Source organism: Fusicatenibacter sp., assembly GCF_977045365.1.
In genome coordinates this window covers 1-41998 of the sequence record NZ_CDRRUH010000021.1, presented here as the reverse complement: position 1 = coordinate 41998, position 41998 = coordinate 1, and the positions used below count along the sequence as shown (strand labels likewise).

The 41998-nt window shown below is 50.7% G+C and carries 38 protein-coding genes and 1 riboswitch; of the genes, 30 read left to right on the top strand and 8 right to left on the bottom strand.

The annotated features are described in order from the left end of the window. The 9 genes from ACY2VW_RS06710 to ACY2VW_RS06670 form a co-directional block, all read left to right on the top strand. Positions 1-803: FtsW/RodA/SpoVE family cell cycle protein (locus tag ACY2VW_RS06710; protein WP_461877505.1), on the top strand; the 803-nt coding region annotated here is incomplete at its 5' end. Between the two features lie 84 nt (positions 804-887). Beyond that, on the top strand, positions 888-2153 hold the full coding sequence (gene murA, locus ACY2VW_RS06705) for a UDP-N-acetylglucosamine 1-carboxyvinyltransferase (protein WP_461877504.1): 1266 nt from the start codon (positions 888-890) through the stop codon (positions 2151-2153). After that, complete coding sequence (locus ACY2VW_RS06700) at positions 2150-3067, top strand: cell division protein FtsQ/DivIB (protein WP_461877503.1); 918 nt, start codon at positions 2150-2152, stop codon at positions 3065-3067. Before murA ends, ACY2VW_RS06700 begins: the two co-directional genes overlap by 4 nt. Before the next feature lie 185 nt (positions 3068-3252). After that, positions 3253-4434: a cell division protein FtsZ gene (ftsZ, locus tag ACY2VW_RS06695; RefSeq protein ID WP_461877506.1), complete on the top strand. Its 1182-nt coding sequence runs from the start codon at positions 3253-3255 to the stop codon at positions 4432-4434. 189 nt (positions 4435-4623) lie between these two features. Beyond that, a complete protein-coding gene (locus tag ACY2VW_RS06690) occupies positions 4624-5487 on the top strand; it encodes a sigma-E processing peptidase SpoIIGA (RefSeq protein WP_461874177.1) in 864 nt (287 codons plus the stop codon). Between the two features lie 42 nt (positions 5488-5529). After that, the gene (sigE, locus tag ACY2VW_RS06685) at positions 5530-6228 is read left to right on the top strand and encodes an RNA polymerase sporulation sigma factor SigE (protein WP_330378078.1); all 699 of its coding nucleotides are present in this window, start codon (positions 5530-5532) and stop codon (positions 6226-6228) included. Between the two features lie 277 nt (positions 6229-6505). Continuing rightward, positions 6506-6763, top strand: a complete 258-nt coding sequence (locus ACY2VW_RS06680; RefSeq protein WP_461877502.1) for a hypothetical protein — start codon at positions 6506-6508, stop codon at positions 6761-6763. 37 nt (positions 6764-6800) lie between these two features. Continuing rightward, the gene (locus ACY2VW_RS06675; RefSeq protein WP_461877501.1) at positions 6801-8159 is read left to right on the top strand and encodes a sodium-dependent transporter; all 1359 of its coding nucleotides are present in this window, start codon (positions 6801-6803) and stop codon (positions 8157-8159) included. A 166-nt stretch (positions 8160-8325) separates the two neighbouring features. After that, positions 8326-11127, top strand: coding sequence for a glycoside hydrolase family 3 protein (locus tag ACY2VW_RS06670; protein ID WP_461877500.1), 2802 nt, complete (start codon positions 8326-8328; stop codon positions 11125-11127). A 110-nt stretch (positions 11128-11237) separates the two neighbouring features. Here the strand turns inward: ACY2VW_RS06670 and ACY2VW_RS06665 are convergent, their stop codons facing one another. Next, entirely contained in the window at positions 11238-11867 is a 630-nt protein-coding gene (locus ACY2VW_RS06665) for an HdeD family acid-resistance protein (RefSeq protein ID WP_461877499.1), read from the bottom strand. A gap of 140 nt (positions 11868-12007) precedes the next feature. Here ACY2VW_RS06665 and ACY2VW_RS06660 point away from each other — a divergent pair, with 140 nt between their 5' ends. Next, positions 12008-12754, top strand: coding sequence for an RNA polymerase sigma factor region1.1 domain-containing protein (locus ACY2VW_RS06660; RefSeq protein ID WP_022462611.1), 747 nt, complete (start codon positions 12008-12010; stop codon positions 12752-12754). A 68-nt stretch (positions 12755-12822) separates the two neighbouring features. Continuing rightward, positions 12823-13125: a Dabb family protein gene (locus ACY2VW_RS06655; protein ID WP_022462610.1), complete on the top strand. Its 303-nt coding sequence runs from the start codon at positions 12823-12825 to the stop codon at positions 13123-13125. Between the two features lie 121 nt (positions 13126-13246). Here the strand turns inward: ACY2VW_RS06655 and ACY2VW_RS06650 are convergent, their stop codons facing one another. Beyond that, a complete protein-coding gene (locus tag ACY2VW_RS06650) occupies positions 13247-14722 on the bottom strand; it encodes an InlB B-repeat-containing protein (protein WP_461877498.1) in 1476 nt (491 codons plus the stop codon). Positions 14723-15128: 406 nt separating this feature from the next. Between ACY2VW_RS06650 and ACY2VW_RS06645 the strand changes: the two genes are divergently transcribed. The 4 genes from ACY2VW_RS06645 to glpK all read left to right on the top strand — a co-directional run bounded on the left by ACY2VW_RS06645 (position 15129) and on the right by glpK (position 22067). After that, on the top strand, positions 15129-16145 hold the full coding sequence (locus tag ACY2VW_RS06645) for a LacI family DNA-binding transcriptional regulator (RefSeq protein ID WP_461877497.1): 1017 nt from the start codon (positions 15129-15131) through the stop codon (positions 16143-16145). Between the two features lie 154 nt (positions 16146-16299). After that, the gene (locus tag ACY2VW_RS06640) at positions 16300-17970 is read left to right on the top strand and encodes a glycoside hydrolase family 13 protein (RefSeq protein ID WP_461877496.1); all 1671 of its coding nucleotides are present in this window, start codon (positions 16300-16302) and stop codon (positions 17968-17970) included. 100 nt (positions 17971-18070) lie between these two features. Further along, complete coding sequence (locus ACY2VW_RS06635; protein WP_461877495.1) at positions 18071-20458, top strand: glycoside hydrolase family 31 protein; 2388 nt, start codon at positions 18071-18073, stop codon at positions 20456-20458. Between the two features lie 118 nt (positions 20459-20576). Beyond that, positions 20577-22067 carry a glycerol kinase GlpK gene (glpK, locus tag ACY2VW_RS06630; protein WP_461877494.1) on the top strand — a complete coding sequence of 497 codons (1491 nt, stop codon included), beginning with the start codon at positions 20577-20579 and terminating at the stop codon, positions 22065-22067. A gap of 88 nt (positions 22068-22155) precedes the next feature. Here glpK and thiC read toward each other — a convergent pair whose 3' ends face one another. The 4 genes from thiC to thiM all read right to left on the bottom strand — a co-directional run bounded on the left by thiC (position 22156) and on the right by thiM (position 25869). Then, on the bottom strand, positions 22156-23463 hold the full coding sequence (gene thiC, locus ACY2VW_RS06625; protein WP_461877493.1) for a phosphomethylpyrimidine synthase ThiC: 1308 nt from the start codon (positions 23461-23463) through the stop codon (positions 22156-22158). A 25-nt stretch (positions 23464-23488) separates the two neighbouring features. Beyond that, a complete protein-coding gene (gene thiD / locus ACY2VW_RS06620) occupies positions 23489-24268 on the bottom strand; it encodes a bifunctional hydroxymethylpyrimidine kinase/phosphomethylpyrimidine kinase (protein ID WP_461874206.1) in 780 nt (259 codons plus the stop codon). Positions 24269-24416: 148 nt separating this feature from the next. Next, positions 24417-25061 (bottom strand): thiamine phosphate synthase, encoded by a 645-nt coding sequence (thiE, locus tag ACY2VW_RS06615; protein ID WP_055226936.1) that lies wholly within the window; start codon positions 25059-25061, stop codon positions 24417-24419. Beyond that, complete coding sequence (thiM, locus tag ACY2VW_RS06610; RefSeq protein WP_461877492.1) at positions 25048-25869, bottom strand: hydroxyethylthiazole kinase; 822 nt, start codon at positions 25867-25869, stop codon at positions 25048-25050. The genes thiE and thiM overlap by 14 nt, the downstream gene beginning before the upstream one ends. Before the next feature lie 126 nt (positions 25870-25995). Further along, positions 25996-26107, bottom strand: a riboswitch (TPP riboswitch). Between the two features lie 142 nt (positions 26108-26249). Here thiM and ACY2VW_RS06605 point away from each other — a divergent pair. After that, the gene (locus ACY2VW_RS06605) at positions 26250-26384 is read left to right on the top strand and encodes a hypothetical protein (protein ID WP_461877491.1); all 135 of its coding nucleotides are present in this window, start codon (positions 26250-26252) and stop codon (positions 26382-26384) included. Positions 26385-26445: 61 nt separating this feature from the next. Here ACY2VW_RS06605 and ACY2VW_RS06600 read toward each other — a convergent pair whose 3' ends face one another. Further along, complete coding sequence (locus tag ACY2VW_RS06600; protein WP_461877489.1) at positions 26446-27423, bottom strand: Gfo/Idh/MocA family protein; 978 nt, start codon at positions 27421-27423, stop codon at positions 26446-26448. A gap of 205 nt (positions 27424-27628) precedes the next feature. Here ACY2VW_RS06600 and ACY2VW_RS06595 point away from each other — a divergent pair, with 205 nt between their 5' ends. Together ACY2VW_RS06595 and proC are read left to right on the top strand one after the other, a co-directional pair. Beyond that, complete coding sequence (locus tag ACY2VW_RS06595; protein ID WP_461874192.1) at positions 27629-28636, top strand: ABC transporter substrate-binding protein; 1008 nt, start codon at positions 27629-27631, stop codon at positions 28634-28636. 211 nt (positions 28637-28847) lie between these two features. Further along, positions 28848-29645 (top strand): pyrroline-5-carboxylate reductase, encoded by a 798-nt coding sequence (gene proC / locus ACY2VW_RS06590; protein WP_347044107.1) that lies wholly within the window; start codon positions 28848-28850, stop codon positions 29643-29645. A 181-nt stretch (positions 29646-29826) separates the two neighbouring features. On the opposite strand, the gene ACY2VW_RS06585 is transcribed toward proC, so the two are convergent. Beyond that, complete coding sequence (locus tag ACY2VW_RS06585; RefSeq protein WP_461877488.1) at positions 29827-30282, bottom strand: CYTH domain-containing protein; 456 nt, start codon at positions 30280-30282, stop codon at positions 29827-29829. Between the two features lie 236 nt (positions 30283-30518). Here ACY2VW_RS06585 and ACY2VW_RS06580 point away from each other — a divergent pair, with 236 nt between their 5' ends. The 12 genes from ACY2VW_RS06580 to rpsI all read left to right on the top strand — a co-directional run bounded on the left by ACY2VW_RS06580 (position 30519) and on the right by rpsI (position 41824). Beyond that, positions 30519-31070, top strand: a complete 552-nt coding sequence (locus tag ACY2VW_RS06580) for a DJ-1 family glyoxalase III (protein ID WP_055219893.1) — start codon at positions 30519-30521, stop codon at positions 31068-31070. 143 nt (positions 31071-31213) lie between these two features. After that, positions 31214-32500: a trigger factor gene (tig, locus tag ACY2VW_RS06575; protein WP_022461348.1), complete on the top strand. Its 1287-nt coding sequence runs from the start codon at positions 31214-31216 to the stop codon at positions 32498-32500. A gap of 24 nt (positions 32501-32524) precedes the next feature. Beyond that, positions 32525-33106, top strand: coding sequence for an ATP-dependent Clp endopeptidase proteolytic subunit ClpP (gene clpP / locus ACY2VW_RS06570; RefSeq protein ID WP_022461349.1), 582 nt, complete (start codon positions 32525-32527; stop codon positions 33104-33106). 108 nt (positions 33107-33214) lie between these two features. Then, positions 33215-34510: an ATP-dependent Clp protease ATP-binding subunit ClpX gene (gene clpX / locus ACY2VW_RS06565; RefSeq protein WP_117509624.1), complete on the top strand. Its 1296-nt coding sequence runs from the start codon at positions 33215-33217 to the stop codon at positions 34508-34510. A 21-nt stretch (positions 34511-34531) separates the two neighbouring features. After that, positions 34532-36859, top strand: coding sequence for an endopeptidase La (lon, locus tag ACY2VW_RS06560; protein ID WP_461877487.1), 2328 nt, complete (start codon positions 34532-34534; stop codon positions 36857-36859). Between the two features lie 34 nt (positions 36860-36893). Further along, positions 36894-37499, top strand: a complete 606-nt coding sequence (gene yihA, locus ACY2VW_RS06555; RefSeq protein ID WP_461874197.1) for a ribosome biogenesis GTP-binding protein YihA/YsxC — start codon at positions 36894-36896, stop codon at positions 37497-37499. A 4-nt stretch (positions 37500-37503) separates the two neighbouring features. Next, positions 37504-38349, top strand: a complete 846-nt coding sequence (locus ACY2VW_RS06550; protein WP_461874199.1) for an energy-coupling factor transporter ATPase — start codon at positions 37504-37506, stop codon at positions 38347-38349. After that, on the top strand, positions 38340-39224 hold the full coding sequence (locus ACY2VW_RS06545) for an energy-coupling factor transporter ATPase (RefSeq protein WP_461877486.1): 885 nt from the start codon (positions 38340-38342) through the stop codon (positions 39222-39224). Before ACY2VW_RS06550 ends, ACY2VW_RS06545 begins: the two co-directional genes overlap by 10 nt. Further along, a complete protein-coding gene (locus ACY2VW_RS06540) occupies positions 39218-40018 on the top strand; it encodes an energy-coupling factor transporter transmembrane component T family protein (RefSeq protein WP_461874201.1) in 801 nt (266 codons plus the stop codon). Before ACY2VW_RS06545 ends, ACY2VW_RS06540 begins: the two co-directional genes overlap by 7 nt. A gap of 24 nt (positions 40019-40042) precedes the next feature. Continuing rightward, positions 40043-40795 (top strand): tRNA pseudouridine(38-40) synthase TruA, encoded by a 753-nt coding sequence (gene truA / locus ACY2VW_RS06535; protein ID WP_461877485.1) that lies wholly within the window; start codon positions 40043-40045, stop codon positions 40793-40795. Positions 40796-40985: 190 nt separating this feature from the next. Beyond that, positions 40986-41414: a 50S ribosomal protein L13 gene (rplM, locus tag ACY2VW_RS06530; RefSeq protein ID WP_461874203.1), complete on the top strand. Its 429-nt coding sequence runs from the start codon at positions 40986-40988 to the stop codon at positions 41412-41414. Between the two features lie 17 nt (positions 41415-41431). Beyond that, positions 41432-41824: a 30S ribosomal protein S9 gene (gene rpsI, locus ACY2VW_RS06525; protein WP_055219853.1), complete on the top strand. Its 393-nt coding sequence runs from the start codon at positions 41432-41434 to the stop codon at positions 41822-41824. Positions 41825-41998: the final 174 nt, after the last annotated feature.

Below are 41998 nucleotides of genomic sequence, written 5' to 3'. Positions count from 1 at the left end.
GAAGTGAGTACAACGGCTCGAAGCGGTGGTTAAAGCTTGGCCCCTTATCGTTCCAGCCCTCGGAATTTGCCAAGATGGCGGTGATTCTCTTCCTGCCCTGGGTGATGGAGCGCACGAAAGGCCGGTCCGACAGTCTCTGGTTTATGGCAAAGGCGGTGCTGTGCACCCTGCCGATTGCAGCGCTTGTCGGAAGCAATAACTTAAGTACGGCGATTATTCTGCTCGGAATCTGTGCGTTTCTGATCTTTATCTCACATCCGGGCTACCTGCCGTTTCTCGGAATCGGAGGCGCCGGCATCGGGTTTATCGCGGTTTTTCTGATGATGGAGAGCTACCGCCTCGAACGCCTTGCCATCTGGCGCAACCCGGAGGCGTACGAGAAGGGGTTCCAGACCATTCAGGGACTCTATGCGATCGGCAGCGGGAGAATCTTTGGATGCGGGCTTGGAAAAGGCCTGCAGAAGCTCGGCTTTGTGCCGGAAGCGCAGAATGATATGATCTTTTCGATTATCTGTGAGGAGGGCGGACTCTTCGGCGCCTGCCTGGTGATCGCCGTGTTTGCGGTGCTGATCTGGCGCCTGATGGTCATTTCGATCCATGCGCGGGATCTTGGCGGGGCACTGATTGCGGGCGGAATTATGGGGCATATTGCGCTTCAGGTGATTTTAAATATTGCGGTTGTAACGAATACGATTCCGAATACCGGCATTACGCTGCCTTTTATCAGTTACGGCGGCACCTCCGTGCTGTTTCTGCTCGGCGAGATGGGGCTTGCCCTGTCGGTCTCGAGGGACACCGATTAAAAAGGCGGAAAAGCGCTGCAGAACGGGAACAAAACGGGAGTGTAATGCATACCGTAAAAAGAGAGGCCGGATGGGAGAGAACAGGTGGGAGTATATCAGATTCTCGGCGGAAGGCGGCTTTGCGGAACGGTAACAGTCCAGGGTTCCAAAAATGCCGTTCTTCCCATGATCGCGGCGGCGGTTCTGACAAAAGAGGAGGTCGTGCTGGAAGGCTGCCCGAAGATTTCCGATGTGGAGGATATGGCGGAGATTGTAAGAAGCCTTGGCGGAACAGTCTGGTGGGAGAGGAATGCGCTCCACCTGAACTGTGAAAAGATCGAAAAAAGCCGTGTGGAGGGAGCGCTTTCGAAGAGACTGCGCGCCTCTCTTTTGTTTCTGGGAAGTCTTCTTGCAAGGACAGGAGAGGCATACCTTGCAGGGGCCGGCGGCTGCCGGATCGGAAAGCGGCCGACGGACCTGCATCAGAGGGCAATGGAGCTTCTGGGAGCCGAGGTCTCCGAGGAGGACGGCACCATTCGGGCAAAGGCAGATCATCCGAAAGGAGCCGTGCTCTGCTTTCCGAAAAAGAGCGTCGGGGCGACGGAAAATGCGGTTCTTTTTGCTGTCGGAGCGGAAGGTGCAACAAGGCTGGAGCACTGTGCGCGGGAGCCGGAAGTGGTTCACCTCTGCCGGTTTCTTAAGGCCATGGGAGCGGAGATTACCGGCGAGGGGACGGAGCAGATTACCGTTTACGGAAGGCAGGGAAAGAGACTGCTGTCCGGCTGCCGGTATCGTGTTCCGGGTGACCGGATCGCGGCAGGGACATATCTTCTGATGGGCGCGGCGACGCGGGGGCACCTGACGCTTTCCGGCGCGCCGCTGGACGAAATGGGGGCGGTTCTGTCCCTCTATCAGAAAATAGGTGGACAATATACAAGGAAGAGTGGTACACTGGTAGCAGACAGCCAAAACGTGCAGCATGCTGTTCCGTACGTGGAGACAGAGGAATATCCCGGTTTTCCGACGGATCTGCAGTCGCTGTATCTGGCGGCAGCGATGACGCTGGAAGGAAAAAGCTGTATCTGTGAAAATGTATTTGAGGACCGCCTCCGGACGGCAGAGGAGCTGCAGAAAATGGGCGGTACGCTGCAGATCTGCGGAAAATGGCTGACGGCCGAAAAAAGCCGTCTGCACGGTGCAGAAGTTGTTTCCCAGGATCTTCGGGGCGGCGCGGCACTCGTATCGGCGGCGCTTGCCGCAGAAGGATTTTCCACAATCCGGCAGACAGAACTGATTGAGCGGGGGTATGAACGGTTTCCAGAAACGCTCCGGGAACTCGGAGCCAAGATTATCGTAGAAAAAGAAATATGAGACAGAAAAAAAACAGAAAAAAGAAGAAAAACAGAAAAATACGGATTCTGACCGGGGTGGTGCTTGGCGTCGGCCTTGCAGGTGCCTTGTTTTTTAATGTGTTCAAAATCCGCAATATCCAGGTGGCGGGGAACACCCGGTATACAAAAGATGAAATCAAAGAGATGGTTGCGGACGACAAGTGGATGAAAAACACGGTGCTTCTTACGACGTTTCATTCGAAGGCTGATATGAGCGATATTCCTTTTATGAACTCTGTAGAGTTTACGTTTGTAAGCTATGACACCATCTGCATCCAGGTAAATGAGAAAAAAGTGGTCGGTTATGTCGGGTACGAAGGCCAGAAGGTCTATTTTGACAAGAACGGCATCGTGCTGGAGTGCGTGGACGAGGAGCAGGAAACACCTGCGGAGGGTGAGTCTTCCGACGGAACCGCCTCCGATGGAACGAGTGCGGATGGATCCCTTACGAGTGAGCCGCTTGCATCCGAAAGCAGTACGTCCGACGGTGCGCTCTCGGCGGATACGATTAAAAGTGCACGTGTGACAACGGCAGACTTTCAGCCGACCCTTTCCGATGTTCCGCTTGTAACAGGACTTACGTTTGACTATGTGACCGTGAACGAGCAGCTCCCGGTTGAAAAACCGGCAGTTTTCCGCACCATGCTTGCACTTACGAGAATGACGGAGAAATACAATATCACGCCGGACAGTGTGGAATTTAATGAGAACAGCGAAATTATTCTGCATTACTATGATACCGTGCGGATTCTGCTTGGAACCGATACGGCGTTAGAAGAAAAGATGACGCGCGTAGCAGCAATCCTGCCGAGCCTTTCCGGTCTTTCCGGAGAACTCCATATGGAGGATTACAAGGACGGCGACAGCAGCTTTGTCTTCTCGAAAGATGTATAAGAGGAAAGGAAAGCCGTCAAAAAAACGCAATAATCCTGAATTTTTTATGAAATACGAAAAAAACAGTTGATTATTTTCCGAAGAAATTATATTATATCTTTATGTATGACCATCAGAATATCAGACTATTTTGAGATAGACAGCAGTTCATAATCAAAAGGAGGAAGTTGAAATTGTTAGAGATCATGACAAATGAGGCAGAATCATCTGCAAAGATTATCGTAATCGGTGTAGGTGGTGCAGGAAATAATGCTGTAAATAGAATGGTGGAGGAATCCATCGGCGGCGTTGAATTCGTTGGAATCAACACCGATAAACAGGCGCTGACCCTCTGTAAGGCACCTACCATTCTCCAGATCGGCGAGAAGCTGACCAAGGGACTGGGCGCAGGAGCAAAACCTGAGGTTGGAGAGAAAGCAGCCGAGGAGAGCATCGAAGAGCTCAAACAGATCATGGAAGGCGCTGATATGGTATTCGTCACCTGCGGTATGGGCGGCGGAACCGGAACAGGTGCAGCACCGGTTGTAGCAGGCGTTGCAAAAGAAATGGGCATTCTGACCGTCGGCGTTGTAACAAAACCGTTCAAATTCGAGGCAAGAACCCGTATGAGCAATGCGCTGATGGGAATCGAAAAGCTCGAGGAAAACGTAGATACCCTGATCGTGATCCCGAACGACAAACTTCTTGAAATCGTAGACCGCCGGACAACCATGCCGGAGGCATTAAAGAAAGCAGACGAGGTTCTGCAGCAGGCCGTACAGGGCATCACAGACCTGATCAACCTGCCGGCACTCATCAACCTCGACTTCGCAGATGTTCAGACCGTTATGACCGACAAGGGTATCGCCCACATCGGTATCGGTGAGGCAAAGGGCGACGACAAAGCACTCGAGGCTGTACAGCAGGCTGTTTCCAGTCCGCTGCTTGAGACCACCATCGAGGGTGCAAGCCACGTTATCATCAACATTTCCGGAGATATCTCCCTTATGGATGCAAACGATGCTGCAAGCTACGTACAGAATCTGGCTGGAGAGGATGCAAACATCATCTTCGGTGCTATGTATGATGATTCTGTTACCGATACAGCGAAGATCACCGTTATCGCAACAGGCCTCAACGATGCAACTGCGAAACAGGCAAGCGTATCCCGCAAAGAGTCGGCAGATGCAAGAAAGAGCGCATTCTCCAGCAGCAGTTTCTCTGCGCAGGCAGCCGCTCCGGTACACACTGCTCCGAAAGCTTCCGCTCCGGTACAGCCGCAGCCACAGGTTCAGGTGCAGCCGCAGGTACAGGCTCAGCAGACCATGACAAGCAATGTTCCGAAAAAGGACATCCAGATCCCGGATTTCTTAAGAAACCGCAGATAAGCAAAGAATAATAAGTAAATAACGAATTTGCATCGACACGCCGCAGACCGAAAATGTTGCGGCGTGTCGAAGTTTGTTGATCAAAAAAGAAGGTCATTCTTCCGAAAACGACAAAAAATTCACCCCCTTCCGTCTATAATAGGGTCTGTTAGAAATTCAGACCATGCAAAAGGCGCAGGGGGTGTTTTTTTGCACTATGAGATCTTTCTGGATCTTCTCTTTGCAGAGAATCTTCTGCTGAATTATACTATTCTGCGCCTTTCCTCCTTTCTTCTGAAACGATCTGCCACGCGAAGAAGGAGTTTTGCGGCAGCCGCGCTCGGCGCCGGTTATGCGGTGCTGTATGCCGTGCTTGCACGGTATCTGCCGGGTGCGCTGCTCGCCCTGGTCGGAATCGGAATTACAACAGGGATGGTGAAATCTGGCTGCAGAATCACGACAGTACGGGATCTTGCGGTGGGAATGGCAGGCTATATACTGTCCGGTTTTCTGATCGGCAGTGCATACCGCCTGTTCCGGGAGCTGATGCCGGGAAGGGGAATTTTACTTTTCTTCTTTTCCGGGAGTGCCGCATATGCGGGAACGCTCCTCCTGCTGAAGATCCGAAAGGAGATGCTCCTGGAACACGCCAGGCAGGTTACGGTACAGCTTGTGCAGAATGGGAAATGGAAAAAAGTAAAAGGACTGTACGACACAGGCAATACTTTGCGGGATGCCACAACCAAAAAGCCGGTCTCGGTCGTACCGTACACTGTGATACTCGAATTGTTCCCGGACGAAATGCGGACAGGGATTGCGGCGCTTGCAAGGCACGAGACGGTGCCGGAGCCGGAACGGCTTCTTGCGCTGCAGCCCCGTTACATACCGTTTCGCGGACTGGAAGGCCGGGGTTTTCTGCCGGTGATCAGGATCTCGGAAATGATTCTTGTGACAGAACATACAGCCAGGCACATAAGCGGACCGCTGATTGCGCTTGGCGGAGAAAATAGTTCATCTCCCAGGGGCTATGAAATAATTTTGCATCCAGATCTCATGGAAGGACAGGAGGAATGAAGTATGCTGCAGGCTGCACTGCCAAACGGATTCCGGCTTCGTATGCTGCCGCGGTCCGTACCGGCTGTATTTCGTCAGACAGGGGAGATTTTCTATATCGGAGGCGCAGACGTTCTCCCGGCGCCTCTGGAGGGTCAGGCGGAGGCTGACGCGATCGCCGGGCTTTCCGATCCGGAAAACGAGACGGCGAGGAGCGAGCTGATCGAACACAATCTGCGTCTCGTCGTCTACATTGCACAGAAATTTGACAACACGGGAGTCGGTGTGGAGGATCTGATCTCGATTGGGACGATCGGCCTCATCAAGGCGATCAACACATTCAATCCGGAGAAAAAGATCAAGCTCGCCACGTACGCGTCCCGGTGCATCGAGAACGAGATTCTGATGTATCTGCGGAGAAACAACAAGACGCGCATGGAAGTTTCGATTGATGAGCCACTCAATGTGGACTGGGATGGAAATGAACTGCTTTTGTCCGATATCCTCGGAACGGAGGAGGATGTGATTTACCAGGGACTCGAGCAGGAGGCGGAACACCGTGTGCTCGGAAGTGCGATCAGTAAGCTTTCGGAGCGGGAGCAGGTGATTGTGAAGCTCCGGTTCGGCATTAATATGCCGGAGGGACGGGAGAAAACGCAGAAGGAAGTTGCGGATCTTCTCGGGATTTCCCAGTCGTATATCTCGCGGCTGGAAAAACGGATTATGAAACGGCTGCGGAAAGAGATTGCGCGGTATGAATAGAGAATAAATAGGAATTGAGAATAGAACAATGCCCTGCCCGGAAGAAACAAAAAAGGTTTCTGCCCGGGCGGGGCATTGCCGGTCATCGGTTAAAAAGGGTTACAGCGTCTCAAACCGGCATACGGTGCAGGCATGCGGAGCAAGCGCTGCAGAGAAACTGCCGTTTAAAGTGAGCTTTTCGCCGCAGCAATTGCTTGTTTTTTTCTGATAAGAAAAGTATAATAGAGAGCATAGTGCAAAACAAGAAGACAAACCGGATAAAAGAGGTAATTTTTTGATGGAAGATCTGATCGGAGTATATGGAATCCTGGATCGGGCTCACTGGCCGGAAGCTCCGTTTCAGCTGCTGGACGGCGGAGTGGAGATAAGATGGAAGGAACCGTATGCGTTTCATAATGCAGAGAGGGGAACGTATTCCGGGAGGAAACCGGCGTTTCCAATGGAAACTATTTTGGAAAAGTTTTCCGTCATCATATGGGAATTTCACCATCGTCGTACCGGAAAGAACGGCAGAACGGTGCCGTCTGAAATCTGAGTTTTGTACGAAGAAATAAAGGGAGGAAACAAAACAAATGGAACGAGAAACATTCCAATCGCGCCTTGGCTTTCTTCTGCTTTCAGCAGGATGTGCCATCGGCATCGGAAATGTATGGAAATTTCCGTACATGGTAGGAAACAACGGAGGCGGCATTTTCGTGCTGTTTTACCTGCTGTTTCTTGCCATCATGGGAGTCCCGATTCTGTCGATGGAGCTTGCCATCGGAAGAGGAAGCAAAAAGAGTACCGTGCGCGCGTATGGGGAACTGGAAAAGAAAGGCCAGAAGTGGCATATCCACGGATACGTTGCCCTCATCGGAAACTACCTGCTGATGATGTTCTACACCGTCGTTGCAGGCTGGATGCTGTACTATTTCTACGGCTTTTTAACCGGAAAATTCAGCGGCCTGACAGGCGATGCCGTAACCGGAAAATTCAATGAGATGCTTTCATCTCCGTCGATTCTTGTCATTACCATGCTGATTATTACAATTGCAGGCTTTCTGATCTGTTCGGTGGGTCTGCAGAACGGCGTGGAGCGTGTCACAAAGGTGATGATGATCGTGCTGATGGTCATCATGATTTTCCTTGCGGTTTACAGTTTTACGATGCCGGGTGCCAAAGAGGGACTGAAATTCTATCTGGTGCCGGATATGCAGCAGATCGAACAGGTGGGATTGTTCCACATTATCACAAACGCGATGAGCCAGGCATTTTTTACGCTGAGCCTTGGTATCGGCGCGATGCTGATTTTCGGCAGCTACTTAAACGGCGGAAAATCCCTGCTCGGCGAGGCAGTCAGCATTGCAGCGCTCGATACGTTTGTAGCGATTACCGCAGGCCTCATCATTTTCCCGGCGTGCTTCTCCTACAACGTACAGCCGGACAGCGGCCCGAAGCTGATCTTTATGACGCTGCCGCACATTTTCACCTCGATGAAGGGCGGACGGATTTTCGGAAGCTTTTTCTTCCTGTTCCTGTTCTTTGCAGCGCTGTCCACCATCATCGCTGTATTTGAGAATATCATGTGCTGCTTTTCCGAGATTTTCGGCGTTTCCAGAAAACAGTCAGCCATCATCAACTGCATTCTGGTGATCTTAGGATCTCTGCCGTGTGCGCTCGGCTACAACGTGTGGTCCGGCTTCCAGCCGCTCGGCGCAGGAAGCACCGTTCTTGATCTTGAGGACTTTATCGTCAGCAATCTGCTGCTGCCGGTCGGCTCTCTGATTTATCTTTTGTTCTGTACCTCGAAATGGGGCTGGGGCTTCAAAAACTACCAGGCAGAGGCAAATAAGGGTGAGGGCCTGAAAGTGCCGGACTGGGTACGGGTTTATCTTTCCTATATTCTGCCGCTGCTCCTTCTTGTATTGATTGTTCAGGGCCTGATTGGATAAAAAGGTCAATATCAGGCAAAAAAAAGATAAGAAAAGAACTGGAAAAAAAGCAGCAGATACGAGATAATAGAATACAAGAAACCAGTTATGTGCCGGGACCTGGAAGTTCGTTCAGGTGTTCCGGCACATGTTGGATAGAAAAGAATACAGGTGAAAGGGGAACAACATGGGAAAATTTACACCACTCGATTTTGAAAAATATGCAGCGCTTGCCCGCCAGGCAGCAGCAGAGGGCTGTGTTCTTCTGAAAAATGACAACGAGGCACTCCCGCTTCAGAAAGGGGATAAAGTAGCTGTTTTCGGAAGAATTGCATTCCACTATTACAAGAGCGGACTTGGCTCCGGCGGACTCGTCAACACCAAATATGTGGTCGGCATTCTGGATGCCTTAAAAGAAGAAAAAGACATCACACTCGATGAGAACCTTCTTGGAACGTATGAGAAATGGGTCGAAGAAAATCCGTACGATGAAGGCCAGGGCTGGGGAAAAGTGCCGTGGTCCCAGAAAGAGATGGAGCTGACCGACGAGATCGTGGAGAGCGCAAAAGGCGCCGATGCAGCCATTGTTGTCGTAGGCCGTACCGCAGGTGAGGATCAGGACAACAAAAACGAGGCAGGCAGCTATCTCTTAACCGATACCGAAAAAGAGATGGTAGAAAAAGTCAGCAAAGCATTTGCAAGAACCATCGTTGTGCTGAACGTCGGAAACATCATCGATATGAAATGGGTGAAAGAGTGCAATCCGGCAGCTGTTCTCTACGTATGGCAGGGCGGCCAGGAAGGCGGAAACGGAGTTGCCGATGTACTGATGGGAAGAGTCAATCCGTGCGGTAAGCTGACCGACACGATTGCAGAGAATATCGAGGACTATCCGTCCACAAGCTGCTTCGGCGATCTGACCCGCAACGAGTACAAGGAGGATATCTACGTCGGATACCGCTACTTTGAGACCTTTGCAAAAGAGAAAGTATTATATCCGTTCGGTTTTGGTCTTTCTTATACGACCTTTGCCGTGACCGCGGAGGCAGAAGAGAAAGATGTTGACAATGTAACCGTGACGGCAACCGTTGAAAATACCGGCAAAGTGGATGGTAAAGAGGTTGTCCAGGTTTATGTAAAAGCTCCGCAGGGCGTTCTTGGAAAACCGTCCCGCGCACTCGTCGGTTTTGCAAAGACCGGTGTTCTTGCACCAGGCGCAAAAGAGACTCTGACGATCGATGTGACCAAAGAGAGCTTTGCATCCTACGATGACAGCGGTGCAACCGGCCACAAATCCTGCTACGTACTCGAAGAGGGCAGTTATGAGTTCTACGTCGGAAGCGATGTCAGAAGCGCAGCCTTTGCCGGTGCATACGAGCAGCCGTTCAAAGTGGTTGAGACCCTGACCGAGGCCATGGCTCCGGTAGAAGCATTTGAGCGCATGAAAGCTGTTCCGGGCGAAGACGGAACGTTAAAACCGGGATATGAGGCAGCTCCTCTGCGCACCGTAGATCCGATCGAGCGCATGAAAGAAAACCGCATGGAGCCGATCACCTATACCGGTGACAAAGGCTACAAGCTCGGTGATGTCCTGGATAAGAAAGTAACGATGGAAGAGTTCGTGGCACAGCTTTCCGATGAAGATCTGATCTGCATCTTCCGCGGCGAGGGCATGTGCAGCCCGAAGGTTACTCCGGGAACCGCAGCAGCATTCGGCGGTCTGACACCGGAACTGCAGGAATTCGGTATTCCGGCAGCCTGCTGTACCGACGGCCCGTCCGGACTCCGCTTTGACTGCGGAACGAGAGCTTTCTCCATGCCGAACGGAACTCTGCTTGGCTGTACGTTTGACCTTCCGCTTGTAGAAGATCTGTACGAGATGGCAGGACGTGAGATGAGACAGAACCGTGTCGATGCCCTGCTCGGACCTGGCATGAATATCCACAGGAACCCGCTGAACGGCCGTAACTTCGAGTATATCTCCGAGGATCCGTACCTGACCGGATGGATCAGTGCCGTACAGATTCTTGGTATGGAAAAATCCGATGTAACCGGAACCATCAAACACTTCTGTGCAAATAACCAGGAGTCCAACCGAAATCATGTGGACGCCGTTGTTTCCGAGCGTGCCCTGCGTGAGATCTATCTGAAGGGATATGAAATCGCAGTCAAAGAAGGCGGCGCAAGATCCATCATGAGCACTTACGGACCGGTCAACGGCATCTGGACTGCAGGAAATTACGATCTGCTGACCACGATTCTGCGCGGTGAGTGGAACTATGACGGCTTCGTTATGACCGACTGGTGGGCAATGTCGAACCGCGAGGGATATGAAGCAACCAGAACAACCCATGCACCGATGGTATCCGCCGGAAACGATGTCTTCATGGTATGCACCGACTGCTCCGATATGGGACAGGACGATGTAAAAGAAGCACTGGAAAACGGCGAGATCACAAGAGGCGACCTGCAGAGAAATGCGATGAATGTTCTGCATTTCATCCTTGGAACTCCAAGCATCTTACGATTCCTGGACCGCATCAGCAAGGAAGAGAAAGAAGCACAGGAGCAGATGGGCGACAACGATTTTGCTGCAGCAGACCTTGTAACATACGAGGCAGATCCGGCAACGGGAGATGTTGTGATTGATGCATCCGCATGGAATACGAAAAAAGGCAACAGCGAAGTATGCGGCGTTACGATTCTGGCTGACAAGATGGGAACGTACGATATCGAAATCGAGATGAAATCCGATCTGGAAGACCTCGCACAGCTGCCGGTAACCGTGTACATCGACAATATCGTAAAAACCGTGATCAGCATCCGTGGAACAAAGGGTGAGTGGATCAAAGAGACGAGAGACCTTGGTTTCTTCTTCGGCTCGAACCACTACCTGAAGCTGTACTTCGGTGCAAATGGCCTGGAGCTTGGAAAGATCCGCCTGAAGTTAAGAGAAGGCATGGAAGTACTGAGCAAACACGAGGAATAAATAAAAAAAGAAATACAGAGAAAAACCGGAACCCGGGAGCCGCTGTCTGGAAGCGGTGCCGGGTTCCGGTTTTTCGTATGAAAGAAGATTTTTATGGAAGAAGCTGTTTTTCAGTGAAGCTCGTCCTCATCCACATCAATCACATTGTCATCGTGCAGGATTTTCTGCTGGTTGATTTCGGTCTGGATGACATTTTTGATCCGGCGTTTTGCGCGGCCCATGTAGTAGGTGGTGACAAGATCGGAAATGCCGCTGTAGATAAGGCAGATACCGATGAAAATGTTGGTAGTGGCAACAGCATCAAACGGATTCGTGCAGATGATGATGCCGAGAACGCTGGTTAACAGAGCCAGCAGAAATTCGAGCCACCATTTTTCCAGACCTGCTTTTTTGAGGTTGAATGCTTTCTGAATGCTGAGCAGTCCGTTTGCCAGAAGGATGATACCGATGACAACCGGAATGAATGCGATCACAAGGTCACTCTCAAAGATAACGAAGCAGCCGAACAGAATCAGCACCAGGGCAACGAACAGATCGTAGCGGAAGAAAAACGGTTCGCCGCGGCTTGCAATGTAGCGGATCAGCGCAACAACGCCGCCGAACAGGAGCAACGCTCCGGCGATATAACAGATCAGCAAACTCGTTTTTACGGGGTAGACGATCAGCACGATACCTAGTATAATAGAGACAGCGGCTGAAAGCAGGAAACTGTTTTTCACATCCTGAAAAAATTGTTTCATAAGGATTCTCCTTTCCACTTGAATGTGGTTTTTCGTTTGCTTTTATAGTAGCTTTTCAAAGCAGAAAAAGCAATGGACAAATTGAAAAAAATGTACGAAGAAATGGAATCGTGAAACGGAAGAAAGAGAGGGTAAAAAAGATGCAGGACGAACAGAAAAAGTTCCAGGAGAAGCTCTCCGAATTGCTGTCCTACGCCAGAAACCATGAAAATAAAGTAACGATGAAAGAAGTCAGAGACTTTTTTGAAGACTTTGCACTGGATGAGCAGAAAGTCACCTTTGTCTGCGAATATCTGACGATGGAGCAGGTCGATGTGGCAGATTATGAGCCGGGCGTCGTGCCGGAGGAGACCGAAAAAGAAAAGAAAAAACCGGAGTTTTCCGAGGAGGAGCTGCGTGCCTTACAGCAGTATCTTGACGAACTGCCGGAGACAGAAACACCGTCGGAGGAAGAAACGGCAGAGCTTTACCGGAAAGCGGCAGAGGGAGATTCCCTTGCAAAGAGCATGCTCGTGCAGCTCTGGCTTCCGAAAGTTATTGAGACCGCAAAAGAAATGCACACCCGCGATTTCTTCCTGATGGATCTGGTGCAGGAGGGAAATGTCGGACTTTTAGTAGCGCTGGAGTCCGTTGTAAAAGCTGAGACGGCGGAGCAGGCGATTGATGCGGCTGTGCGTGAGACGATCAGCGATTTCATGGAAGAACACAGAGTTCAGAAACACAAGGACAATACTGTAGTCAATAAAGTAAACCGCTTAAAAGACGCCATCGAGGAACTCTCCGACGGCGATGACATGGATTTCAGTGTGGCAGAGCTTTCCGCGTATCTTGACATGTCCGTGGAAGAGATTGAGGATATTCTGCGGATTGCAGGCGAAGAGCCGTAAAAAAGGCTGGTATTTGCACAGAAACTGTGTGAATTGGCAATAAAACAAAAGCAAAGGAGAAAAATACAATGGTACATCATATTGTTATGTGGAAATTCAAACCGGAAGTAGAGGATGCAAAGAAACCGGAGCTGAAAAAAGCGATGGCAGAGAACCTGAAAAGCCTGGTCGGCAAAGTGCCGGGACTGTTGACGGTTGACTTTGTAGAAGCACCGCTTGCATCTTCCACCCATGATATGGCACTTGTCACAACCCTGGAAAAAGCAGAGGATGTAGCTGTTTATGCAAAACATCCGGAGCACGTAAAAGTAGCAGACACCTATGTACGTCCGTACACAACGGAGCGTGCGGCACTCGATTACGAAGAGTAAAAACAGGCACGCTCTAGCTCGTTGCCCGTGTAAATAAAAAAGTATCCCGATTCCCAAAAAGGAACGGGATACTTTTTTTGTGCCGGGAAGATCAATTCCTGATCTGGTGAATACGTTTCATTTAAGTGTTTTTCTGCTCTTCCTTCTGCAGTTCGTCAATTGTAAGCAGCAGCTCATCGATGGAAACCTCTTCGTCCTCCGGATCTTCCGTAAATTCTCTGACCAGTTCTTCGTACGTTCTTCTTCTGTGTTCCAGCGCTTTCCGCGACCGCTCCCGCCGGATGCGGCGGACATACCGCAGGCGGAGGACAAAGAGCAGAAGCAGAACGAGAAGGACAAACGGTATCGCCAGAAAAACAGGATCTGCCTTCCGGATACGGGCAAAAAGGGATGCACCGGCCGAGGCAAGATGGCGGAACCAGGAAGCGGCATGCACAGTGCCTTTCCAGAACGCTGCGAAATGGGAAGCCACAGATGAGAAGGAAACCGTGGATGATGCCGGTGCTTTGGAAACGGCCGGTTCCGGTGTCTGAGTTATGGTCGGTGTTTCGGCCGGCGTCGCAGTGGCAGTCGGCGTCGGTGTCGCCGTCGGAACCGGCTCAAAGGTTACGGCAAGCGTATGGTCCGCCTGAACATCCGAAAAAGTATAGCTGTCCGGATATTCCGTTACCGGAAGATAGGAGCCGTCTACGGAGAGCTTTGCAAGCCGGTAGCCGGAATCCGCTGTGTAGGAAATCGTTTTTTCTTCCCCACGGGAAACGTCGCCGCTTTCCGAGACGGAACCGTGCTCCGCAGATGATGTGGAAATGTGGAACAGATACGGCACCCGTGTGCGGTACAGACGGAGAAGCCGGGTTCCATCGGATTTCTGCAGATTTACAATGGCAATAAATTCACCCGGATTCGTCTCGCAGAGTCCTTCCGGTTCGTTGGAGACAATATCGTCGGAAAAACCAAAATCAACAGCATCATCGGAAAGAAGCGTTTTCTGGGAAATCGAATACGTCTGAAGAAAATTTCCGATTCCGAGGTGCATCGTCAGCGGAAAGATGAAAAAAAGATCACCGGAAACACAGAGATCCTGAAAGTTTTCCATATAAAAATCAAAAGGATACGTTCCCCAGTCATCTACCACCTGAAAAGAAGCATCGAGAATTTTGAAACTGTAGCCGCCGTTCGTATCGGTCTGGATCAGATAGCCTCCCGTGGAGGGAAGGTAGTCGATGCCGAGGATATTGTAGCTGTCGGAAATCTGCACCCGCTCTTTCTGCTCCAGCGTATCTGGATCGAGACGGAAGATGCACCCGAAATTCGACGCATCCGGACTGCTGTAGCCGCTGACCAGGATTTCGTGTGTGACGGGATTGTATGCCATACCGTTGGCGTGCGCATAGTCCGCATCCTGCACCTGAAGTGCGAGCGAATACTGCGTGACGGGATTTCCATCCTTGTCGGTGTCATTTTTATAGTAGGCAGAGACCACATCGGGATCTGTCGTCAGATCGTTATAGTTTTCAATGCAGATGATATAGTCTTCTGTCGCGCAGACGGACTGTACCACGCCTGTGCTGCCAAGAAGCGGGTATTCTGCAACCATTTCCCAGGAAACGCCAGCAAATGGTGTATTGGAGGCAAAACCCGCCTGGCAGAGAATGGGGTGAGTCAGAAAGAGAAAAATGCCCAGAAAAAGGGCAAGAAAAAACCGGCCGGATTTCCTGCCGGTGGGAGATTTTATCGAAAAATTTGTAAATGCAAGCCGCATATGATGTGTAGGTCCTTTCTTACAGAAAAAAGGTGAACTTTTTCTGTCATCCTATCTTACCACGGAATCGGCGGAAAGTAAATGAAGGAGGGATGGAGATTTTCTTACATATCGTTTAAGAAAATGTAATAATTTTGTAGTGTTTGCCGATGCAAAGTAGTTGTAAACATTTTGCCGTCTTGGTAAAATAAACATAACAGAATTCAGAAAATTGTGAAGAAAAAGGAAAGGCGGAGAACCGATGATCAGAATCAAAGATATTGCAGACCGCGCCGGAGTCAGTCCGACGACGGTCTCAAATGTAATACACGGAAAGACCGGGCGTGTCTCGAAGGAGACGATTGAGAAAATCAACCGGATTTTAGAGGAGATGGAGTACGTGCCGAGCATCAGCGCGCGGATGCTGGCAAACAACAGCTCCGGCCTCATCGGCGTAGCGCTCGGCTTCATGAGAAAAGGAAATGCTTCCTCATTTGAGGATCCTTTCGTATCGGCGATGCTTGGAAACCTGGAGTATCAGATCCGGGAACACGGCTATCATATGATGCTGGTTGCGCGCCACGAGCAGGGCGATATTATGCAGCAGGCGCTTGGCTGGAATTTTGACGGCATGATTGCCATGGCGCTGAGCGAAAAAGAGATCGCAGAGCTCTCCGGGCGGCTTGGAAAACCGCTGGTGACCATTGACCAGTATCTTCCGCCGGAGCTTGGCGTCCGTTCCATCACGATGGATGACCGCGGCGGTGCTTACCAGATGGGCCAGTATCTGATCGGAAAGGGGCATAAAAAATTTCTCTTCCTGTCTGACTGCGACATCGGCGTCGATCATCACCGGTGGCTCGGTGTGCGGCAGGCGATGGAAGAGGCGGGAATCGGGGACTGTGAGAGCCGCCACATCGTGATTCCATGGGATCCGGAGAAACGGGAGAAGGCGTACGAGGAGATGCTGCCGTTTTTCAAAAAGCAGACAGCGCTCTTTTTCTCCTCCGATTACTATGCACTTGAAGCATCCAATTTCCTGCAGAACAAAGGGGTAAAAGTTCCGGAAGATATTTCTATTGCGGGCTTTGATGATGTCACCTATGCAACGCTTGCGCGGCCGAAGCTCACAACGGTGCACCAGATGGTGGATGGAAAAGCACGCTGCGCCGTGGAAGTGCTGATGCATCTGATCAAGAACGAGCCGGTACAGAAAGACATTCCGCCGCTGCCGACAACTCTGGTGGAGCGGGAATCCGTACGCGATCTGACAAGATGAATAATTACCAATTCCACAGGGAAACTTTTGTAAAATCTGCTGGTTTTGCGCAAAACTATTGAAAAACCAGAGCAACCTGTGGTAAACTATGGCCGAAAAGACAAAAACAAAGTACCCGGAATACGGGCATGAAATAAAAGGAGGATCACAGAAAATGGACAAAAAATGGTGGAAAGAAGCCGTCGTGTATCAGATTTATCCGCGCAGCTTCATGGACAGCAACGGAGACGGTATCGGAGATTTAAATGGTATCACTTCCCGTCTGGACTATTTAAAAGACCTTGGCGTGGATGTTATCTGGCTGTCACCGGTTTACCAGTCACCGAACGATGACAATGGATACGACATCAGCGATTATCAGGCGATCATGCAGGAGTTCGGAACGATGGAGGACTTTGACCGCATGCTTTCCGAGATGCACAAAAGAGGCATCAAGCTGGTTATGGACCTCGTTGTCAACCATACCTCAGATGAGCACAAATGGTTCGTGGAGAGCCGTAAATCAAAAGACAATCCGTACCGTGATTACTACATCTGGCGCGATCCGAAAGACGGAAAAGAGCCGAACAACTGGGGAAGCTGCTTCTCCGGCTCCGCATGGAAATACGATCCGCAGACCGAGATGTATTACCTGCATCTGTTCTCCACGAAACAGCCTGATCTGAACTGGGAAAACCCGACCGTAAGAAAAGAAGTTTTCGATATGATGAACTGGTGGTGCGAGAAAGGCATCGACGGCTTCCGTATGGATGTCATCAGCATGATCTCCAAACCGGAAGGACTGCCGGACGGAGAAATTCCGGAGGGCGGACTCTACGGTGATTCCGGCTGCGTAAACGGACCGCACGTTCATGAGTATCTGCAGGAGATGAACAAAGAAGTTCTTTCCAAATATGATCTGATGACCGTCGGCGAGTGTGCCGGTGTCACGATCGAGGAGGCAGAAAAATACGCATCCGCAGACGGCAAAGAGCTCAGCATGGTATTCCAGTTCGAGCTGGTTGAGCTGGCAGGCGGAAAATACGGCAAATGGACGGACAAACGCGTACCGCTCAAAGATTTCAAACGCGTCATGACAGCATGGCAGACGGAGCTTGAGGGCAAGGCATGGAACAGCCTCTTCCTTGGAAACCATGACCAGCCGCGCTGCCTGTCCCGTTTCGGCGATGATTCACCGGAATACCGCGTGGTAAGCGCCAAAATGCTGGCTACCTGCCTTCATATGATGCAGGGTACTCCGTACGTATACCAGGGTGATGAGCTCGGCATGAAGAACGTTCCATTCAACGATCTGTCCGAGTTCCGCGACATCGAGAGCATCAACGCCTTCAATGAGCTGACCGGAGCCGGAAAAGTAGCCCCGGATGACATGATGCGCTACCTGAACCTGCGCGGAAGAGACAACGCGAGAACCCCGATGCAGTGGGATGACAGTGCATCCGCAGGATTCACCACAGGCACACCGTGGATCAAAGTCGGACCGGATTACGAGACCGTCAACGCAAAGAATGAGATGGCAGATCCGGATTCCGTATACAACTATTACAAGAAACTGATCCATCTCCGCAAAGAGAAGGATATCATGGTTTATGGAACGTACGAGCTGCTCGATCCAGAAGACGAAGCGCTGTACGTATACACCAGAACGTTAGGTGACAAAAAACTCCTTGTGATGTGCAACTTCACAAAAGAGGAGCAGGAGTACACAGTTCCGGAAACCTTTGCGGGAGCAGATGTACTGATCAGCAACTATCCACAGAGCGGCGCAGCAGCGGGGGCAAGAAAACTGCGCGCGTATGAGGCAGTTGTTCTGGAAACCAAATAAAAAATGCAGAGGAACCTGTGGCAGAACGGACTTTTGCCACAGGTTCCCGTTCTCAAAATGCGGTAAAAACCGGTAAGAGTAAGAAAGGGGAAAACAAAACATGAAATCATATCTGAAGATGGAGACGCATCCGCTTGCAAATCCCGAGAATGTGATAAAAGGCGATAAATACCGTATCACAGTATTGACAGAGCATCTTCTTCGACTGGAATACAGTGAGGATGGTGAATTTATCGATGCGGCATCCCAGACGGTTGTAAACCGGGATTTTCCGGCCGTGGAATTTTCCGTCAAAGACACAGGCGATGAGCTGGAGTTACGCACAAAGTATCTGCAGCTGAATTATAACAAAAAATCATTTTCTTCAAACGGACTTTCCTGCAAAACAACCGCGGTCGGCATCAGTTCTGTACCGGCATGGCATTACGGAGATCCGACACAGGATCTTGGAGGAACGGCCCGTACGCTTGATCAGGTCAATGGAGCCTGTGATCTGGAACCTGGTATCATGTCCTGGTTTGGTTCCTCTGTTCTGGATGATTCGAAGTCGCTTCTGATGACAGAGGACGGCTGGGTGACTCCGAGAAAGAAAGGGGTACAGGATCTGTATTTCTTTGGCTATGGCTGGAATTTCCGTCTGGCATTAAAGGATTTCTACCACCTTTGCGGTAAGACTCCGATGCTTCCGAGATTTGCACTTGGAAACTGGTGGAGCCGTTACTGGCGTTACAGTGAAACATCCTATATGAAACTGATGGAAGACTTCGACAAAGAGAACGTTCCATTCTCGGTTGCTGTTATCGATATGGACTGGCACCGTGTAGACGATGTGGATCCGAAATACGGCAGCGGCTGGACCGGCTACAGCTGGAACAAAAAACTCTTCCCGGATCCGGAGCGTTTTCTTGGAAAACTCCATGCACGCGGCATGAAGACAACACTGAATGTCCATCCGGCAGACGGAATTCGTGCGTATGAGGACTGCTATCCGGAAGTAGCAGAGGCTATGGGAGTGGATGCAAAAAAAGAAGAGCCGGTCAATTTTGACATTGCGGATCCGAAATTTGTTGATGTATATTTTGACAAAGTCCATCATCCGATGGAAAAAGAGGGCGTCGATTTCTGGTGGATTGACTGGCAGCAGGGACAAAACACCAAGATCGAGGGTCTTGATCCGCTGTGGATGCTGAATCACTATCATTTTCTTGACAGTGGAAGAGACGGAAAACGTCCGATGACCTTCTCCCGCTACGCAGGACCGGGCTCCCACCGCTATCCGGTCGGATTTTCCGGAGACACCCACATCACCTGGGAATCCCTGGATTTCCAGCCATACTTTACCAGCACAGCCTCCAACATCGGCTACGGATGGTGGAGTCATGATATCGGCGGCCATATGCTTGGCTACCGTGACGATGAGCTTGAAGCAAGATGGTATCAGTACGGAGTATTTTCTCCGATCAACCGTTTGCACAGCTCTAACAGTGCCTTCAGTGGAAAAGAGCCTTGGAACTTCAGTATGGAAGTGCGCAGCACAATGGATGATTTCCTCCGTTTGCGTCATAAACTCGTACCGTATCTGTACACGATGAACTACCGTGCATGGAAAGAGGACACACCGATCGTTGTTCCGATGTATTATGATTACCCGGAGACGGTTTTCTGGGGCAAAAATCAGGCACCGAATCAGTATTTCTTCGGAAGCGAGCTGATGGTAACACCGGTGACAACGAAATGCATTCCGGAGCTGAAACGTGCAAAAACGAAAGTATGGCTGCCGGAGGGAACCTGGTTTGACTTCTTCAACGGAATGGTTTACGAGGGCGGCAGAAGCATGGATCTGTACCGCACACTCGAGGAGATCCCGGTTCTTGCAAAAGCCGGTGCCATCATTCCGATGACCGAGAAGATCAGTGCGCTTGATGTAGAGTCCAACCCGGACGAGCTGACTGTACGCGTTTATGCAGGTGCGGACAACAGCTTTACTCTGTATGAGGATGACAATACTTCGATGGCATATGAGAACGGCGACTGTGCAGAGACACCGATGAAGCTCGATTGGGCAGCACGGAGCTTTACAATTTCGCCGGTGGAGGGCAATCAGAGCCTTGTTCCGGAGAGCAGAACGTACGTCGTAGAATTCGGCGGAAGCACCGCGAAAGCAGCAAAAGTGCTGGTAAACGGCGTGGAAATCGATGCAGAAGCAGAAGAAAAAGACGGACTTCTTACCATCACCGTAACCGGTGTGAAACCGCAGGATACCGTTACTATCTGCCTGCCGGAAGATACCGAGGTGGCAAAGAACGATGTAGTGGCACGCGCGATGGATCTGCTGCTGCACGCAGAGATCAGCTACATCACCAAAGAGCTGGTTGCAAGACTGCTTGACAAAGCGAACGGCAAGGTGGCAATTCTCGCAGCTGAGCTGCAGAGCATGGATCTTTCCGATGATCTGCGCGGCGCACTGCTGGAGATCATCACTGCATAAAAAACGGATTTACAGAAAAAGAATTCTGTGATACGATACATACAAAAAAGGAAGAGAGCGTGGCAGTGGATTCTGTCAGGCTCTCTTCTTGAAATGTGAGACAGGAGGATTTTTAAACGTGGGAAAATACATCATGGCACTTGATGCCGGCACAACGAGCAACCGCTGTATTCTGTTTGATCAGAAAGGACAGATCGTAAGCCTTGCGCAGAAGGAATTTACCCAGCGTTTCCCGAAACCGGGCTGGGTGGAGCACGATGCCAATGAGATCTGGTCCACGATGCTCGGTGTAGCCGTGGAGGCAATGCAGAAAGCGGGCGCGTCCTACGAGGATATCGCGGCAATCGGCATCACAAACCAGAGAGAGACGACGATCGTCTGGGACAAAAAGACGGGAGAGCCGGTCTACAATGCAATTGTATGGCAGTGCCGCAGAACATCGGAATACTGCGACTCGCTGATGGAGCGCGGACTGGTTGAATGTTTCCGGGAAAAAACGGGTCTTGTGATTGATGCGTATTTCTCAGCAACGAAGCTGAAATGGATTCTCGATGAAGTTCCGGGCGTGCGCGAGCGGGCGGAGCGAGGCGATCTCTATTTCGGAACGGTGGAGACGTGGCTGATCTGGAAGATGACAAAGGGAAAGGTACATGTCACCGATTACACCAACGCATCCCGTACGATGCTGTTCAATATCCATACGCTGAAATGGGATGAGGATATCTTAAAAGAGCTGAACATTCCGCTTTGTATGCTGCCGGAAGTCCGCCCGTCGAGCTGTGTCTACGGGGAGACGGCATCGACATATTTCGGCGGCCCGATCCCGATCGCGGGAGCAGCGGGAGACCAGCAGGCAGCGCTGTTCGGCCAGACCTGCTATGCGCCGGGCGAAGCGAAAAATACATACGGAACGGGCTGCTTCCTGCTGATGAACACGGGAGAAAAGCCGGTTTCTTCGACACACGGTCTTGTTACCACGATTGCATGGGGCATCGGGGACAAGATCACGTATGCGCTTGAGGGATCGATTTTCGTCGGCGGAGCCGCAATCCAGTGGCTGCGCGATGAGATGAAGCTGATTGAATCCTCGGCCGATTCCGAATATATGGCGCAGAAAGTGAACGACACGAACGGATGCTATGTCGTGCCGGCGTTTACCGGCCTTGGCGCACCGTACTGGGATCAGTATGCGAGAGGAACCATTCTCGGCCTGACGCGCGGCGTCAACAAATACCATGTGATCCGCGCAACGCTCGAATCCATTACGTATCAGGTAGATGATGTGTTAAAAGCGATGGAGGCAGATTCCGGCATGAAGCTCTCCGCACTGCGTGTGGACGGCGGAGCAAGCGCCAACAATTTCCTGATGCAGTGCCAGGCGGACATCAGCCAAGCGCCGGTAGAACGGCCGTGCTGCATCGAGACGACTGCCATGGGAGCTGCTTACCTTGCCGGCCTTGCCGTCGGCTACTGGCCGGATCAGGAGACGGTGAAACAGAACGGAGCGATTGATCACACATTCGAGCCGGAGCTCTCGAAAGAGGAGCGCGATGAGAAGATGAACGGATGGCACAAAGCAGTCCGTTACGCCGAAGGATGGGCGAAATAGAAAAAGATTTTGGAAATGCAGAAAAGGAACGGTTTCGTAATGAAAACCGTTCCTTTTCGCGTAAGGTATGTAATGAAATCAGAGAAAATCAAAGAATGTCGATATGTTCGCCGTTTAAAGCTTTGTTCATGCTTCGTACAGCACAGAATTTACCGCACATCGAGCAGGTATCTTCCTGTTCCGGCGAGCGGTCAGCACGGATGGCTTTTGCAGTTTCCGGGTCCAGTGCACAGTCCCACTGTGCTTCCCAGTCGAGCACGCGGCGGGCGTCTCCCATCTTGTCGTCAATATCACGCGCATGCGGCACGCCTTTGGCGATGTCGGCAGCGTGTGCGGCGATTCTGCTTGCGATGATGCCCTGTTTTACATCATCCAGGTTCGGAAGAGCCAGATGCTCTGCCGGCGTTACGTAGCACAGGAAAGCAGCGCCGTTCATGGCGGCAATCGCGCCTCCGATGGCAGCGGTGATGTGGTCGTAGCCCGGTGCGATATCGGTTACGAGAGGTCCGAGAACGTAGAACGGAGCGCCCATGCAGATGGTCTGCTGTACTTTCATGTTGGCCGCAATCTGGTCCATCGGAACGTGGCCCGGTCCCTCAACCATGACCTGAACGTCTTTCTCCCAGGCACGTTTGGTGAGTTCGCCGAGGCGCACCAGCTCCTCAATCTGGCAGACATCCGTTGCGTCGGCAAGGCAGCCAGGACGGCAGGCGTCGCCGAGAGAAATGGTCACATCGTATTCACGGCAGATATCGAGAATCTCATCGTAATACTCGTAGAACGGATTCTCCTCGCCGGTCATGCACATCCAGGCGAACACGAGGGAGCCGCCGCGGGAAACGATATTCATTTTCCGTTTGTGTTTGCGGATCTGATCGATGGTTTTTCTGGTGATGCCGCAGTGCAGGGTGACGAAATCGACACCGTCCTCGGCATGGAGGCGGATGACGTCAATAAAATCTTTGGCAGTCAGCGTATCCAGGTCTCTCTGGTAATGGATCACACTGTCATATACCGGCACGGTGCCGATCATGGCTGGACATTCGGAGGTCAGTTTCCGCCGGAACGGCTGCGTATTGCCGTGGCTCGACAGGTCCATGATGGCTTCTGCGCCCATATTGACCGCGGAGAGTACCTTCTGCATCTCCACATCGTAATCTTTACAGTCTTTCGAAACACCGAGATTTACATTGATTTTCGTGCGCAGCATCGAGCCGATGCCCTCCGGGTCGATGCAGGTGTGCAGCTTATTGGCCGGAATGGCAACCTTTCCGCTGGCAACGAGCGGCATCAGGTCTTCCACAGCCATATACTCTTTTTCTGCGACTTTTTTCAGCTCCGGTGTTACAATGCCGCGGCGTGCGGCGTCCATCTGTGTTGCGTAATTGTGTTTCATCTGTTGTTCTCCTTTATTTTCAAAATCAGATCCGGTAAGCGTGGTTCAGCGGTCCCGGGCCGTGGCCGAGATCCATCATGCTCGCGAGTGCGCCCGAAATATACTCTTTTGCAGCGGAAATGGCATCCGGAAGGGAAAGCCCCTTTGCGAGTCCCGATGCGATGGCGCTGGAGAGTGTACAGCCGGTGCCGTGTGTGTTCGGATTGTCGATGCGTTTTCCGGTGAACCAGGTAAATGTGCCGTTGTGATATAAAAGATCGTTGGCATCATTGATACTGTGGCCGCCCTTTAACAGAACGGCACAGCCGCAGGAATCCCCGATCTCTTTTGCGGCGCGTTCCATATCGCTTTCCGACTGGATTTTGATGCCGGAGAGAACTTCTCCCTCTGGGATATTCGGTGTGATGACCTCGGCCAGAGGAAAGAGCAGTTTTTTCATCAGGTCAGGCACGCCGCCCGAAGCGAGCGCGGAGCCGCTTGTAGCGACGAGGACCGGGTCCACAACGATGTGTTTGGCCTGGTAGAAGCGAAGCCGTTCGGAGATGACTTCGATCAGTGCCGGGGAGGATACCATACCGATTTTGACGGCGTCCGGGAAGATGTCCGTAAAGACGGCGTCAAGCTGTGCGGCCAGAAACTCCGGTGTTACATCGAAAATACCGGAAACTCCGGTGGTGTTCTGGGCGGTGAGTGCGGTAATTGCCGACATGGCGTAAACTCCGTTTGTGATCATGGTTTTGATGTCTGCCTGAATGCCGGCGCCTCCGCTGGAATCACTTCCCGCGATTGTTAATGCTGTTTTCATGTTTTTCGGGTCCATGAGAATTACTCCTTTGCATTACTTTTCTTTTTGGAGCGTGTTTGAAAAAGCATTTTTCAAACACGCTCTAGGCGACAAAGAAAGTGGTGCCCCCAGTCTGCCGCCTGGTGTGAGGATGAATGGTTACGTAAAATTATTTGTTTTCCAGCATGCGCAGAGTCTGTTCTTTCAGATCCTTCGTTGCGGAAACAATGTCTTTCTGTGCAAAAATGGCACTGATGACGGCGATGCCGCAGATGCCGCTGCCGGAAAGCTCCGTCACGTTATCGCGTGTGATGCCGCCGATGGCGATGACAGGGATTTTAACGGCATTGCAGATAGCAGTCAGCGTTTCGTGGCTGACATCCTCCGCATCCGCCTTGGAACCGGTGTGGAAGACCGCGCCGACGCCGAGGTAATCTGCCCCGCGCTGCTCGGCGAGAATGGCCTGTTCCACGGTCTGCGCCGAAACGCCGATGATCTTGTCCGGGCCAAGCTTTGCACGGACATCGCCGGCCTCCATATCGCTCTGGCCGACGTGAACGCCGTCCGCATCCATCTTAGCTGCAATTTCCACGTTATCGTTGATGACGAAAGGAACATGGTATGCGGCACAGAGTTTTTTCAGCTCCAGTGCCTCTTCCATAAAGTGATCCTGGTCAAGATTTTTTTCGCGGAGCTGGATAAACGTTGCGCCGCCCTGCAGAGCCTTTTCCACCTGGCTGTACAGTGTCTCGCCGTTCAGCCAGCTGCGGTCTGTCACAGCATATAAAAGCAGGCCTTTTTTATCGCACTTCATACTTTGCACCTTTCTCCAGCGTCTCGCCGTCCATGTGGTAGATGGCGTCGATGATGCGGTTCCGGTAGGTGGAGTTGCCGTCTTCCGGTTTCATATGGCTCCAGCCGATCTCGCCGGCAAGTCCCATCGCGCAGACAGCGGCAGCAGCAGCTTTTAACGGCTCGTCCGGGTTGGCAACGAGGTAAGCGGTCATCATGCCGGAGAGCTGGCAGCCTGTTCCGGTGATGCTTCCCATCTCGGCGCGTCCGTTGCGGATCACGTAGCAGGTGTCAGCATCGGCAACGAGGTCGATCGCTCCTGTGATGGCGACAACACAGTTGTGGTCTTTTGCAAAGTTTTTTGCAAAAGCAACGGCGCTGTCGAGGTTTTCATCCGTTACTTTATCGGCAACGTCTGCGTCAACACCCTTTGTCGTTCCGCTTCCGAGTGCCAGTGTTTTGATTTCGGAAATATTTCCGCGGATGACGGTGAACGGGATTTTTTCCATCAGTCCGACTGCGGTCGAAGTACGTAAGTGGCTTGCGCCTGCGCCGACTGGATCGAGCAGGATTTTGTGGCCGAGCGAAGCTGCTTTTGCACCGGCACGGTACATGCCGTCGATGCTCGTTCTGTGCAGCGTTCCGATGTTGATGTTCAGACCGCCGCAGATAGAGGTGATATCCTCGACATCCTCCGGTTCATCGGACATGATCGGGCTTGCGCCGCATGCCAGCAGAATGTTGGCGACATCGTTTACCGTAACGTAATTTGTGATGTTGTGTACGAGAGGGGTTGTTTTTCTGACATTGTCAAGACAAGGGCCTAACATAATTTTTTGTTCCTCCTGTGTGAGTGTTTTTGCAGAAGCAAATTCCCTTGTGTTACTGGAAGAACCTGTTGATGATGTGTTCATAGAGATTAAAAAAGCAGATATACGTGGAGGTATATCTGCAGAAAATGTGCATATCGTATCTCCCTACGTTGGCATTACCCAAATCAGGTTCAGGGTCTAGGAGATGCATCCTACTCTCAGCCCGCTTCGCACGCGAGCTCCCCTTTGCTTTCTGCAGACAATTATATACGCATAAAAACAATTGTGCAAGAGAAAAACGGAAGATTTTAAAAAATTTCAGAAAAATAAAAAAGACATGCAAAATATTGGAAATGTAATGTTATTTGGGGTGACAGAGGAAATAATATCAGTGTAAAATGAAGTATAAAATATGCGTGGAAGGAGAGTATTCCCTGGCCAATGAGTGGAATGAGGCCGGCATGGACGAGCATATCGCAAAGCCGATTGATGCGCAATTACTGAAAAAGAAAATTGCAGAGTATTGCAGGTGAAAAGAAGTGCCCATGCCCGGCATCTGATGTGTGCCGGGCAGGGGCTTTTGATGTGCGAATCTTATTTTTCTTCCTCCGGGTACGTATAGCCCCAGGTTCTGCGGAAGGAGGTCATCAGATCCATGACGTCCTTCGTGTAGTCGAGGTGCATGGCAGATGCATCTCCATTGATGGCGCGTTCCATGTCGGCGAGCTCATAGGCGAGTGCATCGGCGTTGTCACCGGCTTTGATGATTTCGGATTCGCCGGTGGAAGCGTCTGTGATTTTTGCTTCCCAGGCACGCGGGTACTCCATGATCTCGATAAATCCGTTCTCACAGGAAACCATGCCGCGTTTCGGCTGTTTGGAGTGGAGAGAGAGCATCACACTTGCCATCTGTCCTTCCTGATTGGTGAGAAGGAGGCCGGCCTGCTCGTCCACACCGGTCGGAGCGGGTTTTACCTGGGAAAGGAGCTGATCCGGCTTGGAGTCGAAGAACCAGCGGATGAAGGAGAGTGCGTATACGCCGATATCAAGCATCGCGCCGCCTGCGAGATTCCGGTTGAAGAAGCGGTTCTTCATGTTGTACTCTTTGAAACTGCCGAAGTTCATCGTGATCAGATTGACTCTGCCGAGACGGCCGGAGTCGAGAATTTTTTTCAGCTCTTTGTAGATCGGCATATGGTAAATCGTCATTGCCTCTCCGATGATGACACCTTTTTCTTTTGCAAGCGCTATGGCCTCGTCGAGCTCGTCACTGTTCAGCGTAATCGATTTCTCAACGAGAATGTGTTTTCCATTGGCAATCGCCTCTTTCATAAAGCCAAGATGCGTGTTGTGCGGCGTCGTGATATAAATGACATCGACCTCCGGATCGGTAAACATCTCATGGAAATCATCGTAAACTTTTCCAATTCTATATTTCTCCGCAAAAGCAGCCGCCTTCTCATGGGTCCGGTTGCCGACCGCGTAAATATTCTTTCCGTTTTTCTGCAGCGCGACCGCCATTTCATTTGCAATCACACCGCATCCGAGTACAGCCCATTTGATATTTTTCATTATGAAATCCTCCCATCCTGTTTTACATTAATCTTACTATAACAAATTTCGCGGAGATCCTCAATTTCTTTTTCAAAATAGAAAATTCCTGAAATAAGAAACGAAGGAGAAACGAAATTCGAACGTTTCTCCTTCGTTTTTTGCACGCATTTTTACCGGGAAATCATATTCTAAGGTTAGAATGAAAAAACAGGAGAATCTGTTGATGAAAAGAAAATGGCTGACAGGTGCGCTTGTACTGGCAATGGCGGCAGTGACGCTGGCGGGATGCGGGGCAAAAGATGAGACAAAAGAAAAAGTGGAGCAGGTGACATTAAATGAGGTTGCCCACTCCATTTTTTACGCCCCGCAGTACGTGGCAATTGAGGAGGGGTATTTCGCGGACGAGGGCATTGATCTGACGCTGGTGACAGGATTTGGTGCAGATAAAGTGCTGACGGCGATGATTTCCGGCGAGGCGGATATCGGGTTTATGGGGGCGGAGGCAACCGTCTACGCGTACCTCGAGGGAACCGCAGACCCGGTTGTGAACTTCGCGCAGCTGACGCAGCGGGCGGGAAACTTTGTTGTGGGAAGAGAGAAAGACAATTCGTTTACCTGGGAGAAATTGAAAAACAAAGAGGTATTAGGGGGAAGAAAAGGCGGTATGCCGGAAATGGTCTTTGAGTATGTTCTGGCGCAGAAAGGGATTGATAAAAAAGACGTAAATATCAACCAGAGCATCGATTTTGGTTCCACAGCTGCCGCGTTCTCCGGCGGGCAGGGGGATTATACGATTGAATTTGAACCGTCCGCGACACTGCTCGAGCAGAAGGGTGACGGCTATGTCGTGGCATCGGTCGGAACGGAATCCGGGTATGTGCCGTATACGTCGTACAGCGTCAAACAGAGTTATCTGAAAACGCACGGCGCAACCGTAGAAAAATTCACGAAGGCACTGCAGAAAGGAATGGACTTCGTGCAGACGCACACACCGGAGGAGATTGCAGAGGTGATTGCGCCGCAGTTTGCAGAAACCGAGCTGGAAACCATCACCGCGATCGTGCGCCGCTACTATGAGCAGGATACGTGGAAAGAAAATCTGATCTTTGAGGAAGAAAGTTTTGATCTTCTGCAGGAGATTCTGGAGCAGGCGGGAGAGCTGGAGAAAAAGGCACCGTACAAGACACTCGTGACAACAAAATACGCCGAAGAGGCCGCTGCCAAAGGCTGATTCCGGCAGAATAGAAAAGCGAAAAAAGACAGAAAAAGACACTTTTCGACATTTGTCGACAAACAGCGACATTTCATTCGAAAAAAATAAAGAAAATTGCAAAAGAAAAGCAGAAAAATAGAGAAAAAGTATTGCAAAAAAGTAAATTTTGCTGCATACTATGGGTGTCGCATATATTTTTTACAACACAGGCATACGGAGGCGAACAGACATGAAAGTAGGTTTTATCGGCGGCGGCAACATGGCGAGTGCCATGATTGGCGGAATGATCCAAAAAGGAGTTGTATCTGCAGATGACATTCTGGTATCGGTCCGCACGGAGAAAAGTGTGGAACGCTTGACCAACCAGTTTGGAGTCCAGGCGACTACGGAGAACGAAGCGGTCGTAGCCGGATCCGATCTTGTATTCCTGGCAGTAAAGCCAAACCAAATAAAAAATATAATAAACCTCGTCAAAAACTTCATCTCACCCGAGAAGATTATCGTATCGATTCTTCCCGGTAAGTCTTTACAATGGCTGGGTACAGAAATCGGAAAACCAACAAAGTTAATTCGCACCATGCCAAACACACCAGCACTCGTCGGAGAAGGAATGACCGGCGTCTGTGCCAATGATCTCGTGACGGAGGAAGAGCTGCAGCTCGTTTTAACCCTCCTGAAAAGCTTTGGCCGCGCAGAAGTTGTTCCGGAGTATCTGATGGATACCGTCACAGGTGTCAGCGGAAGCTCGCCGGCGTACGTATTTCTTTTCCTGGAGGCTCTTGCAGATGCGGCCGTAGCCGAAGGAATGCCGAGAAAACAGGCATATGAATTTGCTGCACAGTCTGTCCTTGGAAGCGCCAAAATGCTTCTCGAGACAGGAATGCATCCGGGAGAATTAAAAGACATGGTCTGCTCGCCAGGCGGAACCACCATCGAAGCGGTTGCCGTACTGGAGCGGGAGAACCTGAGAAGTGCTGTTATTGATGCAACACGAGCCTGCATCCGGAAATCAAAGGGAGTGGATTAGAAGGAGCAGCACCGCCGCTTTGACAGAATGACGCTAATGTGAAAGCAGCAAAAACAAAGAATGTATGCACAAAAAAACAAACCAAAACAAGCAAAGAGAAAGCACAAAAAAGAGTAAAAAAACAAACGAGCGGAAAAATCCCGGCAGCCGTGGAAAAGGCACCGGGATTTTTTCTGGTAATTTATAGTTTTTTTCCTTTACTGAGCGTACTGTTGTGATAATCGGAAGAATAGGTTACATCCTTTCCAAACCATACCGGAGGAACAAAGGCGTTTGCGGATGCTTCGTCCGGAAACTCCACCTCTGCGAGGTAAAGGCCTTCATACGGCGCATCAAAGACATCGAGCTCGATCGTCAGATCCGTTCCGGCAAGCGGCAGCAGATAGCGTGTTTTTGAGATGAGAACGCCGTCTGCCTTTTCCCGCAGATGCAGGTAGGATTCCTTTGTGAGCGGAAGATTATACTCTTCACGCACCATCAGCCCTTTTGACTTGTAGGTCAGATAATATTCGTCGTCAGAGCGGCGGATGCGGACAACCGGTTCGGTGGAAAGATAGCCCTGCTCGATTTTTTTACATGGATAGCTTGGAAGATTTTCCGGAAGCTGATCCAGAAGGTATTTGCGTTCGATTTCCATAAAAGAGACTCCTTCTCGTGATTGCATCACTGCTTTTTTCAAGAGTTTACCATGCTTTTCCCGTGATGTTAAGCGAAATCCGGCTTTTTGCGAAAAAAAGTCCTGAAATTTTTATGAAATGCAAGCATTCTGCGGAAAAATGTGGTATAATAGCGGCGGTTTGTTACAAAGAAAAGCAGAGAATATCACGTGACAAAACACACGAGACTGATCATACAACACAGGAGGACAAAACCATGGCAAAGATTTATGTATTTCTGGCAGACGGATGTGAAGAGATTGAGGCACTGACCCCGGTGGATCTGCTGCGCAGAGCCGGAGAAGACGTATGCACCGTTTCTATTATGGGAAGAAAAGAAGTAACAGGATCCCACAAAATCACCATTCTTGCAGATGAAACCATCGAAGAGGGAGAGTTTGATGACGGAGACATGCTGGTACTTCCGGGCGGAATGCCGGGTACATTAAATCTGGCCGGAAACGAGACGCTCGCAGCGCTGATCCGTTCCTATGACGATCAGGGAAAGAAACTGGCAGCCATCTGCGCAGCGCCGAGCATCCTTGGTGTGATGGGCATCTTAAAAGATAAAAACGCCGTCTGCTTCCCGGGCTTTGAAGAAAAGCTGGCAGGCGCAAACGTACTCGATGTACCGGCAGTCACCGACAAAAATGTGACCACCGGCCGCGGCATGGGAGCAGCCACTGACTTCGCACTGGAGCTGATCCGTGTTCTGCAGGGAGAGGACAAAGCAAAAGAAATGGCGGAAAAAATCGTATTTCATTGCTAAAAAAAGCCTAAAAACCACAGAAATATAAAAAAATCACTGGCGTTTTTGAAAAGAGTATGCTATACTCGATAAATGACTGTAGAATGGAGAGGTGTGCAGGTTTTCTGCCGCTTTTCAGATAAATCAAGGAGGAAATTGATAAAATGAGTGTACAGGTCGAAAATTTAGAGAAGAATATGGCCAAACTTACCATTGAGGTTCCGGCTGAAGAATTAGAAAAAGCACTGGAGAAAGCTTACCAGAAACAGAAAAAGAACATCAGCGTTCCGGGCTTCCGTAAAGGAAAAGTTCCGAGAGCTATGGTAGAAAAAATGTATGGCCCGGCAGTATTCTATGAGGATGCTGTAAACAGCCTTGTTCCGGAAGAGTATTCCAAAGCAGCAGAAGAGAGCAAACTGGACATCGTATCCCGTCCGGAGATCAACGTAGAGCAGATCGAAAAAGGCAAAGCTTTCATCTTTACCGCAACTGTAGCAGTAAAACCGGAAGTTACCCTTGGCGAGTACAAAGGTCTGGAAGTAGCAAAAGCTGACACAACCGTTACAGACGAAGAAGTAGAAGCTGAGCTGAAAAAAGAGCAGGAGAAAAACGCAAGAACCATCAACGTAGAGGATCGTCCGGCAGCAGACGGAGATACCGTTACACTTGACTTCGAAGGTTCTGTAGACGGCGTTCCGTTCGACGGCGGCGCTGGAAAAGATTATCCGCTGACCCTTGGCTCCCATTCCTTCATTCCGGGATTCGAAGAGCAGCTCGTTGGCGCAGCTCTGGAAGAGGAGAAGGAAGTAAACGTTACTTTCCCAGAGGATTATCAGGCAGAAGAGCTTGCTGGAAAAGCAGCAGTATTCAAATGCACCATCCACAAAATCGAAGCAAAAGAGCTTCCGGCACTTGATGACGACTTCGCAAAAGACGTTTCCGAGTTCGATACTCTGGATGAGTACAAAAAAGAAATCAAAGACAACCTGACCAAGAAAAAAGAAGAGCAGGCTAAGACAGAAAAAGAGAACGCTGTCGTAGATAAAGCAGTAGAGAACGCAACAATGGAGATTCCGGAAGCTATGATTGATACGCAGGTAGAGAACATGGTTGACGATTTCGCAAGAAGAATCCAGTCCCAGGGTCTGTCCATGGAGCAGTACATGCAGTTCACAGGCGCTACCGTTGATTCCTTAAAAGAGCAGATGAAACCGCAGGCTGTTAAGAGAATCGAGAGCAGACTGGTACTTGAGAAAGTTGCAGAAGCAGAGAACATCCAGATCAGCGATGAGAAGCTGGACGAAGAGCTGGCTAAAATGGCTGAAATGTACAAAATGGAGCTGGATAAATTCAAGGAGCTCGTTGGCGAATATGAGAAAGAGCAGATGAAGAAAGACCTCGCTGTTCAGGAAGCAGTAACTCTCATGGCCGACAGCGCAAAAGAGGCGTAAGACCTCGGAAAGAGAGGCAATTGAATGAGTTTTGTACCTTATGTCATCGAGCAGACAAGCAGGGGAGAGAGAAGTTACGATATTTATTCAAGACTGCTGAACGACCGTATTATTTTTCTGGGAGAGGAAGTTACCGACGTATCGGCAAACCTGATCGTTGCACAGCTTCTGTTCCTGGAGTCTGAAGATCCGGGAAAAGATATCCACATGTATATCAACAGCCCGGGAGGTTCTGTAAGCGCAGGACTTGCTATCTACGATACGATGCAGTACATCAAATGTGACGTATCCACCATCTGTATCGGTATGGCTGCCAGCATGGGAGCATTTCTTCTTGCCGGCGGTACCAAAGGAAAGAGAATGGCTCTGCCAAACTCTGAAATCATGATTCATCAGCCATCCGGCGGTGCACAGGGTCAGGCAACCGAGATCAAAATCGTTGCAGAACAGATTCTGAAAACCAAACGGAAATTAAATGAAATTCTGGCGGCAAATACAGGAAAACCGCTGGAACAGATTGAGATCGATACCGAGCGTGACAACTATATGTCCGCAGAGGAAGCAAAAGCATACGGTCTGATTGATAATGTAATTACGAACCGATAAGAGAGGAAAGGTGTCCAAAAGCGTAGTTCCGGCAATGAGGCTTTTGTGGCACCTTTTGCCTTATCCGGCGATAAGGTTTAGTTGTAATATGTTGAAAGGAAGAAAACGATGGCTATAAAAGGGAATGATACCAAGATCCGCTGCTCTTTCTGCGGAAAGACAGAAGACCAGGTACGCAAGCTGATCGCAGGCCCGGACGGGGCATACATCTGTGATGACTGCGTGGCAATCTGCTCGGAGATCATTCAGGAAGAGTTTGAGGATCTGTACGGCGAGCAGGATACCGACGAGATCAACCTGATCAAACCAAAGGAAATCAAAGCATTTCTGGATGACTACGTAATCGGACAGGATGAGGCGAAAAAAGTGCTCTCCGTTGCTGTTTACAACCATTACAAACGAGTGCTTTCCGGTGCATCCTCCGACATCGAACTGCAGAAGAGCAACATTCTGATGCTCGGACCGACCGGTTCCGGAAAAACGTATCTGGCACAGACACTGGCCAAACTGATCAACGTTCCGTTTGCAATTGCAGACGCAACGGCGCTCACCGAGGCAGGTTATGTCGGCGAGGACGTAGAAAACATTCTGCTCCGCCTCATTCAGGCAGCAGACTATGATATCGAGCGCGCTGAGCACGGCATCATCTACATCGATGAGATCGATAAAATCACAAGAAAATCCGAAAACGCTTCGATCACACGAGATGTTTCCGGCGAGGGTGTACAGCAGGCACTGCTGAAAATCCTGGAGGGAACTGTAGCTTCCGTTCCGCCGCAGGGCGGAAGAAAGCATCCGCATCAGGAGTTTATTCAGATTGATACGACGAATATCCTCTTTATCTGCGGCGGTGCATTCGAAGGACTCGAGAAGATCATCGAGACGAGACAGGATACGAAATCCATCGGATTCAACAATCCGATCGGCCATGCAAAAGATGAGAATGTCGGAGATCTGCTCCGTCAGGTCATGCCGCAGGATCTGACCAAGTTCGGCCTGATTCCGGAGTTTGTCGGACGTGTGCCGATTGTCGTTACGTTAAATTCTCTGGATGAGACGGCCCTGATGAAGATTCTGGTTGAGCCGAAGAATTCTCTGGTCAAACAGTACAAGAAGCTGTTTGAGCTGGACGGCGTACAGCTTGACTTCAAAGAAGATGCACTCGAAGCGATTGCAAAGAAATCCCTGGAGCGGAAAACAGGCGCCAGAGGTCTCCGCGCAATCATGGAAGATACGATGATGGATCTGATGTATGAGATCCCGTCGGACAATACGACAAAAGAATGCGTCATCACCAAGGACGCTGTAGAAAAGAAGGCGGAGCCGGAGATTATTCACGGCGAACCGGCCCCTGTTCCACGGCGGAATATGGGAAGAAGATCCGGAAGACCGGAAACCGCCTGAAAAACGCAGGAGGAAACTTAAATGGAAGAAGTGACAAAAGTATTACCGGCGATTGCGCTGCGTGGAACGACGATTCTGCCGGATATGATTGTACATTTTGATATCAGCAGAGCCAAATCGATCCGTGCGGTCGAGGAGGCAATGCTGGGTGACCAGAAAATTTTCCTGATTACACAAAGAGACCCGGATACGGAAGTACCGGGTCTGCTTGATGTGTATAAGATTGGAACGATTGCGGTCATCAAACAGGTTGTAAGAATGCCAAAAGACGTTCTGCGGATTCTCGTGGAGGCGGAAAGCCGCGCAGAACTGCTGAACTTCGAGGAAGAGGAGAACGAGTATCTCCGCGCCGAAGTGGCATTGTTTACCGGATCGGGCGAAACACAGTTTTCGGATATCGAGCAGGAGGCAATGCTGCGGAACCTAAAAGAGATGTTTGCCCTCTACTGTGAGCAGACGCAGAAGGTGAGCAAAGAACTGGCAGGCCAGATTCTCGGCACGGAAGAACTGGAAAAATTAGTCGATCAGATCTGCATGAATCTTCCGCTTGACTATGTGCACCGTCAGAAACTTTTAGAGGCAGTCGAGCTTTCGGAGCGGTATGACACACTCTGCGTCATGATCGCCAATGAGATTCAGATTCAGGAGATCCGTTCGGAGATCCAGGGAAAAATTAAAGAGCGGATTGATAAGAATCAGCGCGATTACATTCTGCGCGAGCAGTTAAAGGTGATCCGCGAGGAGCTCGGTGAGGACAATTCCCAGACTGAGATTGAAAATTATAAGAAGCAGCTCGAGAAGCTCAAAGCCTCCAAAGAGGTGAAAGAGCGGATTTCCGAGGAGATCCACCGTCTGGAAAATTCGGCCAACAATCCGTCCGAGGCAGGCGTGATCCGCGGCTATATCGAGACACTGCTGGGGCTCCCGTGGGATAAGGCATCCCGTGACAATCAGGATCTGGCAAGAGCACGCGAGATTCTGGAGGAAGATCACTACGGTCTTTCGAAAGTAAAAGAGAGAATCCTCGAATTCCTGGCCGTACGCACCCTGACGAAGAAAGGCGAGAGCCCGATTCTCTGCCTGGCAGGCCCTCCGGGAACCGGTAAGACCTCGATTGCGAGAAGCGTGGCGCGAGCCCTGAATAAAAAATACGTCCGCATCTGTCTCGGCGGTGTGCGGGATGAGGCGGAGATCCGCGGCCACAGAAGAACCTACATCGGCGCGATGCCGGGACGCATTGCGGCGGGACTCCATCAGGCGAAGGTGAAAAATCCGCTGATGCTGCTCGACGAGATCGACAAAGTAAGTGCAGATTACAAGGGAGATACCTCTTCCGCACTTCTTGAGGTCCTCGATTCCGAGCAGAATAATAAATTTGCCGATCATTACGTAGAGCTTCCGATCGACCTTTCGGAGGTGCTCTTTATTGCAACCGCAAATGATATTCAGAACATTCCGCGTCCGCTGCTGGACCGTATGGAAGTGATTGAAATTTCAAGCTATACGGAAAACGAGAAGTTCCATATCGCAAAAGAACATCTCGTTCCGAAGCAGAAGAAGGCGAACGGTCTGAAAGAAGCACAGCTTGTGATCGAGGATGAGGCGCTGATGGAAGTGATCAGCGGCTACACCAGAGAGGCCGGTGTCCGCTCCCTGGAGCGCCAGATCGGCAGAATCTGCAGAAAGAGCGCGAGAAAGATTCTCGAGGAACAGGTAAAAGAGGTTGTTGTGACGAAAGAAAACCTGGAAGAGTTCCTCGGAAAAGAGAGGTATGAGTTCCAGCCGGCCAACGAAAAACCGGAGATCGGTATTGTGCGCGGTCTTGCCTGGACGGCAGTCGGCGGCGATACGCTGCAGATCGAGGTCAATGTGATGCCGGGAAAAGGAGAGTTTCTGCTGACCGGCCAGCTCGGCGATGTGATGAAGGAGTCTGCGCAGGCGGGCATCAGCTTTATTCGTTCCGTGGCAGAGCAGTATGAGATTCCGAAAGAATTTTTCGAAAAACACGACATCCACATTCATATTCCGGAGGGAGCCGTTCCAAAAGATGGTCCGTCTGCCGGTATTACGATGGCGACGGCGATGGTTTCCGCGATCACAAAGGTTCCGGTAAAAGCAGACGTTGCGATGACCGGAGAGATTACGCTCCGCGGCCGTGTGCTTCCGATCGGCGGCTTAAAAGAGAAACTGCTGGCGGCAAAGAAAGCCGGTATCCATATGGTTCTCGTTCCGGAGAAAAATGAGCCGGATGTCAGAGAACTGGATGCGGAGATCACAGACGGACTGCAGATCGAATTTGTCGGCAGCATGGAACAGGTATTAAAACTGGCGCTTGTGGAAAAGAAGTAAGGCCAGAAGATGCAAAAAACAGGAGAAGAAAAGTATGGTAATTAAACAGGTAGAGCTGCAGCACGTCTGCGGAATCACCAGTAAACTGCCGGATACCGGTCAGGTGGAAGTGGCATTCGCGGGAAAATCCAACGTTGGAAAATCTTCTCTCATCAATGCCCTGATGAACCGGAAATCGCTGGCGCGTACGAGTGCACAGCCGGGAAAGACACAGACCATCAACTACTACCACATCAATGAGGAAATGTATCTGGTGGATCTGCCGGGCTACGGTTTTGCGAGAGCCTCCGAGGAGGTCAAGGCGAAATGGGGCAAACTGATCGAGGATTACCTGCATCAGTCGAAGATGCTGCATGCGGTATTCCTTCTGATCGACATCCGCCATGCGCCGTCCAACAACGACCGCATTATGTACGACTGGATTCTGCGGAACGGTTATCAGCCGATCATCATTGCGACGAAACTGGATAAGATCAAACGCAGTCAGCTTCAGAAGCAGATCAAACTGATCCGCGAGACGCTGGAGGTCGAAAAAGATACGATTGTCATTCCGTTTTCTGCGGAGACGAAGCAGGGACGCGAGGAGATCTGGAATCTGATCGATGAAATCCGGGCGGACGCAGAAGAAAGCGGGGAGTAAGGCCATGGGTATGATACGTGCGGCAGGCCTTGGATACGAATACCTCCGTTACGAGGAGGAAGGACAGGAGCCGGAAGCAACAAAGGCGATCGAGGATGTGAGCCTGGAAATCCAGAAAGGGCAGTTTATCGCAGTCCTCGGCCACAACGGAAGCGGAAAATCGACGCTTGCGAAACATATCAACGCCCTGCTTGTGCCGACGGAAGGCACGATGTGGGTGGACGACATGAAGACCTCGGATGAGGAGGATGTCTGGAAGATCCGCCAGAAGGCGGGCATGGTGTTCCAGAACCCGGATAACCAGATCATCGGAAATGTGGTGGAAGAGGATGTCGGCTTCGGGCCGGAAAACCTCGGCGTGCCGACCGATGAGATCTGGAAACGGGTGGAGGAGAGCCTTGCGGCGACCGGTATGATTTCGTACCGCGCCCACTCTCCGAACAAGCTCTCCGGCGGCCAGAAGCAGCGTGTGGCAATTGCGGGAGTAATGGCCATGCAGCCGGAATGCATCGTCCTCGACGAGCCGACCGCGATGCTGGATCCGAACGGACGAAAGGAAGTCCTCCGTGCGGTGCGGAAGCTGAACGAGGAGAAAGGCGTGACGGTCATTCTGATTACACATTACATGGAAGAGGTCGTTTTTGCGGACCGTGTGTTCGTCATGGACGGCGGAAAACTGGTAATGCAGGGGACGCCAAGAGAGATTTTCTCGGAAGTGGAAAAATTAAAAGAACTCCGCCTCGACGTACCCCAGGTGACACTGTTGGCTTATGAACTGAGAAAAAGCGGTGTGGATCTCCCGAAAGGGATTCTGACCACCGATGAACTGGTGAATGCATTATGTCATTGAAACTTGAAGATGTAACGTACACATACAGCCCGGGGACGGCATATGAAATGCACGCCCTGGAGCATGTCAACCTTGAAATCCCGAATGGTCAGTTTGTGGGCATCATCGGCCACACGGGAAGCGGAAAATCGACGCTGGTGCAGCACCTGAACGGCCTCATCCGCCCGACATCAGGACGGGTGCTGTATGACGGCGGGGATATCTGGAAAGAGGGATATCCTTTAAGAGAGCTCCGAAGCCACGTCGGACTGGTCTTCCAGTACCCGGAGCATCAGCTCTTTGAGACGGATGTCATTACGGATGTCTGCTTCGGCCCGAAAAACCAGGGACTTTCCCCAAAGGAGTGCAGAAAGCGTGCGGAAGAAGCGCTGGAGCACGTCGGATTTCCCAAAGAGATGTATGAAAAATCGCCGTTTGAACTTTCCGGCGGCCAGAAGCGCCGCGTGGCGATTGCCGGTGTGCTCGCGATGAACCCGGATTTTCTGGTTCTCGACGAGCCGACGGCAGGCCTTGACCCGAAGGGGCGCGATGAAATCCTTGACCAGCTGGCGCTGCTGCATGAGACGCGCGGCATTTCCGTTGTGCTCGTATCGCACAGCATGGAGGATATCGCAAAATATGTCGAGCGGATCATCGTTATGAATCACGGCCATGTGGCGTTTGATGATGAGCCGAAGAAAGTCTTCGCCCATTATAAAGAGCTCGAGGCAATCGGGCTTGCAGCGCCGCAGATGACGTATATTATGCATGCGTTAAAGGAACACGGCATGGATGTGGATGTGACGGCGACGACGGTGGAAGAGGCGCGCGATACGATTCTTGCGGCGCTTGCAAAACAGAAGAAAAACGGGAAAGAAGGAGCAGAAGTATGTTAAGAGATATTACTCTGGGACAGTATTACCCGGCGGATTCCGTTCTGCACCGGCTGGACCCGCGTGTGAAATTTGTGGGAACACTCGCCTACGTGGTATCCCTCTTTCTGTTCCACAACTGGGGGTATCTGCTTGGAACGATCTTCCTTGCGGTGATGATCAAACTGTCGAAAGTGCCGTTCAAATTTATCACGAAGGGCCTGAAATCGATTTTTGTGCTGCTGGCGATCACGATGGTGTTCAACATCCTGTTTACGCCGGGCGAGGCGCTTGTCCATATCTGGAAAATCACGATCACCCGCGAGGGTGTGGCGATGGCATGCCGTATGTCGATCCGTCTGATTTACCTGATGATCGGCTCTTCGCTGATGACCTTAACGACAACGCCGAACCAGCTCACTGACGCGCTGGAGAGCCTGCTCGGACCGTTAAAAAAGATCCATGTGCCGGTGCATGAGATTTCGATGATGATGTCGATTGCACTCCGTTTTATCCCGATTCTCCTCGAGGAGACGGATAAGATCATGAAAGCGCAGATGGCGCGCGGCGCGGATTTTGAGAGCGGAAATATCATCCAGAGAGTGAAGAATATGGTGCCGCTTCTGGTACCGCTGTTCATCTCGGCCTTCCGCCGGGCAAACGATCTGGCGCTGGCGATGGAAGCGAGATGCTACCACGGAGGAGAGGGCAGAACACAGATGAAGCCGCTCCGGTACAAAACGCGCGATTATGCGGCGTACGGCGTACTCGTGGCATACCTTGTATGCAGTATCGGCCTGCGCGTGTGCGGATTCTGATGTTGAAGAAAACGGAGGGAAAGCATGCGCAGAATTAAGCTGATTGTGGCGTACGACGGAACGAATTACTGCGGCTGGCAGGTACAGCCGAATGGAATCACGGTCCAGGAAGTGCTGAATCGGGCGCTTTCGGACCTCTTTGGAAAAGAGACTGCCTGCATCGGCGCAAGCCGGACCGACGCGGGGGTGCACGCCCTCGGCAATGTTGCGGTGTTTGACACCGAGGCGAGAATGCCGGCGGACCGGATCGCGTTTGCCTTAAATACACGGCTCCCCGCGGATATCCGCATTCAGGGGTCGTCTGAGGTGCCGCTGGACTTTCATCCGCGGTTTACCTCGACCGTCAAAACGTATGAATACCGGATTTTAAACCGCACGTTTGCAGACCCGACGCGGCGGCTGAATTCGTACTTCTGGTACGGCGCGCTCGATGTGGATGCGATGCGGCAGGCGGCTTCGTATCTGGTCGGCACGCATGATTTTAAAAGCTTTGCAACGGCAAAACCGGAGGTGACCGACACCGTCCGCACGATCTATGAGACGAGTGTGGAAAAAGAGGACGACCTGATCCGCTTCCGGATCACGGGAAACGGTTTTCTCTATAATATGGTGCGGATCATCACCGGAACACTTCTCGAGGTGGGAAAGGGCGATTATCCGCCGGAGAAAGTAAAAGAAATCCTTGCGGCAAAAGACCGTAAAATGGCGGGAGCCACGGCAAGACCCGAGGGTCTGACACTGGTGCGGATCCAGTATCCCGAATGGAATTTCGAATAACGCCCGAATTTGTCTTTTTGCTGAAAAAAATGTAATTTCTGGGTAAAAAACAGTTGACATTCCAAAATCCGTATAATATAATTACTAAATGTGTGACGTAGTTTGAAAACGCCGATGCCATAAGCCCCGGTAAGGCGGTTTCCTATATACATGAAACAGTAAATTGAATTTTTCACAGGAGGTTATATCCATGAACACCTTTATGGCAAATCCAGATAAGATTGAAAGAAAATGGTATGTTGTTGATGCAGAAGGATGTACATTAGGACGTCTGGCATCTGAAGTAGCAAAAGTATTACGTGGAAAAAACAAACCGGAGTACACTCCGCACGTAGATACTGGTGATTACGTAATCGTAATCAACGCTGATAAAGTAAAAGTAACCGGTAAAAAACTGGATCAGAAGATCTACTACAGCCACTCCGATTATGTTGGTGGTATGAAAGAAGCTACTCTTCGCGAGATGATGGCTAAGAAACCGGAGAAGGTTGTTGAACTTGCAGTGAAAGGCATGCTTCCAAAAGGACCTCTTGGAAGACAGATGTTCACAAAACTTCACGTATACGCTGGTGCAGAGCACGCTCATGCAGCTCAGAAACCAGAAGTATTAACATTTTAATAGGGAGGTAAAGAACATTGGCTAGCGCAAAATATTACGGAACCGGAAGAAGAAAAAAATCTATCGCAAGAGTATATCTTGTACCGGGAACTGGTAAAGTTACCATCAATAAAAGAGACATCGATGAGTATTTTGGTCTGGAGACCCTGAAAGTTATCGTTCGTCAGCCTCTGGCAGCTACAGAGACCGCTGATAAATTTGACGTGATCGTAAACGTTCACGGCGGCGGATACACAGGACAGGCAGGAGCAATCCGTCACGGTGTTGCACGTGCCCTTCTGACTGTAGACAACGACTACAGACCAGTTCTGAAAAAAGCAGGATTCCTGACTCGTGATCCTAGAATGAAAGAGCGTAAGAAATACGGTCTCAAAGCAGCTCGTCGCGCTCCGCAGTTCAGCAAGCGATAATCGACTGCTCAGACTATATCAAAATGGTTCAAAAACCCCGGAAAATCAAGGCTTAATAGTGACAAGTAACTATTTTGTCGCAGAGAACGGTGTGACCCGAAGGTCACGCCGTTTTTCTGCGTTCATAGGTTGTTTGTGTGACAATAGGCTCGGAAATAACGGGAATATCCACAT

Bases quoted from the DNA above. Each gene is read 5' to 3' on its own strand.
- ACY2VW_RS06700 (WP_461877503.1), top strand. From the start codon at position 2,150: ATGAGACAGAAAAAAAACAGAAAAAAGAAGAAAAACAGAAAAATACGG.
- ftsZ (WP_461877506.1), top strand. From the start codon at position 3,253: ATGACAAATGAGGCAGAATCATCTGCAAAGATTATCGTAATCGGTGTA.
- sigE (WP_330378078.1), top strand. From the start codon at position 5,530: ATGCTGCCGCGGTCCGTACCGGCTGTATTTCGTCAGACAGGGGAGATT.
- ACY2VW_RS06680 (WP_461877502.1), top strand. From the start codon at position 6,506: ATGGAAGATCTGATCGGAGTATATGGAATCCTGGATCGGGCTCACTGG.
- ACY2VW_RS06675 (WP_461877501.1), top strand. From the start codon at position 6,801: ATGGAACGAGAAACATTCCAATCGCGCCTTGGCTTTCTTCTGCTTTCA.
- ACY2VW_RS06670 (WP_461877500.1), top strand. From the start codon at position 8,326: ATGGGAAAATTTACACCACTCGATTTTGAAAAATATGCAGCGCTTGCC.
- ACY2VW_RS06665 (WP_461877499.1), bottom strand. From the start codon at position 11,867: ATGAAACAATTTTTTCAGGATGTGAAAAACAGTTTCCTGCTTTCAGCC.
- ACY2VW_RS06660 (WP_022462611.1), top strand. From the start codon at position 12,008: ATGCAGGACGAACAGAAAAAGTTCCAGGAGAAGCTCTCCGAATTGCTG.
- ACY2VW_RS06655 (WP_022462610.1), top strand. From the start codon at position 12,823: ATGGTACATCATATTGTTATGTGGAAATTCAAACCGGAAGTAGAGGAT.
- ACY2VW_RS06650 (WP_461877498.1), bottom strand. From the start codon at position 14,722: ATGGTTGCAGAATACCCGCTTCTTGGCAGCACAGGCGTGGTACAGTCC.
- ACY2VW_RS06645 (WP_461877497.1), top strand. From the start codon at position 15,129: ATGATCAGAATCAAAGATATTGCAGACCGCGCCGGAGTCAGTCCGACG.
- ACY2VW_RS06640 (WP_461877496.1), top strand. From the start codon at position 16,300: ATGGACAAAAAATGGTGGAAAGAAGCCGTCGTGTATCAGATTTATCCG.
- ACY2VW_RS06635 (WP_461877495.1), top strand. From the start codon at position 18,071: ATGAAATCATATCTGAAGATGGAGACGCATCCGCTTGCAAATCCCGAG.
- thiC (WP_461877493.1), bottom strand. From the start codon at position 23,463: ATGAAACACAATTACGCAACACAGATGGACGCCGCACGCCGCGGCATT.
- thiD (WP_461874206.1), bottom strand. From the start codon at position 24,268: ATGAAAACAGCATTAACAATCGCGGGAAGTGATTCCAGCGGAGGCGCC.
- thiE (WP_055226936.1), bottom strand. From the start codon at position 25,061: ATGAAGTGCGATAAAAAAGGCCTGCTTTTATATGCTGTGACAGACCGC.
- thiM (WP_461877492.1), bottom strand. From the start codon at position 25,869: ATGTTAGGCCCTTGTCTTGACAATGTCAGAAAAACAACCCCTCTCGTA.
- ACY2VW_RS06605 (WP_461877491.1), top strand. From the start codon at position 26,250: ATGAAGTATAAAATATGCGTGGAAGGAGAGTATTCCCTGGCCAATGAG.
- ACY2VW_RS06600 (WP_461877489.1), bottom strand. From the start codon at position 27,423: ATGAAAAATATCAAATGGGCTGTACTCGGATGCGGTGTGATTGCAAAT.
- ACY2VW_RS06595 (WP_461874192.1), top strand. From the start codon at position 27,629: ATGAAAAGAAAATGGCTGACAGGTGCGCTTGTACTGGCAATGGCGGCA.
- proC (WP_347044107.1), top strand. From the start codon at position 28,848: ATGAAAGTAGGTTTTATCGGCGGCGGCAACATGGCGAGTGCCATGATT.
- ACY2VW_RS06585 (WP_461877488.1), bottom strand. From the start codon at position 30,282: ATGGAAATCGAACGCAAATACCTTCTGGATCAGCTTCCGGAAAATCTT.
- ACY2VW_RS06580 (WP_055219893.1), top strand. From the start codon at position 30,519: ATGGCAAAGATTTATGTATTTCTGGCAGACGGATGTGAAGAGATTGAG.
- tig (WP_022461348.1), top strand. From the start codon at position 31,214: ATGAGTGTACAGGTCGAAAATTTAGAGAAGAATATGGCCAAACTTACC.
- clpP (WP_022461349.1), top strand. From the start codon at position 32,525: ATGAGTTTTGTACCTTATGTCATCGAGCAGACAAGCAGGGGAGAGAGA.
- clpX (WP_117509624.1), top strand. From the start codon at position 33,215: ATGGCTATAAAAGGGAATGATACCAAGATCCGCTGCTCTTTCTGCGGA.
- lon (WP_461877487.1), top strand. From the start codon at position 34,532: ATGGAAGAAGTGACAAAAGTATTACCGGCGATTGCGCTGCGTGGAACG.
- yihA (WP_461874197.1), top strand. From the start codon at position 36,894: ATGGTAATTAAACAGGTAGAGCTGCAGCACGTCTGCGGAATCACCAGT.
- ACY2VW_RS06550 (WP_461874199.1), top strand. From the start codon at position 37,504: ATGGGTATGATACGTGCGGCAGGCCTTGGATACGAATACCTCCGTTAC.
- ACY2VW_RS06545 (WP_461877486.1), top strand. From the start codon at position 38,340: ATGTCATTGAAACTTGAAGATGTAACGTACACATACAGCCCGGGGACG.
- ACY2VW_RS06540 (WP_461874201.1), top strand. From the start codon at position 39,218: ATGTTAAGAGATATTACTCTGGGACAGTATTACCCGGCGGATTCCGTT.
- truA (WP_461877485.1), top strand. From the start codon at position 40,043: ATGCGCAGAATTAAGCTGATTGTGGCGTACGACGGAACGAATTACTGC.
- rplM (WP_461874203.1), top strand. From the start codon at position 40,986: ATGAACACCTTTATGGCAAATCCAGATAAGATTGAAAGAAAATGGTAT.